Origin of the sequence: Flavobacterium covae (assembly GCF_001534645.1) — a bacterium.
Classification (GTDB): Bacteria; Bacteroidota; Bacteroidia; order Flavobacteriales; family Flavobacteriaceae; genus Flavobacterium; species Flavobacterium covae.
The window spans coordinates 1,146,714-1,204,384 of record NZ_CP013992.1; the positions used below are offsets into that span (position 1 = coordinate 1,146,714).

A 57,671-nucleotide genomic window follows, 5' to 3' on the forward strand; every position below is an offset into this window, starting at 1 on the left:
TTTTCTTCCGTTAGGAGCCCAAGGTATAGGTGACATTAAAACAGCTTTAATATAATTTTCACCTCGTCTATCAATAACTTTGGTTAACTCAGGAGCATAATAAGCACCCTCTCCCAAAATCGTATGACACCCCATGCAATTATTAGATTCCCAAATTTCTTTGCCACGGATTACCTGTGTGTTAATCTTAGTGTAGTTTGTTTGATCGTTGTTTGAGGAAAATGAATAGATTGTTAATCCAATAAAAATTAGAAACGTTACTAATGTACCTCCCAAAAAAAACATTCTTGCCTGCGATTTTGATAGCATAATTATTCTTTTTTTAATTATTATTAATGAGATGTTTTTGTCTTATTTGAATAACAAATTTCATTAACATTAGCTTAACTATATATGATATTTGTCATACAAAGGTTTTTTAATAAAGGTTTTTTGCTATATGATCTGAGTCATAAAAAGAAAAAGAATTAAGAAGTAATTTCGAGAAATTAATTATAAAACAGACAAAAATGGATATAGTAAAAAATAAATTAATAGGCGAATATGTTGCAGAAGACTATAGAACGGCTCAAATTTTTTCAAAATATGGAATAGATTTTTGTTGTAAAGGAAATAGAACCATCAATGAAGTATGTGAGATAATAGGAATTAAAGAAGAGATTTTATTAGATGAACTAAATTCCTTTGATAAAAATGTAAATGATGATTTAAATAATTTTAAAACGATGCCATTAGATAGACTTATTGAACATATAGAATCAAGACATCATACCTATGTCGAAGAAAAACTACCTATCATAATACAATTTCTAAATAAAATTTGTGATGTTCACGGGACGAAGCACCCAGAACTTTTTGAAATAAGAACACTTTTTGTAGCCAGTTCAAATGATTTAACCCAGCACATGAAAAAAGAGGAATTAATTCTTTTTCCTTTTATAAAAAAAATGGTAGAACTAGCCAATGATAATACGGAAATTCCTCTACCTAGTTTTATAACCGTTAACAATCCTATTCAAATGATGAAGCATGAACATGAGAATGAAGGAGATAGATTTAGTAAAATTAGTAAGCTCACTAACCAATATACACCCCCTAAAGGAGTTTGTAACACTTACAACGTTACCTATGCAATGCTGAAGGAATTTGAAGAAGATTTGCACAAACACATTCATCTTGAAAACAATATTCTTTTTCCTTCTGCTATACAATTAGAAACAAAATTAGTTTATTAAAAAAATTGTTATGTCTCATTGTAGGACGACCGCGAAAAAATAAATATTCGAGCTGACATTGGACAAATTTTTCAAAGCTTCGTAAAATTAAGAGAGTTAAATTTAGTAACTTGAGAACTTAAAATTAAGACAGATAATAATGCTTTTTGAAGAATATAAATACTTTAATTACCAATTTCCTGAACCTCAATATTTAGGTGCAAAGTATACTTTATTGCCTTGGCTTAATCAATTCATTCCTAAAAATATAAACTCTGCGATTGATGCCTTTTCTGGCTCGCAATCTGTTGGTTATTTATTGAAACAACAAGGATACAAAGTAATTACAAACGATTTTCTAAATTTTAATAACCAAATTGGTAAAGCATTAATTGAAAATAAATCGACCAAATTAGAAAAAAAAGATTTAGATATTCTATTTCAACCTGCAAAAAACAAAAGTGAGTTTGACTTATTTGAAAGTACATTTACCAATGTGTTTTTTGAGAAAGAAGAGGCACAGTTTTTAGATAATTTTAGAGCAAATATCCCATTATTAGAAAATGAGTTTAAGCAAGCTCTTGCTTTCACGGTTATGAATAGAAGTATGACCCGAAAAATAACAATGGGGCATTTTGGTCATACACAGGCTTTAGTCTATGCAAACGACCCAGAAAGAATAAAACGTAACAGGAGTCTAATCAGACCAGTCAAAGAAATTTTTGAAGAATTACTTCCAAAATACAATGATGCCATTTTTGATAATAAGAAAGACAACCAAAGTTTCAACCAGAATATTTTAGACTTACTACCCAAAATCGAAAATATTGATTTGGCTTATTTCGATCCACCATATTGTGACAGTCACGCAGATTATCAAGGATTTTACCATTTATTAGAAACTTATACGGAGTATTGGAAAGACAAAGATTTTATAAATAGTATTAAACGTTATGAACCGCAAAGATTTAGTGGTTTTGAAAAGAAAAGAGATGTTATATCTTCTTTTGAAAAACTATTTGAATTATCAGAAGGAATTCCTAATTGGTTAATTAGCTATAACAATAGGAGTTATCCTGGAATTGAAAAATTTGAGAAATTAATTTCAAAATACCGAAACGTAACAGTAGAAGCTAAAACATATCAAAACGGAAGAGGTGGAAAAGGAAGTGTTGCAGGTAGTCAAGAAATACTATTTGTCTGCAGTCCCAAAAAAAAGCATTTCGTTTCAAGTATTCAAAAAAACAATTAGTTAATGAAGGACTTTAATTACTGGGATAAATTACACAAAAACGAAGAACTAGAAGAATTTAGTAATAATAATGTTGGGCTTTTATGGCTCAAAACAAAATCAATTATAAGAAAAAAACTTATTGCTGAATTTTTAAAAATCAATAACATTACTTTACAAGAAACTGCTCTTGCCAAATAATTCAGCGAATTATTTGGCATTTTAAATTCTGATGTATTAAACTCAAACAATCTCCTTCACGACTTCATTAAATCAGAAAATGCTAAACAAGTAGGAGCGTTAAATACAGATGAACTCGTATCTGAATTATACAAATTAAAGAATTTTGATTGGGGTGGAGATTATCAAAATTCTTTGGACAAATATTTAATTAAACGTTACGTAAAAATCCAAAATCCTTCTTATGAAAACTTACTTTCTAAATTTGAAACTGAAATCAACGCAGCAGTTCAAGGATATGTTTTAAATAGTTGGTATAACCATTGGAGCAGTATTTTAATCGAACATATTTTCAAATCTCATACGGAAGTTTTGCCAACGGTTGGACAAATCAAAAGCGTTGACTTTTTTATTAATCATATACCATTTGATTTGAAAGTAACCTACTTACCAGCAGAGTATATAAAAACTAAACGCAAAGAAAAAGGATTGCCAGTTGAACTAACTTTTCTAAAAAAGAAAGCAACAGAAGCAAAAATTATTTTTGACAAAACAGCAAAATCAGCAGACATTTTCTACGAAATAGTTGAAAAAATGAAAGATAGGAATGATACTTTCTGTTTGAACGCTTTAAAGACCTTAAAAGACGAAAAATTAGAAATTTTAAAAGAAGTACAAAACAACCCAAAAGTATTAGCTACTTGGCTTTATGAAAATCAAGGAGAAATGCGTTTTGGCTCTGAAAATCGTTTATTCCTTGTGTTGGTTGACACAGATGACTTTACAAATTCGTGGAAATTGAAAAGAAATATTGACCTTTTAAAGCCAACAATCCTAACCTATTTGGACAACTTCAAAACCAAAAAGATAGAAGATCTGAAAATTGAATTCGAATTCAAAGGAAAATCAAAAACATTTACAGCATTGACAGACATAATATTTGTAGTGAAATAGGATACTCAACGGCTGAAAAAACAACGAAGGTATAACAGCAGTTTGGTAAAATGGCGCATTTATTGCTAAAATGAAAGTAAGTGCTTTTAAATTCATCACTTCGCTAAGCTTCAAATCGTTATATCCTATTAAAAATATTAATAAGAGAGAGTGTATGTTAGATTTTAGAGAAGAAAAAAAATAAAATTCTTTTTTCTTCTTTAGTCGTTTTATAAATTTAACCAAAGAGACCAAAATTAAATAAGAATCACTTTTCATCTTAAAATTTTATGATTATATTATTACTCAAATGGTCATAATTAATTAATTTTGGCAGAAAAAACACTTTGAACTCTATATTATACAAAATACTTATTGTAGTTACTTTCTTAAGTATTCAAATTACAACTGCTCAAATTACTAGTCCAATAGAAGCTTTACCTGTAGAAACAGGTAAACAAATTATAATTGAAGGTGCCGATTTTTTGGACAAATCAGAAACAGAAGTACCTGGAGCGATTGTTTTTACAGGGAATGTTCGTATTTTACACCAAGGCATACGTATGTCTTGTAATAAAGCATATCATTTTACTAAACAAAATTATGTAAAAGCATTTGGAAATGTAAACTTAGTTCAAGGTGATACGCTTACTATGTCTAGTCGTTACGCCGAATATAATGGAAATACCAAATTTGCTTTTGCAACAGGAAATGTGGTAATGACGGATCCTAAAATGACTGTAACTACCGATACTATTAACTTTGATCGTAAAAGCCAACAAGCTTACTATAATACCTATGGAACCATTCGAGATGCTGAAAATACGCTTACTAGTAAATCAGGACGTTATCATTTAAATCAAAAGAAATTTGAGTTTAAAACGGCTGTTACAGTAAATAATCCTACTCATACAATTCGCACAAATCATCTTGATTATTACACTAATTCAGGACATGCGTATGTTTTTGGTCCCTCAACCATAGCGTCCGCCAATAATACAATTTATACAACTAAAGGTTTTTATGATACAAAAAAGGATGAAGGAAAACTACAAAGAGGTTCTAAAATCAAATATAGAGATCGGATAATAGAAGGAGAAGATTTGTATTATGATCGAAAAAATGATTTTGCACGCGCTCGTAATAATGTTAAGGTAACAGATACAATTAATAAAACAATAATAAAAGGACATTATGCAGAAGTATATAAGAAAAAAGATTCTATGTACATCACTAAAAAAGCATTAGTATCAGGTCTTTTTGAGAAAGATTCAGTCTGGTTTCATGCAAAACGTATTGTAATTACAGGAAAAACAAAAAATCGAATCATAAGAGGATATAATAATGCTCGTTTCTTTAAAAAAGATATGAGTGGTAAATGTGATTCTATTCATTTTAATGAAAAAAAAGGGATTACTCAAATGATTGGAAAACCAGTGTTTTGGAATGAAAAAAGACAGCTTACAGGCGATTTAATACATATTATTTCAGATACAATTGCTAAAAAAGTAGATTCCTTAAAAGTGTTTAATAATGCTTTTATCATTTCAAAAGATACTATTGGAGATGGATTTAATCAAGTAAAAGGAGTTAATTTATACGGTAAATTTATAAACAATAAATTAAAAGAAGTAAATCTGATTAAAAACACAGAAGTTATTTACTACATGCGTAATGATAAGCAAGACTTAATCGGTATAAATAAAAATGTAAGTAGTAAAATAAATATGTTAATGGGAGAGGGAAATGCAATAGATAGCGTTACGTTTTTTACCAAACCAGATGGTCAAATTTATCCAGAAGACGAACTTCCCGAAAATGATAGAAAACTAAAAGGTTTTCTTTGGCGAGAAAACGAACAAATTTTAAAACTAGAAGATATTTTTCCAAAAGAAGAAATAGAACTAGATACTAAAGCCAAAGCAGAAGTTAAGAAAAAAGAACAAGAGCCCAATGTACCACTAAGTCCTACTAAAGAAACATTGGAATTTGATAAAACCAATAAGATTAAAACAAACAAAGAAAAAAATAAATCAAATTATAAAAAATAATTCAAAATTATCTTAACCCAAGATGATGTGTTAAATTTTTTGATGAAGGTAAAAGATACAAAAAAAATCAGAGATATAGTTTTTCTATATTAACGACAAAAAACAATACTTTTTTAGATTCAAAATTATTTTTATCAGTAATAAATTTTTAATACATAATCTGAGTTAAAAAATAAATTATCCTTTTTTATTTTAGAATATTTAGATAATAATCATGTTAGAAGATTTTTATAAATACCAAGCACAAACCTCTCCTCATCCCTTAGGAATGGAAGTATCTCACGCCATAGGTTCTTATATATACGATACAAAAGGGAAGAAATATTTAGATTTTGTAGCTGGAGTTTCAGCTTGCACTCTAGGACATCAGCATCCACGTGTTAAACAAGCCATCATAGACCAAATGAATAAGTATGCTCATGTAATGGTTTATGGTGAATACGCACAAGATCCCGCAGTAGAATTTTGTACGTTACTAGCTCAAAATATGCCAACTCAGTTAAACAAAACCTATTTAGTAAATTCAGGTACCGAAGCAACAGAAGGAGCTCTTAAATTAGCTCGAAGAGTAACAGGACGTAGTCAATTAATTTCTTGTTATAATGCGTATCATGGAAATACCATGGGATCAATGAGTGTTATGGGATTCGAAGAACGAAAACAAGCCTTTCGTCCATTAATTCCAGATGTAAACTTCATTACTTTCAATAATGAAGAAGATTTACAAAAAATTACGTCACATACAGCAGGTATTATTTTAGAAACAATTCAAGGAGGAGCTGGATTTATTCAGCCTCAAAATGATTTTTTAAAGAAAGTACGCCAGCGTTGTGATGAGGTAGGAGCTTTAATGATTTTAGATGAAATTCAGCCTGGTTTCGGACGTACAGGAAAACTATTTGGTTTTATGAATTATGATGTTATTCCTGATATTGTTGTGATGGGTAAAGGAATGGGAGGAGGAATGCCAGTTGGTGCTTTTACTGCCAATGAAAAACACATGGATTTATTAAGTCAAAATCCAAAATTAGGACATATAACCACTTTTGGGGGACACCCTGTAATAGCAGCAGCTAGTTTAGCTACCTTAAAAGAATTACTTGAAACAGATTTAATGCGTCAATGTTTGGAAAAAGAACAATTATTTCGTAAATTGTTGATACATAAGTTGATAAAAGAGATTCGAGGAGAAGGATTAATGCTAGCTATTATGACAGATAGTCCAGAAATTACAAATCAAGTTATCTTTAAATGCCAAGAAAAAGGATTAATCCTTTTTTGGTTATTATTTGAAGGAAACGCTATACGTATAACACCGCCTCTAACTTTATCAAATCAAGAAATAGAAGAAGGATGCAGAATTATTATTGAAGCTATGAATGAAATAGCCCCAATTAACAATCAAAATTAAAGGCATAGAATAAGCAAAAACCTATTTGTTTTGTTGACTAAATTGTTCAAAACAAATCGTTTTTTAACCCATTATAAACGCTAACTTTACTATTTTAGTAAGGATAATAAAAACTTAGGAGTATGGATTTGAGTCACGATGAAGAAGATTACAGTTTATCCTTATCAAAATTTGAATCAATGTTAAAAACCAATAAAATTTTATTTTTTGATTCAGAAGAATTTGAGGATATCATCCTCCATTATATGGATATTGGCAAACCTATTCTAGCCAAAAAAGCCCTAAAACTAGGACTAGAACAACATCCTAAATCCTTTGGATTAAAGTTAGTCCAAGTAGAAATGTTGTTATTTGAAGACAAACTAGAACAAGCCGAAAAGCTACTTAATGATTTATACGCTATAGAACCCACAAATGAAGAAATTTTTATACAAAAAGCAAACATTTGTTCTAAACGAGACGATCATAAACAAGCCGTTGAGTTTCTAAAAATAGCCTTACAATACACAGATGACTATGCTGATGTTCATAACCTTTTAGGCATGGAATATTTATTCATGGATGAACTAGAACTAGCCAAAACACACTTTATAGCTTGTTTAGAAGAAGAACCCGAAGAACAATCCGGACTCTACAACGTCATCTATTGTTTTGAATTTCTAGAACAATATCAAGAAGCCATTACCTTTTTACAAAACTATATAGACACAAATCCTTATAGCGAAATTGCATGGCACCAACTAGGTAGATTAAACTCAACTATAAAACACTACCAAGAAGCCTACATAGCATTTGATTATGCAACCGTTATTGACGATCAATTTATGGGAGCCTATATGGAAAAAGCCAAAGTACTTGAACGTTTAGAACGCTATGAAGAAGCCATCTGGAACTATCAAGAAACCATTCGATTAGAAGATCCAACCTCCTATGCCTTATTACGGATAGGTAAATGTTTTGAAAAAATGGGAAATGATTCAGAAGCCCTAAATTATTACAACAAAACAGTAGATGAAGATCCTTTATTAGATAAAGGATGGATTGCCATAACAGATTTCTATATACGCCAAGAAAACTTTCAAAAAGCACTCTATTATGTAAACAAAGCCCTTGGTATAGATACAGAAAATCCTTTATACTGGAAACGATACGCCTCTATAAATAAAGAATTAGAACTATTTGAAGAAGCAGAAGAAGGATATAGAAAAACAGTAGAATTAGGAGATACCCAATTAGAAACCATTCTATTTTGGGCTGACACACAACTATTTATTGGTGATCTTCAAGCTTCTGTAGAAACCTTAATAAAAGCAAATATTTTATTTTTAGATCATTACGAAATAGAATACCGTTTAGCAGGCTTATATTATACTTTAAACAATCCTACTAAAGGATTATATCACTTAACAAATGCTTTACATCATAATCTTAAAATGAAGAGTATTTTACAAGAATTATTTCCTGTGGTATTTGATTTAGATATAGTTCAAAAAACAATAGCCAAATATGACGAGTTACAGTAAAAAATAGATCTATTAAAAAACTAATAATTGAACATGATTTTTTAATCGTTCAATTAACAAACTCATCATTCTTTTATTTAAGTTTGAAGAGTTTTTTATATATTCCATATATTCATCAACAGTAAATAAACCAATTACCATTCCTTTTAGGGAATTTCTAAATTTAATATCCTTTTGTATAACATTTTCAATATAATTCAATTTTTTTTCTACAGAAAGACTAAAAAAAACATTCTTTTGTTTAATAGCGTAATTAATAAAAACCTGAATAAATAAATCATTCTGTAGTTTTAATATAGGACGAATTGTCATATTTTGAAATAATTCTTCATCAGAAGAATTAATATTTATATTTCCTAAAGCTTCTCCTCTTAAAATTAAAAGGTTTTTATCACGAGTTTCCATCTTTTATTTTTTATTAAATTTAATAAAAAATCCTTTAACATTTTAGAGTTTACTTTTAAAAATATTCGTACAAAGATTACTAAAAACTTAGCTTTTTCACTTCACATTGTGCATTAAAATTTGTAATGAAAATAAGAGAAGAAAGACAAAATACACAAAAAAATCTCATAGATTTAAATTTTCTAAAAAAGAACTCTTTTTAGATTCAAAGTCATTTTCATCTGTAAATAATTTCTATTATCTATAACTGTATTAAAATAAATAGTCATAATAATCTAATCTTTAATTGTCGAGAAATATGTAAATTTGTTTCTAATAAAATTAGGGATGAGATACAAGACACACAAATGGGTTAGACCAGAAGATCTAAATGCAAATGGTACTCTTTTTGGAGGAAAATTATTATCTTGGATAGACGATGAAGCAGCACTTTATTCAATAGTTATTCTAAAAAATAATAAAATTGTAACAAAGTTTATGTCTGAAATAAACTTTATGAGTTCTGCTCGACAGGGTGATATTATAGAAATAGGATTAGATGTTATTAAATTTGGAAGTACTTCTATTACAATGAAATGTGAGGTTAAAAATGTCATGACAAAAGCCACTATTATTACAGTAGATTCAATTACAATGGTAAATTTAGACAGTTTTGGTCAGCCAGCTAATCATGGCAAAACACAGTCTGATTTAGCCTTAGATGAAAAAAGTTTTTAAACTTTATAATTATATATAATAACACAAAATGCTGTATTCAATTTTTTTGATGAGCATTTTTGTTTTTTATACTATTCCTGAAAAACTAATAGAGCATTGTAATTTCCTTAATATCAAAAGTTTGGATTATGTCATCTTCCATCATGATTTCAATTAAACCGTTTTGGGTTACTCCTCTAATAATGCCCATAAATTTTTTACTTTTTTTATTTTCAAATACAGCAGGTTTGTTAATTTTAAATAAATAATTATGATAATAATTCCATAATTGTTCTTTATCCGTTTTTAATTTCTCTAAATTTTTATTTAGCTGATTTAATAGCATAAATAATATTTCCTCAATATCATACTCTTTGCCTGTTATACATTTTAATGAAGAAGCTTTAGGTAAATTACTGAAATTTTCTTGATTTACATTTAATCCAATTCCTATAATAGATTCTACCTGTTGATTTTCTTTGAAATAATTTTCTATTAATATACCTGAAATTTTTTTATTTCCTGACATAATGTCGTTTGGCCATTTTATAGATAAGTCAGGAATTTGATATTTTTCAAGAGTTTCCTTAATACTTATAGCAACAGCTATATTAAGATCAAATATGGTAACGGTATGATCTATTATTTTATTTACCAATATGCTGGTTATTAGGTTTTTATCTTTTTCTGTACACCAGCTACTACCCATTTGTCCCTTGCCTTTCCATTGACTTTGAGCTGTAACTACTGTAAAATTTTCAAGGCTTTGATTTTGTGAAAGTTTCTTTAAAAAATCATTTGTAGAATCTATGGCATTGAGTTTGATTAACTTCATATATTGCAATTTGAAATAATAAAAATTAAGATCTATTTTTATCTTTCAAAATAAAGACAAAAAACAATAACTTTGCGAAAAATAATTATTTAAAATAAATGGCGAACAAAGAAGTAGGAAACGATATTTTATTAGCAAATATCATTAAGGGTATTGAAGACGTAAAAGGAAATGATATAGATATTTTAGATCTTAGAGAATTAGAAAATACAGTTTGTGATTATTTTGTTATTTGTAATGGTAACTCAAATACACAAGTTAATGCAATAGTAAATTCTGTTCAAAAAGCTGTTTCAAAAGAACTCAAAGAAAAACCTTGGCATGTTGAAGGAACTGATAATGGTGAATGGGTATTGATGGACTATGTACATATAGTAGTTCATGTTTTCCAAAAACACATCAGAGAATATTACAACATAGAAAGTCTTTGGGGAGATGCTAAAATTACATCAATCGAAAATAAATATTAATTGTTAGAGTATCTATGTCAAAAGAAAATAAACAAAATAATTTTAAATTTAATCCTTGGTGGATATATGGCTTAATAGGGGCTGTATTTATTGGGATGTATTTATCTGGTCAATCTCGTTGGGTTGAACCTACTAAAACAAATGTTTCTAAATTTTATGAGTTCTTAGAAGCAGGAGATATAGACAAAGTAGAAGTAGATAATGATCGTTTTGTTACGGTTTACTTAAAAGAAAATGCTTTATCAAAAAAAGCTCATTTAAAATTACCTAAAGAAGATTTATTAGGAAGTAAAAATTTAGGTCCCCATTATTCTTTTGAAATTAGCGGTGAAGACGGAAGTTTTTCAAAAGATTTAAAAGAAGCTAAGCTGACTAATAAAATTTCTCAATACGAATACAAAACATCAGGAGGTTGGACAGACTTCATGATTCAGTTACTTCCTATTTTTATTTTAATTGGTTTTTGGGTTTTTATGATGCGTCGCATGTCTGGAGGCGGTTCTGGAGGAGGCGGTCAGATCTTTAATATTGGTCGTTCAAAAGCGAAACTTTTTGATGAGAAAACAGATGTAAAAGTTACTTTTAAAGATGTAGCCGGATTAGAAGGAGCAAAAGAAGAAATTCAAGAAATTGTAGAATTTTTAAAGAATCCTAAAAAATACACCGACTTAGGAGGTAAAATACCTAAAGGAGCTTTATTAGTTGGCCCTCCAGGTACTGGTAAAACATTATTAGCAAAAGCGGTTGCAGGAGAGGCTAAAGTACCATTTTTTTCTCTTTCAGGATCTGATTTTGTAGAAATGTTTGTAGGAGTTGGAGCTTCAAGAGTACGTGATTTATTCAAACAAGCCAAAGAAAAATCACCAGCCATTATTTTTATAGACGAAATAGATGCCGTAGGTAGAGCCAGAGGAAAAAGTAATTTTTCAGGGTCTAATGACGAGCGTGAAAATACATTAAATCAACTTTTGACAGAAATGGATGGTTTTGGAACTGATACAAGTGTAATTGTATTAGCCGCAACCAACCGTGCAGATGTGTTAGATAAAGCTTTAATGCGTGCAGGACGTTTTGATAGGCAAATTTATGTTGATTTACCAGATATTAGAGAACGTAAAGAAATTTTTGAAGTTCATCTAAAACCCTTGAAAAAAGTAGAAGATTTAGATACTGACTTTTTGTCAAAACAAACTCCTGGGTTTTCTGGAGCAGATATAGCCAATGTATGTAATGAAGCAGCTCTAATTGCAGCCAGAAATAATAAATCAGCAGTAGATAAACAAGACTTTTTAGATGCTGTAGATAGAATTATTGGAGGATTAGAAAAGAAAAACAAAATAATAACAGCAGAAGAAAAAAGAGCAATAGCCATACACGAAGCAGGACACGCTACCGTGAGTTGGATGTTAGAACATGCAGCACCACTTGTAAAAGTAACTATTGTACCTAGAGGACAAAGTTTAGGAGCAGCTTGGTACTTGCCAGAAGAAAGACAAATTGTTAGACCACACCAGATGCTAGACGAGATGTGTGCCACAATGGGAGGACGTGCCGCAGAGAAAGTAGTATTTGATATGATTTCTACAGGAGCTTTAAGTGATTTGGAAAAAGTAACAAAACAAGCTCGTGCTATGGTTACTATATATGGACTAAATGAAAGATTAGGTAATGTAACATATTATGATTCATCAGGACAATCCGATTATAATTTTTCTAAACCTTACTCAGAAGAAACAGCTCTGACAATAGATAAAGAAATATCAGCCATTATAGAAAAACAATATCAAAGAGCAATTCATATTCTACAAGAAAATAAAGAAAAACTAGAACGCTTGGCAGATATTTTGATAGAAAAAGAAGTAATTTTTAAAGACGATTTAGAAGAAATTTTTGGAAAACGTCCCTATGACAAATCTTTACAAGAAGAAATTGTTTAAAACTTAGTTAATAAAATAAATAAAAAACTCAATCTTATGTTAAAATTAGATTGAGTTTTTTTTAACTTTGGCAATTAAACCAAACTACTTCTATTTGTAAGTAATATATGAGTATTTTTAGGAAAATTTTTGGGTCAAGTAATGATGCTTCTCAAGAAGCTAATGAAAGTGAATACAACCCTTTTCATGAAGTAAATGTTAATTTACCAGTAGATGAGTTGTTTACTTTGAATTTTAAAAAAAATGGAGGTAAATTCTTATACTGCGAAAATTTAGCAGAATTAAATGAACAGTTTGAAAATATTTTAGAAGAAAATGACTGGTTCGAATCAGAAGCCATTTGTTTAGAATCAAAATTGTTTGGAATGCTTGATTCTAACAATATAAGCTATTCAAATGTTATAAGTCCAAAATTTTTGTTAGCAACTTGCGAAGGTCTTATTGCTGAGGATGGCTCTATTATGTTTTCTTCTGCTCAAATAAAACATAATAAAATAAATGAATTACCAGATAATATTGTAGTTATAGCAGCTACTAGTCAGATGGTTCCTGGTAAAAGTGACGGTTTACGCGAAATTAAAAGACGTTATACAACTAATTATCCAACTAATATCACAACCATTAAGTATTTTGAAAAAGTGAAAGAAGAAGATTTTCTTCATTATGGAAGCTCTCCAAAAAATTTATATTTACTTTTATTAGAAGATTTATAGCATGAACGAAACATTAGTCCGTGCATTATCAGGCATTATATATGTTGCTTTGTTAGTGTCTGCTACTCTATACTCAGAAGAATCCTTTTTAATTCTTTTTGGACTTTTTTTATTCCAAGCAGTAAATGAATTCACAAATTTAGTTAGAATAAATAAAGGATTAGCTTTTCTGCTAGCCATTATCTCTTATTTAAATTATACCTATTTTAACAACTACCACTTTAATAATTGGATGTTAGTCATTATAAGTTTAATTGTATTAGCATTTCTTTGTAAATGGCTATTCGATTCTAAAATTAAAGATATTAACTATTTAAATTGGATAATCTTAATAGGATATATTATTATACCATTTATATTGATTACCAAATTAGGTAAAATAAAAGAAAATCATTATCCTCATATTATTATAGGAATTTTTATTTTAATATGGACAAATGATACATTTGCTTATATAGTGGGAAAGAAAATTGGAAAAAATAAATTATTCGAAAAAATATCTCCCAAAAAAACAATTGAAGGTTTTTTAGGAGGTACTCTTTTTACTGTTCTAGCTAGTTTTGTAATAAGTCAATATTATGTAAATTTGCTGCCAGTTACATATTGGATTCTGATTGCTTTACTAATAAGTTGTTTTGGTACAATAGGAGATTTAGTCGAGTCTAAATTTAAACGCTTAGCAGGAGTTAAAGATAGTGGTAATATTATGCCTGGTCATGGAGGAATATTAGATAGACTAGATAGTATTATTTTTACAACCCCATTTATTTATTTACTATTAAAAATTGTAGGATATGTTTCATAAAGAAGGAATTAAAATTATTTCAGTAGCTTCATTAATGATGATTATTAGCTTGTTTTTAGCTGATAAATTTTTGATTGATATTACATGGTTACGCTTAAGTATACAAATATTAGTATTATTTTTATATATAATAATTTTGCAATTTTTTAGAAACCCTAATAGAAAAATACAACCTAATGAACATACAATATTAGCACCTGTTGATGGTAAGGTAGTCGTAATAGAAGAAGTATACGAAGAAGAATATTTTAAAGATAAACGATTAATGGTTTCTATTTTCATGTCTCCAATAAACGTTCATGTTACTCGTTATGCTGTTTCAGGAGTTGTTAAATACAGTAAGTACCATCCAGGTAAGTATTTAGTAGCTTGGCATCCAAAAGCTAGTACAGAAAATGAACGTACCTCAGTTGTAGTTGAAAATAAAGCGTTTGGAGAAATTATGTATCGTCAAATTGCAGGAGCTTTAGCAAAAAGAATTGTAAATTATGCGAAAGAAGGCGATGTTGCAATTCAAGGAACGGATGCAGGCTTTATAAAATTTGGTTCTCGAGTAGATTTATATCTACCTTTAGGAACTAAAGTTAATGTGCAACTAGAAGAAAAAGCAATTGGAAATTACACTATTATTGCACAAGCTTAAAATGTCTCCTCAAGAATTAGATATTAAATTTAAAGAAGCTTTTATGAAGGTTTCTAAAATGCAACAGGACTCACTTCCTCAAGATGTTATGTTACGGTTATATGCTTATTATAAACAAGCTAGTAATGGCTCAATGTCTAATATGAATTATAGTAATCTAGATGTACGTGATGCTTTCAAATTAAACGCTTGGATGCAAGTAAGCCATTTATCTGTTGAGGAAGCTAAAAAAAGTTATATTGATTTAGTAAATGAAATAGTTACAAATGAATAAAAAAATTTTTTTTATCATAAATTGTGTTGGATTGTCTTTTTTAAGCTGTAAAAAAGATACTTTAGTAGAAGTCGTAGATGTTCCTGCTACTCCTATAGTGGCTATCGAAAAAAAAGATACTAAACCTTCAGATTTAAAAGCTAATGAAGGGGCTTTTCAATTATACAAATTACCTTTTGAATATCAATCTTTAGAACCTTATTTAGATTCTAATACTTTAGAATTACATTATTCAAAACATTTATTACCGTATGTAAACGCTCTTAATAAGACAATAATAGGGACTAAATATGAAGTGTTAGATTTTTTGGATATATTTAAAAATTTAAATTATTCTGATACTGAAATTCGTAATTACGCGGGAGCAGTATATAATCATAATTTTTATTTTGAATCAATAGCCCCAAAAGCAGGAGGACAGCCCACAGGAGAGTTATTAGAAGCTATTAATAGAGATTTTGGTTCTTTTGATCAGTTCATTCAAAATTTTTCGGAAGCTTCTATAAAAATTAACGGTTCAGGTTGGACTTGGTTGCTTTCGGATAAATATGGTAAATTAAAAATTTTGACCACAGCTAATAATGATGCTCCTCAAATGAAAGGATTAGGGATTAAAGACATACCCTTATTGTGTTTAGATATGTGGGAACACGCATATTATTTAAAGTTTCAAAATAGAAAAAAAGAATATGCTAATACCTTTTTTAGTATGGTTAGTTGGCCTAAAATAGAAGAGAGGTATAATGCTTTTCCAAAATCTAGTTACCCAACGACTAGTGCTGTTTCAACAACAACTGTAGAGGAAGAATCTAATTTAGTTCCTTTAGAAGATAAAAAAGAATGATATTATAAAATAAATATTGAAGGATTAAAAAATTATTTATTATTCTGATATTTTTCACTTAAAATAATAAACCTATAAAAAATATAAAGAGATGATGTATTCAATATAATATTGATAGGTTCAAAAATTTTTTCTAAGGTAAAGTATTTTTGAAGAATAAATATGAAATTTTGCATTACAAATAAAATAATGCTTATTAATAAGAAAGAATTTTTATTGTTGATTTCATTTTTTTCTAGATAATAATTAGATAATGAAATTCCTCCCAACAAAGACATTAATATTCCGTTGAATAAAAGTATTAAAAAATTAGATGAATAAAAATCATAAATTAAAAATATAACATATAAGTAAAAAAATAAAAAAGGAATTGTACAAATTAAAATAGGTATTATTTTTTTTGGGGTTATATTTTGATAAACTAGTATTAGACTAAGTAGTCTGTTAATTAAATAAGCAATCATTCCATAAAATAAAAATGATTTTGTCTTGTATTGGAAAAAGAAATTGCTAATAATCACAAAAACAAGAACTCCTATAAAAAGATAATTTCTTTTTGATGAACTATATATGTAAAGTATTTGTAATAAGATTAGACGTAATAATCCAAGATAGGATAATGAAGGATTTATATTAAATATTTCGTTTATTAAAAATAATAAGGCAATAGCAAAATAAGTAATACTAATTAGTCTTATTGTCTTTTTTTGGGTCAAATCTTCCATAATTTTTTTGATATTTTATTATGTCATTTTTATAAAAGACAATATGATTTAAGAATTATAAGTAAGAATTAACTAATTTTTATTCTCAAATTTAATAAAAAAAATATAATTATGTAAGAAAAAAGCTTAAAAAAATAAATTTTAGATAAAATGTACTATATCTAATTTTCTTTCTCAGAAAAAGAATTACTTATTTTCTTTAGTTTATTTTTCCGTTCTATTTTTTTTGCCTCATTTTTAATTTTAGCTCTTCTAAGCTTATTATTGAATTTTTTAATATTCTCCTCGTTTTTACGGCTCATAAATATTGTTTTTTAATTTGATCTAAAGATAATTCTGTATAAATTAAGTCGTTTATTATTTTTTCTCTTAGAATATGAATATCTTCATCAAAATGTTTTGCCCAATTCGTAAGATTTAAAATATTTCGTGCATTTTTTAGTCTTTTTTTAGTTTCTGTGCTGGTTCTTAAAATTGCAGAATTATTATAATTCTTAGTTTGTTTGTGTAGATAATGAATTTCATTACGAATACGATCCCAATCAAGATAATATAATTTTTCTATTTCATTATCAGGAAAAAAACTATCCCAAGTAGCATAGCCTACTTTGAATTTAGAAGTTTCTAAATCGTGATTTATTAACCTCCATTTTGAATTTGCAAATCGTCCCCAATGATTTGATAATCTATAAATCCCTTTTTGTGAATAAAAATAGTTGCTTCCCGATTTACTTACAAAATCAGGTGTTAGATTAGAAATACAACTATATGAAACCTCTTCAAAAACACAGAAAGTTTTTTTGAGTGAATTAACTTTAGGATAATATTTAGAAATTATTTTCTCCAAAATTTTAAATAAAACTTAAAAATGACTTATATAACTACAAAAAGGCTATTTTTGTGGTTCAAAATTAGTAAAACTATTTTTATAGTTCTTTATATTATTAACAAATACATACAGATGAAAAAAATTTTAGGAATCAGTTTAGTAACCTTATCTATTGCATGTAATGGCATAATTGGTAATGGATTTAAATTTGAAGGGGAAATCAACGGATTAAAAGACGGAACAAAAGTCTTTTTACAAAAGCAAGACGAAAATACAGGAATGCCTGTTTCTATAGATACTGCAAAAGTAGAAAAAGGCAAATTCGTTTTTGAAGGTGAAGCAAAAGAACCACAAGTACACATGGTTTCTGTTGAAAATCAACAAGGAGGTTTTGTATTTATTTTAGAAAAAGGAAATATAACGGCAAAAATTAACAAAGACAGTATTCCTTTAACTAAAGTTGAAGGTACTTATAATAATGATGAATTGGTTAAGTACAACACTCAAATGATGGGCATATCTAAACGTATGATGTCATTTCAAAAAGAGAACATGGCAAAAATGCAAGAGGCTCAGAAAGTTAATGATTCTGTAACAATGAATAAAATTAATACAGAATTTTCTAAATTTCAAGAAGAATTTATTACTTCAGGAGCTAAATACATTGACGAAAATCCAAAATCGTTTATTTCTTTATTATTAATTCCAACTCTTTTTAATACGCCAAATGCTGATGTAGTTAAAATAAAAAAATCTTTTGATGCTCTAGAAAAAGATGTTAAAGAGACAACAGCAGGAAAGAAAATTAAAAAACAATTAGAGGATTTTGAAAAAGCAATGGCAGGAGCAAAAAAAAAAATGAACTAATTAAAAAAGCTCCCGATTTTAGTGCTAAAACACCTGATGGAAAAATATTAAGTTTAAAACAAGTTTTAGGAAAAGTAACCTTAATTGATTTTTGGGCTTCTTGGTGTGGACCTTGTCGAAAAGAAAATCCTAATGTAGTAGCTCTTTATAAAAAATGGCATTCAAAAGGGTTAAATATTATAAGTGTATCTTTAGATAAAGATTTAACGAAATGGAAAGAAGCCATTCAAAAAGATCAATTAACTTGGAATCATGTTTCTAACTTGATGCAATGGGAAGATCCCATTGCAAAAATGTATCAAATAGAAAGCATTCCTTCAACAGTATTAGTTGATGAAAAAGGATACATTATAGGTACTAATCTTTTTGATAAAGAATTAGAAAATGAAATAAAAAAGGTATTAACTAAATAAAAAATAGTTATAAACTTAGTTGAAATTTGAAAGGGGATGATTAAAATAATCATCCCCTTTTTATATAATGTTTTTGAAAACTCAACTATTTATTTTTGTTTTGCTATTAATTGAGTAATTTCAACGATAACATCAATGGCTTTTTGCATACTTTCTACTGGGACATACTCATATTTTCCATGAAAATTATGTCCGCCTGCAAAAATATTAGGACAAGGTAGCCCCATATAAGATAATCTAGATCCATCTGTACCTCCTCTTATTGGTTTAATAATAGGAGTAATACCTAAATTTTTCATTGCTTTTTCAGCTATTTTTACTATGTGCATCATAGGTTCAACTTTTTCGCGCATATTGTAGTATTGATCTTTTATTTCTATTTCTACAATATTTTCACCAAATTGCTTTTTATATTTAGAATTGATCTTGTCGGCAATTTTTTGTGCAAACTTTTTACGCTTTTCAAATTTCTTACGATTATGATCGCGAATAATTAATTGAACTGTTGTTTCTTCTATACTTCCTTTTATATCAACAACGTGAAAAAATCCTTGGTAATCTTTTGTTTTTTCTGGGACTTCTTTTTTAGGTAATTTGCTTATATATTTATTAGCTAAAAGCATTGAATTAATCATTTTGCCTTTTGCATAACCAGGGTGTACGCTTTTTCCTTTAAATATAATTTTAACACCAGCAGCATTAAAATTTTCATATTCTAATTCACCTATTTGACTACCATCCATAGTATAAGCCCAGTCGCATCCAAATTTTTCTACATCAAAAAAATCTGCACCACGTCCAATTTCTTCATCGGGAGTAAAACCAACTTTTATTGTACCATGTTTAATTTGTGGATTTTGAATTAAATATTCCATTGCTGTGATAATTTCTGTTATACCAGCTTTATCATCAGCACCTAATAAAGTTGTGCCATCTGTAGTAATCAGAGTTTGTCCTTTATATAATAATAAATCTTCAAAATAACTAGGCGAAAGAATAATATTTTTTTCTTGATTTAGTACAATATCACCACCATCATAGTTTGGTACTATTTGTGGTTTTATATTAGCTCCCGTAAAATCAGGAGTAGTATCAAAGTGCGAAATAAAACCGATAGTGGGGACTTTTTCCTCTATATTAGAAGGTAGAGTTGCTTGAATGTAAGCTTTGTCATCTATACTTACATCTTGCATTCCTATGTTTTTTAATTCTTCTACTAGTTTATTGGCAAGATCCCACTGTTTAGCAGAACTTGGAGTGGTATTAGAATTAGGGTCAGCTTCTGTATCTATTGTTACATAGCTTATAAAGCGATCTATAATATGTTGCATAATTACGATTTTTGTTCTTTATTAAAATATACTAGATAATAATACATTTGTTTTTCTTCGTCCCAACCTTTTTCAACAAATTTCTCCGCACTTTCTGGGTTTACAAAATCCAATTTTATTTGAATATTTGTATCCAATTCTATTACATTTTTCATTTTTCTGCGAACATCAGTTACAGCCTGATTTGCAATTGGAAAGTTAGTTAAATCTTCTACACTGTATTTTTCGCCTTTATCAACTTTATAATTTTTGAATTCTGAAATTAAATCGGGATTATCTAATACATCATTTAAAAAAGTTGATTCTTCAAAATTATCATTTTTTGCAAAATGATTTACAGCTCGATTCATAAAAAGAACTTCTTCTTTTTTATCTTCAGCAGGTAAAACTACTTCTTTTGCAAAATCTTGACAAAATTTTAGATATTTTTTAGTCATAAAATTTTCATCTTGAAAAGCATCTACACTCAGAAAGTATTCTAACCAATAACGAGCATCATAACGATTACTATCTACTGTTAGTATTTTGTAACCTTCTTCTTTTTTATAATTAAAAATTAAACATCCTTTGTCTAGTTTTTGTAAATTAATGCCTTGTTGCAAAATCATTTCTAAATTACTTCCTTTTTCTTCAAATTGAAGAAAATCTGATTTTATTTCGCTTTTGAATACACCTATTGCATCTACCGGTTTATTATCTATTGATACATTTGTTAGATAAGTAATGTAAACTTCTCCGTTTTTTATATGAGGATGGTTAGATTGTTCAAAAAGATGCTTGGTTATCTTTTTTGAAAGGTCATGAATGTTAGCTGGATTTGAAAAAATTTCACTTGCTAGATTATACATTTCATTGTATTCTAAATCTACATCATGTGCAAATTGATAATAATTTTCTTCTTTTTCTCTAAAAGGTTTAAAGAAAAATTCTTTTAACAAAGGCATGATTTCATCATTTAAGCCATAAGGCTGATCTGATAAAAATATAGCTTCATTTCTACTTTTATTTCCTACGCGATGTATTGATAGGTTTTCTATTTGGGTATTAAAAAGATTAATCATATTTTCTAATAAAAGAATAAAGATTTTAGGAATCTAATTATTCTTAAGGTTTTTATTTTATGTTTTTTTTGATATATTAATTCCAGTTTTCTTCAAAACCAAAATCACTAAAAGAATCATCACCGTCAAACATATCAAAATCTTCATCATCGTAATCATCTTGAAAATCTTCATAGAAATCATCTTTTTCTGCATCAAATTCTTTATCTGGTGCCATAAGAGGTAATACTCCATGAGAAAATAATAAATCAGGATAAGACATACCTTGTTCTGGTTCTTCTATGGATGCTAATTCTACAAAGAAAGTCCACATATTTAAAAAATCATAGACATAAATGATTTTTGTATTATTTTTATCAAAAGTAGATGATAAAATATGATCGGCCATTGTTAATCCTTCTCCAGGATTATCACTTGTGTCAAATAAAGGAATTTCTTGATCTTGATTCCATTGATCATCACAGGTGTAAAAAGCGGCCATTTCCATACCATCAAAACCAAAAGCATTTACAATGGCATTATGTAAATCTTCTAAACTATTATTTTCTTCAATAGCTATATCTCTAAATACATCCTCTTCAGCATCAAGGATAACTCTGTATTTGTAAATCATAAAACGAATTATTTGATAGGGTCAAAGGTAATTATAATTTTAGAAAACGAAATTTAGAATTAGCTTTTGTTAATAATATTTTTAGAGATTTTACTTGTCTATAGAATTTATACTATTTATATAAAGAGGATTGAATATTTTGTAATTATCTTGTTTAGCTTTGTTTAGTACTATAAAGGTAAGAAATGGTACGAATAAGAAAAAGATGTTTGATGAAGTTTTAGTAGGATTTTATCATTCTTAGATTTTATTTTTATAGTGAAAGAAGTATTTTCTATTCTTTATATGAGTAGAATGCCATAAAAATGAAGTATTTTTGCATAGATATGCTAAAAAATAAACAATATGTTTTATTTTAATTTACTGATTATTAATTTTTTATAATAAAATAACTACTATTTATATGAGTAAAATACAATGGGAAACAGCCTTAGAATTTGAGGATATTACCTATAAGAAATGTAATGGTGTTGCTCGAATTGCTTTTAACCGTCCAGATGTTCGTAATGCGTTTCGACCTAAAACAACTTCAGAATTATTAGTTGCTTTTAAAGATGCACATGAAGATACAAATATTGGGGTTGTACTATTATCTGCAGAAGGACCTTCTTCTAAAGATGGAATTTGGTCTTTTTGTAGTGGAGGAGATCAGCGTGCGAGAGGGCATCAAGGTTATGTTGGAGAAGATGGATATCATCGCTTAAATATTTTAGAAGTACAACGTTTGATCCGTTTTATGCCAAAAGCCGTAATTGCGGTAGTTCCAGGATGGGCTGTTGGAGGAGGACATTCTTTACATGTAGTTTGCGATTTAACGTTAGCCAGTAAAGAACATGCCATTTTTAAACAAACAGATGCTGATGTAACTAGTTTTGATGGAGGATATGGATCAGCTTATTTAGCTAAGATGGTAGGACAAAAGAAAGCTCGTGAGATTTTCTTTTTAGGTAGAAATTATTCTGCTCAAGAGGCGTATGAAATGGGAATGGTAAATGCCGTTATCCCACATGCTGAATTAGAAGATACCGCTTATCAATGGGCTCAAGAAATATTAGAAAAATCACCTATTTCCATTAAAATGTTAAAGTTTGCCATGAATTTAACTGATGATGGAATGGTAGGACAACAAGTTTTTGCAGGTGAAGCTACACGATTAGCATATATGAGTGATGAAGCTATTGAAGGTAGAAACGCATTTTTAGAAAAACGTAAACCTAATTTTGAAAAGAAATATATTCCATAAAATGGTTTAGTTATAAAATACTTCTAACTTATTTTTATTAAAAAAATATATTGATAATAAGGTAGTAATTTCCCTGTTTGTAAATAAATTTTAGAGAAATATAAGGCTAGAAGTATTTTCAAATTAACTTTTAAATTTTATTAATGACGGGTCTAGTTTAAAAAAGTTAATAAAATTTTACTATATTTGGCATTGCCACTATTCTTCATGTAAGTAGATTCTGAGCTTTTTAAATAAAATTGTTAAAAGCTTACTAAATTTTTAATTTTTTACTATTAATTCTTTAAAAAAGAAAAAAGAGTTTTATCACTTTGTTGAAATTATAACTCTCATTTTGTTTTTTAAAGAAATTGTTAATTTTGTGGTTAAACATAATTTAAGAAATTATTATGAAATAATAATTGTTGACTATATATATTTATTCAAAAAATATGAAACATTGGATACAAGCTGCGCGTCTACGAACCTTACCTTTATCACTTTCTGGCATTTTGGTTGGTAGTATGTATGCGTATAAAACAAGTAAATTAACTTCTATTGAATTATTTGATTGGAAAATTTTTATATTAGCTATTTTAACAACTGTAGCATTTCAAGTACTTTCTAATTTTGCGAATGATTATGGAGATGGTGTAAAAGGAACAGATGCTAATAGAATAGGAGAGAAGAGATTGGTTGCAACTGGAGAAATAACTCCAAAAAAAATGAAAATAGCTGTATATTTAACAGCTATTATTAGTTTTTTGTTTGCGTGTTTATTAATTTACTTTTCTTTTAAGAATAGGTATTTAAATTATTCTTTGTTTTTTCTAGGATTAGGAATAGTTTCTATCATAGCTGCTATAAAATATACTGTTGGAAATTTTGCATATGGTTATAAAGGATTAGGAGATCTTTTTGTTTTTATCTTTTTTGGTTGGGTAAGTACACTAGGCTCCAATTTTTTATTTACAAAAGATTTTGATATTTTACTAATGTTACCTGCTTCAGCTATTGGTATGCTTAGCGCAGGAGTATTGAATTTGAATAATATGCGTGATGAAGTATTAGATAGAAGATCAGGAAAAAATACATTAGTTGTAAAAATGGGGGGTAATAATGCAAAAAAATACCATTACTTTTTAATTATTACAGCCATGATTTTAATTATCTTATTTGGTTTATTATCTAATTTTAAGTGGGATCAATATTTTTTCTTGACAGCCTATTTTCCTTTAATAAGTCATCTTATTACAGTTTATAACTGTCCTGATAACAGAGCTTTAGATCCTCAATTAAAAAAATTAGCAATAAGTACTTTTTTAATATCTTTAATATTATCATTAACATTAATTTTTAATCAATAATGAATTGTAGTTATCATCCAATTGCAGAAAAAGAAATAAATGAATGGTATTGTAATTTGAAATTTCAAAGTATATTGGATCATGTATATTATGAAATTGTAAAAAACGGTAGACGATTTAATCTTGGTGAAGAGAGTTTAAAATCTTATGTTGAAATAATGAAAATGGCAGCTAAAAATGCACAATCAAAAAATAATTTTGATGAAGCACATGCTTATAACATAGCTCTTGTTCAAGGTCTTTTTAGAAAATATTTCTATTTAAAAGATTTTTCTTTTTCTAAACTAATAGATAAAAAAACCTATTTCGAGCGATATACAAAAAAATGGCAGGAAATAGTAAAACAAGATAAAGAAATACTTCTGAATGTTAATAATAAAATTTCAGGAGAAAAAAGTGGAGGAGTATACATACCTTTTAATAAGGTAGCAGAACTATTACAAGATTACGCCAAAAAAGGAAGCGTACAAGATGATTTGAATTCTTTTTTTGGTGAACATATTACTATTTTTTTAAATAGTTTAGAATATGCTAAATCAAATAATTTAGGATTATTGGAAGCGTCCGGTATTATTAATAAAGACTTTTTAGTTTCATCAAATGATGTAAGTGATATTGTTATAGAAAATTGTGATACTCAAAGTTTACAATTTGGCTCACCTATAAAATCTTCTAAACAGGAAAAAGTAAGAGAAATAGTATTAGATCTTCCAATTGCAAAAATACCCGAAGTAGAATCTAAAATTGAAAAAAAGAGTCTATGGAAAAAAATATTTGGGTAATATCTTAATAGAAAATTAAACTCTGTTTTAAAGCTATATAAAAGTTAAATATGTAATTTATAGTAAAAAATATAAAATTATAAATGATTTTGACTTCTATATAGCTTCTTTTTTTAATTTGTTATAATATTTTAAATGAAATTCTGTTTTTATAATATACTTTTTATTTTAAACCTTTTTGTCGGATACACCCAAACACCCTCTGGTTATTGGGATAATCAAAGAGGAACAACCAAAGAAGTAAACCTTTCTGCTGGTGAAAAAGGAGTCGTAAAAATCCAAGATTTACCAGTTGGAACAACTGAAATAGCGTATCGTATTACGTTACTTGACGAAAATCAGAAAATGGTGAATGACCTTTCATCTGTTTTAAAAGCTATTCCAGATCCTTATTTTATAGGAAAAGGTACAGGTAGTGCCATTTCTTTAGTATCATCTATTTCAGGTGTTGATAAATGTACTTATGCTGTGTTTTTAGATGAGTCTTCTAGCAATGATTTTGTTAAAACAGAATCAGTTCAAAAGGCATGTTTGTATCAAAAAAATCCTATTAGTAAAGATGCAAGACTTATATCTTTAAAATCCACTTGTTTAAATGAAAACACTAAAAATCTTTGGTTTACTTTTAAAAACCAAAATTGGTTAATGAGTGAAAAAATAATATTAGAAGTAATTCCTTGGGTTGATAATATAGCCAGTAGAGGATGGACAAAAAAAAATAAAGAAAATGTTATAGAAAATATTAAACATATTTCTTTATCTAAAAATTTAAAATCGGATGTATCTAATAGCATTGCCTTTTGTTTGTTAAATAAAATAATGGAAAAATATCGTTTTCAAGATTTTTTAAATTTAAGCAAAGAAGAACAAATTCTTTTTGTAGAACAAAACGATCCTATATGTTTTAAACAAGCTAATAATATGTCTTTTTATAATAACTTAATTTGCCAACAAGCTGAAAATTTATTTAAGAATAAAAGAGAAGAAGAAGCGATCAACTGGATTCAAAATAAATTAATTACAACTGAATATGCGAATGCTTTAGATTATAATTTTTTAGCTGAAATGTATATGAATACAAATCAATTTGAAAAATCATTACAGACATTACTTTTAGCAGAAGATAAAGATAAAAGTGAATTAAAAATAAAATTAAATTTAGCTCATATTTATATGTTTTTAGATGATATATCTAAATCCAAAGAAATTCATAAAAAATATAAATCACAAAATATTTCAACCAAGCAAACATGGACAAATAAAACAATAAATGACTTGGAAAAATTTAAAAAAACTTCTTTACCACAAGAGAATATAGATAGAATTTGGAAATTATATAATTAAATTTATATTTAACTTTTTATATGAAAGCAATTTATATAAAACATCTATTAGATTTTAAACGTCCTGCTGGAACTTCAAGAGGAATTTTAAACCAAAAAGAAACATGGTTTTTAATTTTAGAAAAAGACAATAAAAAAGGAATAGGAGAATGTGGTATATTACGAGGATTATCAGCTGATGATCGTCCTGATTATGAGGAAAAATTAAATTGGGTTTGTCAAAATATTCATTTAGGAAAAGATCAACTTTGGAATGAATTAATAGAGTTTCCTTCAATACAATTTGGAGTTGAAATGGCTTTTAAATCATTAGAGTCTTCTACTCCTTTTGAATTATTCCCTTCTAAATTTACGAAAGGAGAAGATGTTATTCCTATTAATGGTTTGATATGGATGGGAAGTGAAACCTTTATGCAGGAACAGATAAAAGAAAAAATCAAACAAGGTTTTCGTTGTATAAAAATGAAAATTGGAGCTATTGATTTTGAACAAGAATATAAATTATTACAATTTATTCGCTCAAATTTTTCAAAAGAAGAAATAGAGTTACGAGTGGACGCAAATGGTGCTTTTGATTATATAACAGTATTTGATAAGTTAGAAAAATTAGCCAATTTATCTATTCATAGCATAGAACAACCTATAGCTAAAGGTCAAAAGAATAAGATGAAAGATATTTGTAGCAAGTCAAAATTACCCATTGCCTTAGATGAAGAGTTAATAGGTGTTTTTTCATTAAAAGACAAAGAAAAACTTTTGTTAGAAATAAAACCTCAATATATTATACTAAAGCCTAGTTTTATAGGTGGATTTAGAGGTACTGATGAATGGATTGAATTAGCCGAAAAAAATAATATTCGTTGGTGGATTACTTCTGCACTAGAATCCAATATTGGTTTAAATGCCATTGCTCAATATACCTTTATGAAGCAAAATCCTATACCTCAAGGTTTAGGTACTGGTTCTTTATATCTTAATAATATTGATGGTCCTTTGGAGGTTAGGAATGGGTTTTTATCTTATAACCCAGAATTAAAATGGAATATAAACCTATAAATTTATATTTAACATAGAAGAGAATTTTAGATCTCCTGAAAATTAATAAGAATATAAAAAAGTATTTTATTATTATTATTATTATTTAGATCTTTTCAAAGAATATAATATTTTGATAGTTTACAAAAAAAGGTTTAATTAAGATTACAGACTAAATATTTCGGATTCTTGCCATCTCGATACTAGGAGGGATAGCATAAAGTACGTAACATAACCCTCTTAAATTCTGATGATGATATTCCTCTATCATTAAGTGTTTTGATTATGTGACTCCTCCTTACGTAGTGACAAATAAGAAACCAAAAATAAATAGAACTCAAAAGAGTCTTCGTTGAACCAAAAAGAATGGCTTTTTAAGCCTTTCTAAAATTAAACTTTCGGCAAAAAAATTATTCTATATCTATAAAAAGTTGTTGTAATTTTTCAAATGTTTCTGACTTAGGGTTTTTCCACATACCACGCTGAATAGCTTCCAACATTCGTTCAGTCATATCTTTTAGAGCCCATGGATTTACTTTTTCTATAAATTCTTTATTTTCTGGATTGAATAAATATTCTTCTGTAATTCCTTCGTACATAAAATCGTCAATCATATCAGTAGTAGCATCATAGGCAAATAAATAATCCATTGTTGCAGCCATTTCAAAAGCACCTTTATAACCATGTCGTTTCACACCTTCAATCCATTTAGGATTGACCACACGTGAACGATATACTTTTAATAATTCTTCTTTTAGTGTTTTGACTTTTGGATTATCAGGACGCGAATGATCTCCAAAATATACTTTTGGTTGTTTGCCACTAATTGTTTGTACGGCATTAGTTAAACCACCTTGAAACTGATAATAATCATCAGAATCTAAAAGATCATGTTCTCTATTATCTTGATTGTGCATTACAATTTGAATATCAGATAGGCGTTGTTCAAAAACTTCATGAGCTGATTCTCCTATTCTGTCATTGCCATAAGCATAGCCGCTCCATTGCATATATATTTTTGCTAAATCTTCTTTAGTTTGCCAGTTTTTTTCATCAATAACAGCTTGTAAACCTGCTCCGTATGCACCAGGTTTAGAACCAAAGACACGAAATAAGGCTCTTTTATGAGCTTTATCATGCGTAATTCCTTTTGTCATCCATTCCGCCTTTTCTTTTAAAAAGCGTTTTCTGATAGGATTTATCTCAGGATCTTCATCTAGGTGTGCTAATCGTTCAATGACCTTATTAAATAACGAAATTACATCAGGAAAGGCATCTCTAAAAAAACCAGAAATACGAAGTATTACATCTACTCTTGGTCGTTTGAGTATTAAAGGTGAAATAATTTCGAAATCAACAACTCTTCTGTTAGCTCCTTCCCAAATAGGTTTTACTCCCATTAAAGAAAAGGCTTGTGCAATATCATCTCCTCCTGTTCGCATAGTAGAAGTTCCCCAAACTGAGAGACCTATTGTTTCTGGATATTCTCCGTTTTCTTGAAGATAGCGTTCTATAATTAAATGGGCACTTTTTACACCTAATGTATACGCTGTTGGAGAAGGAATGGTACGTACATCTATTGAGTAAAAATTTCTACCGGTGGGCAATACGTCTAGACGACCTCTTGTAGGAGCACCTGAGCTTCCAGAAGGGACATATTTCCCATTTAATCCTGTTATTAAATTAGTAATTTCATTAGTTGTTTGTTGAATTTTAGGATAGGTAGTATTCATTATAGATTGAAGGACTTCATCAAAATGTAAATATCCTGTTTTTTTTCTATCTAATAAAAATTGTGATAGATAAGTACGTGAAATTAATTCTAGTTGTTCTACTACATCTCCAATAGTTCTGCAATGTACTTGATGAATTTCTTTTTTAAAAGAATCTGCATAATTACATTCTAAAGGATTAAAATCTAATTCTAAATCAATAGCTAAAGCTTGGGTTATACCTTTTGTTGTTCCCGAAGGCAAACGATGTAGGGCAATAAGTAAATCTAACAATTGATTATTTTTAGGAACTTCTCCAAAAATATGTAATCCATCTCTAATTTGTGCTTCTTTTAAATCACATAAATAACCATCTAATTTTACTAATAATTCATCTATGTCATCTACAGAAGTTTTTAGATCTGTATCTAAATGTGCTTCTTGAACTAAAGTTTTAATTTGCTTTTTTAGTAGTCCAGCACGTTTATTATCTAGTGTAAAAGCCTCATAATATTCATCTATAAGATGTTCTAATCTTGTCAAAATGCCATAATTTTCAGCACGTGTCATAGGAGGAATGAGATGATCTAAAATTACAGCTTGGTTTCTTCTTTTAGCTTGTGTTCCTTCTCCAGGATCATTTACAATGAAGGGATAAAAATGCGGAATGGCATTTAATAATACTCTAGGATAACAACTTTCTTTACTTAATGCTATACTTTTACCTGGTAGCCATTCTAAGTTTCCATGCTTTCCAACATGTACAATGGCATCCGCTTTAAAAATACTATTTACCCAAAAATAATAAGCTAAATAATTATACGTTGGAGGTAAATCAGGTGAATGATAAATAGCTTTTTCATCTTGATTATAACCTCTTGCAGGCTGAATACTTATAAAAATATTTCCTAATAAAAAACCTGGAATAGCAAATTGTTTATTATTGCAAAATGGAGAATCTTCTGGTTTTCCCCATTGTTTTTCAAGTTGTGTTTTTAAATAAGGAGAAAAAGATTCATATTCTTCATAGAAATCTTCTAATTTTAATGAAACCTGAAATGGACGAGCTTGTGTACTATCTACATCATTTGTTATATAGTGTGTAATTAATTTAATTAATTCGTTACTCGAACTAGGAATAAAGTTACCTAAATCATACCCATTTTCTTTAAGAGCTTTTATAATTCTTACCATGCTTTCTGGTGTATCAAGTCCAACCCCGTTAGCCAAACGACTATCTTTATTAGGGTAATTAGGCATGATTAGAGCTAATTTTTTTTCTGAGTTTATTTTATTTTGTAATTCATGCCAACGAATTGCAAAATCCACTACAAAATCCACCCCTTCAGGATGCGCTTCATATTTTAAAATATCTGAATCAGTAATAGCATCTTTACCTAAAGTTGTCTTAAAAGAAATAGCTGTAGTAATGATCCGTCCATCTAATTCAGGTAATGCAGCATTTATGGCCACATCAGTAGGAGGTAAGCCAAATAAATTATTTTCCCAAACAGTTTTAGTACAAGAAGCAAAAATAGCTTGAATAATAGGGATATTTAATTTTTGAAAAATAAAGGTATTGTCATTTTCAGTTATGTTTTTTATTGAAAAACTAGTTGTATTAATAATAGAACTTAAAGGAGAATGTTTAGGTTGAGTTAATAACTCATATAATTCATCTGTTGTATTTTTGTCTCTGAGATTATTAACAAAAGCAATGATGGGAAATATGTTTTTTTCTTGTAATTGTTTATAAATAGCGTAGACAGGCTCTAAATTATCAGCCAAATAATGTGATTTATAAACTAATATTACGGTATTAAATAGAGTATTAGAAGTTTGCTCTTTAGATAATATACCTTTTTTTAAATCATATAAAAATAAATCGGGTATTGATTGAGGTTCTTTATAAACTAATTCTTTCGCTTCAAAAAAATGATATGAAAGAAAATATAATAACTCTATTAAATTATTTTTTCCTCCAGCACAAAAATACTTCCAAACTAAATCTGAAATGGATACATCAACATTAGAAAGGTTTATTAGTTCAAGATCAGGAACATCATATCCTGATAAAAAAAGTACTGGAATATTTTTTTTTTGACATTCTATTTGAATTGATTCTACTAAATAAGGATAATAACTGATACCTCCTAATAGTCTGCATATAACAAGTTTTGCTTTTCCTACTACTTCTTCAACATATTTGTCTATTGTTAATTCTTGCTTTAAATAAATAAGATTAGTCATTCGTAAAGAAGGGAGATCTTGCGTATTAAGATTTTCTATAAACTCTTTATAAGCATTATTTAAGGAATGTATTTCCGTATCCGCAGCAGATAAAAAAAGAATATCGCCTTTGGATTGTTCAATGTAAAAAACGCCGTCCTCATTAGGATTCCAGCCTCCAGGAATGGTAGGTATTAAGTGCATTTGTAATATTCAAAATTAAAAATGGATAATTAATACAAGTCAATTATCCATTCAAATATACTTTTAATTTAATCTTTCATTTATAATTTGTTGTAAATTTTTATTTTTTAATTCATCTCCAATGATAACTAGACTTGTTATTCGGGTTTCGTTTTCTTTCCATTTGCGATCAAAATAACTTTCAAAACGAGTAGAGACACCTTGTAAAACCATGCGCATGGATTTATCAGGAACATTTATAAAACCTTTAATTCTATAAATTTCATATTCTTCAATGATTTGTTTTAAAGTATTAATTAAAATTTCAGGTGTGTGATTTGCTGTAATTTCTACAACTACAGAATCAATATGATCATCGTGGTCGTGTTCATGACCATGAGCATGATCTTCTTCATGATGTGAGTGTCGGCTTTCTAAATCATTTTCTGCTTGTGCACCCACTCCTAGTAAAATATTAGATGAAATTACACCCTTATTAGCACTTACTATTTTTACATTAGGTCTAATTTTGTTTGTAATGATAGATTCTACTATTTCAAATTGCGCTTGATTTAGTAAATCTTTTTTAGTCATTACAATTAAATCAGCACATGATAACTGATCTTCAAATAATTCCTCAATTGGAGTTTCATGATCTAATGAATCATCTGCTAGACGTTGGGCATTAACTTTAGCATGATCGCAAATTTCTCCTGTAGCTTGTCCTACAGCATCAACAACAGTAACTACAGCATCCACTGTAATTTGTGGTTTTAATTCAGGCCAATTGAAAGCATGTAAAAGAGGTTTGGGTAAGGCAAGTCCTGATGTTTCAATTATTATATGATCTATAGAATCTTTTCGTTCCATCAGTTCTAACATAATAGGTAAAAACTCGTCTTGTACAGTACAACAAACACAACCATTATTTAGTTCTAAAATATCTTCTTCAAAACTACAACATGATTTTAGTAATTCGCCATCTATTCCCATTTCACCAAATTCGTTTACAATAACGGCTAATCGTTTTCCATTATTGTTTTCTAATAAGTTACGAATAATTGTTGTTTTTCCTGATCCAAGAAAACCTGTTATTATTGTTACAGGGATTTTATTTGTCATAATAGCTTTTTTTTATTGGCTAAAAATACTGTATATACAGAATAAAAAGAAAAATACTTTGATTTATTTATCTTTTTTCAAACAAAAGATAATAAGATATAAAATTGATTTAGGCTCAATTGAGATTACAAAAAATATTTTAAATATAGAGTATTTAATAAAAAATAAACTTTTAAATATTTTCATTTCTCATAAATATCTCTTTACCTATGAAAATTAAATTTGTGGATAGTTTTGCATATTAGATTTGGGTTAAACTCTTTATTTTACGTAATTTTGGAGACATGTATACATCTAACGATATATTTGAAATTAGTTCTAAAAAAGAATTTGAAAAACGGACTCTTAAGATTTTTCGTTTTCAATATCATAACAATTTAGTTTATCAGCAGTTTTGTTCATTGTTAAAAAAAGATGTGAGCAATGTAAAAAAAATTGAAGATATTCCTTTTTTACCTATTCAATTTTTTAAAACAAATGATATTTTAAGTTCTAAAGAAGAAAAACAAATAACTTTTACAAGTAGTGGTACTACAGGAATAGCTACAAGTAAACATCATGTTACGGATTTATCTTTTTATAGAGAAAGTTATAGACAAGCCTTTAAGCAATTTTACGGAAATATAGAAGATTATGTTATTTTGGCATTATTACCATCTTATTTAGAACGAGAAGGCTCATCTTTAATTTATATGGTAGATGATTTAATACAATTATCTAATAATCTCGAAAGTGGATTTTATTTAAATAATTATGATGAACTTATAGAAAAATTAATTAAACTGGATGCTGAAGGGCATAATGTTTTATTAATTGGGGTTACTTATGCTTTATTAGATTTAGTTGAAAAACAAAAATTTAATTTAAAAAATACCATTATAATGGAAACAGGTGGTATGAAAGGACGCAGAAAAGAAATAATTAGAGAAGAATTACATAAAATTCTGAGTAATGGTTTTGGTGTACCCGTAATACATTCGGAATATGGTATGACGGAATTATTATCTCAAGCTTATTCTTTAGGAAACGGAATCTTTGAATGTCCTATGTGGATGAAAATTATTATTCGTGATCCTGAAGATCCTTTAACCTTACTTTCTGAAGGTAAGACAGGAGGAATAAACATAATTGATTTAGCTAATATTAATTCATGCTCTTTTATAGCCACTCAGGATTTAGGTAAAATAATAGATTATAATTCTTTTGAAGTTCTAGGACGATTTGATAACTCTGATATAAGAGGATGTAACTTAATGGTGGTTTGATACTTACTTATTCCTGTTTTAAAAATTTTGATATATTAAGAAAAATTAACACTACTCTATATATTTAATAAAAAACTTCTAATACAACACAATAATACTTTATAAAATGAAAAAAATACTTATTGCTCCATCTATTCTTGCTGCTGATTTTGCTAATTTACAAAGAGATATTGAAATGATAAACAAAAGCGAAGCAGACTGGTTTCATATAGATATTATGGATGGCGTTTTTGTGCCTAATATATCCTTTGGAATGCCTGTATTAGAAGCAATTAAAAGACATGCAAAAAAAACAATTGATGTACATTTAATGATTGTAGATCCAGATCGTTATGTTTCAACTTTTAAAAAACTAGGAGCAGATGTTTTAACGGTCCATTTAGAAGCTTGTGTACATCTGCATAGAACCCTCCAAGCTATAAAAGCAGAAGGAATGAAAGCAGGTGTAGCATTAAACCCACATACTAATATTTCATTATTAGAAGATGTAATTCAAGATATAGATATAGTTTGTATTATGAGTGTAAATCCTGGTTTTGGAGGACAATCATTTATAGAAAATACATATCCAAAAATAGAAAAACTAAAAACATTAATTGAAAAAAAGAAAGCCTCTACTCTAATTCAAATAGATGGAGGAGTTTCTACTCAAAATGCCAAAAAATTAGTAGAAGCAGGTGCCGATGTTTTAGTCGCAGGTAGTTTTGTATTTAACTCAAATAATCCAGAAAAAACAATTATTGATCTTAAAGAAGCAGTTAAATAATAAGAAAGGTTCCTATTATTGGTAAACTATCTTTATAAGCATTAACTAACAAACGCAAAAAATAAGAATAAGATTTCCTTAACCCTTGCAATTGCAGGGGTTGTTTTTAGAATAGAATCTATTTCTCTAGATTTCAAATAAAACATTCTAAACTCCTTACCTAGAAAAACATAGGATGACAAGAATCCGAAGTAAAATACTTCTTGTTTGTCACTCTGACGCTAGGAGGAGTCATATAATCAAAATCACTTGATGGAGAAGGAATATCATCACCAGAATTTAAAACCATGTTATTCAAAGGTTTTTTAGAGTTGTTTTAAAATAAAAAAAAGAGCGAGAATTTTACTTTTTAATACAGTATATTTTAAGTTTGAATGGTATAAATTGGTTGGAAAGAATATAATCATACCTACAGCAATGATGTAAAAACGATTCATACCCGATCTGGAACTAAAATTATTCTAAACGATTTACAAGGTTCTGTTTTTATACAGGATCCTAGTGGTAATAATTTAGAAATCAAATAACAAATCCTCTTTATTTAAAAAATTAATAATTAAGAGAGAGTCTCCCCAATAAAAATGTATATAGGATGCTATAACATTTTTTAATCTATAAATGGGAGTTGCTATTTCTATTCCTTTAGCATTAAAAATTTGACCAATAGTTGGAATCTTTTCCTTTTCTATTATTTTAGAATAGTGAAATTCATGTCCTTTAATTATTTGATTATCTAATTTTATTTCTCTATATCCTAAAGAAAGCTTAGCTTTTTCCATTGAGGTTTCTATAGGTAAAAAACCTACCATTGGATAAGCAATTCCTTCTGAATTGATAATTTGATTACCTAAATACATCATTCCACCACATTCAGCTATTACTTTTCCACCATTAGAGCAAAAATCAAGAATAGATTTACGCATCGATATATTATTTGCTAAATCTTTTAAATATAATTCTGGATAACCTCCAGCTAAGTACAAAATATCAGCCTTAGGCATTCTATTATCTGTAATAGGACTAAAATAGATAATTTTACCTAAATTTTCTAATCCTTTTATATTTTCAAAATAAGTAAAATTAAAAGCATTATCATGTGCTACGGCTATTGTGTAGTCTTTAAAAAAAGAGTTGGTTTCAGTTTTTAACTCTATTATATTTTTAGGAGTAAAAACGTGATTTTCAGTATTAGAAATTTCTAAAATACGATTAATGTCAATAGATTTAGCTAAGTGTTTTGCTGCATTTTCAATTATTAATTCATAGTCATGTTCAGGAGATATAAACAAGCCTAAATGACGTGAAGGAATAGTAATATCAGTATTAGAGGGGATGTAACCTAAAGCTTCAATACCTACATCATTACAAGCTTCTTTTAAAAAAGAATAATGGCTCTCTGTATTTACAAAGTTAAATATAACTCCTGCAATTTTTATCTTGGGATTAAAATTTTTAAGCCCAAATAACAATGGAGCAACGCTGTATGCCATAGATTTAGCATTGACAACCAAAATGATAGGAATGTTTAATAATAATGCTATTTCTGCACTGCTTCCTTCCATACGATTTGCCCCGTCAAAAAGTCCCATTACACCTTCTATGATAGATATATCAGCCTCTTGACTATATTTTTTATATAAAGTTTTAACATGACTTTCACTCATCATATAGGTATCTAAATTAATACTTGGTTCACCCGCAGCTTTTGTATGGTGTTTCGTATCAATATAATCAGGACCGCATTTGAAAGGTTGTACTTTATATCCGTTATTTTTTAATAATCGTAGTAAACCAAGTGTAATAGTTGTTTTTCCTGAGTTACTAGATGGTGCCGCTATAAGAAATTGTGGTTTCATAGTTTCAAAGATAAAAATCAATTCTCAATTTTTATCTTTGTAATTCTATAAAGAAAGAGAAAATGATAATAAAGATTACTACTTATGCTAAAGTGGGGGAACTTCTTCAGGGAGCTTTTGGTAAAAATCAACCATTTTTAGTAAGCAATAAATCTTCTAAATTATTTAAAACAGATACTATTGCAAGCATCAATCCTATTGATGAAGAAACAAGACTGGATATAAAATCAAATAAGGCAAAGGAGTTATTTCATTCATTAATAGAAGAAAAAGGAATTACTCCTATAAACAAAATTTATTTTAACCAAAAAAGAAACTTTAAAGTTGGCAAAGGGTTATCTTCTAGTTCTACTGATATATTAGGTATTTTGCTTACTTTAAATAAATTATATAAGACCCAATATTCAAATCATTTTCTTTATAAAATAGCTTCTCAAATAGATCCTACGGATCCTTGTCTGGATTTTAATTCTTTATTATTTAATCAAAAGTCAGGAAAAATTTTAGAAAATTTATATCCTATTTCTTATTCCATATTATATTTTGATTCGGATCCAAATGTAGATATTGATACAATTAAAATATCAAAGGCTAGAGAATATTCTGAAAGTCAAATGATAGAATTTAAAAATCTATATTCTATTCTTAAAGTAAGTGTAAAAAATAATGATTATAGAACATTTTTTGAATGTGTTACCAAAAGTGCTGTTATAAACGAAACTATTTTGCCAAAAAAAAAATTTACTTTATTGTATGATTTTGCTATAGAGAATAATTGTGGTTTATTTGTGGCACATAGCGGTACATTTATGGGATTACTCATAGAACCCTATCGTTTAAAATCTATAGATTTTAAAGTTAGGTGTTTAGTCGAAAAACACTGGAAAACAACTCTTTACATTGAATAAATTCTATGCAAAAATTAAGACCTATAATGTTTGTTGGTACCGCCTCTGATGTAGGCAAAAGTATTATTAATACAGGATTTTGTCGTATTTTTAAGCAAGATGGTTATAATCCAGCACCTTTCAAATCACAAAATATGTCACTCAATAGTTTTGCTACCCCTGACGGACTTGAAATAGGTCGTGCTCAAGCAGTTCAGGCAGAAGCTTGTGGGATTGCGTGTAGCACGGATATGAATCCTGTTTTATTAAAACCTACTAATGATAAGAGTTCACAGGTTGTTTTAAATGGAAAACCATTGGGGAACCAATCAGCTTTTGATTATTTTATGGAAAATGATAAAAAGGAATTACTGAAAGAAGCACAAGCCGCTTATACCCGATTATCAGAAAAATATAATCCAATTGTACTTGAAGGAGCAGGAAGCATTTCAGAATTAAACCTAAAACATCGAGATATAACCAATATGCGGATGGCAAAATATGCTAATGCCTCTACTTTTTTAATTGCGGATATAGATAGAGGAGGGGTTTTTGCAAGTGTTTTTGGAAGTATTGCTTTATTAACTCCTGAAGAAAAAGCTTTAATAAAAGGAATTATAATTAATAAATTTCGTGGTGATTCACGTCTTTTTGAAGAAGGTAAAAAAATAATAGAAAATCTTTGCGGTATTCCTGTAGTAGGATTGGTACCCTATAAAAAAGATATTTATATAGAAGAAGAAGACTCTGTTAGTCTTCAAAACAAACCTTCCCAAGCAGTAGAAAATAAAATAAATATAGCAGTTATTTTGCTTAATAGAGTATCAAATTACACAGATTTTAATGTATTAGAACAACATAAAAACGTAAATTTATTTTATACAAAAAAAATTTCTGAAATAGAAAAAGCAGATATTGTAATTATTCCTGGAAGTAAAAACACTATTTCTGACTTGATTGATATTAAAAATAATGGAGTAGCTGAAGCGATTATAAAAGCACACAAAAATAATAAAATAGTTATAGGAATTTGTGGCGGTTATCAAATGATGGGACAAACTATAGAAGATCCAAACCATATTGAAGGAACTATAGAAACTATGGCCGGATTAGGAATACTTCCTGTTAAAACGATTCTTACAGAAAAAAAAATAACACGTCAGGTACAATTTTATTTTAAAAAATACCAAAAAATATGCAGAGGTTATGAAATACACATGGGCGTTTCTACAATAGAAAACAAAGAGTATATTCTAAATACTTTTGATGACAAAACAGGCGATGGTTATTATTTATCTGATAAATGTTGGGGAACTTATATTCATGGAATATTGGATAATGAAATTGTTATCAAAGATTTACTTTTACAAACTGATAAAAAAGTGATAACAGGGATATTTGATTATAAGACTTTTAAAGAAGAACAATATGATTTATTAGCCCAACACTTACGAGAGCATATAGACATTCAGTATATTTATAAAGTTCTTAAAGAAACAGAAGCATGATTTTAGGACATGGAGATGACGGTTATTTATATAACGGAAGCATTAAAGCAAATTTTAGTTCAAACGTTTTTTATGAAGGATTTCCTAAAGGTTTGAAAGAACATCTTTCTCAGTATTGGGATAAAATAGCTCATTATCCCGAAGCAAATGCTGAATCATTGCAAAAAGAATTAGCTAGTTGGCACCAACTAAAACCCAATCAAATATTAGTAACCAATGGTGCTACAGAAGCATTTTACTTAATAGCACACTTTTTACAAAAGAAGTCAGCCACAATTATTATACCCTCATTTTCAGAATATAATGACGCTTGTCAAGTACATGATATTTCATTAAATTTCCTTAAATGGTCAGATCTAAATAAAACAAGTCTTTTTTCTACAGAAGCTGTTTTTTTAGGAAATCCTAATAATCCAACAGGATTGGTTTTTCATAAAAAAGACCTTCATTTTCTCTTAAAAAATAATCCTAATACATTATTTATAATTGATGAAGCTTATGTAGATTTTACATTGGTTGATATTTCAATAGTTAACGAAATAAATAATTTTTCTAATTTATTCATTGTAAAATCATTAACCAAAACCTATTCTATTCCAGGTTTACGATTAGGCTATATCATTAGTCAAAAACAAAACATTCAAGCAATTGAAACCGTTAAAATGCCTTGGTCCGTAAATACTATGGCAATTGAAGCAGGAAAATATATCGTTAAAAATGCTGCTAACATTGTATTACCAATAGAAAAAATACTAGCAGATACAACTCAATTTATTAATGCTTTACAAGAAATTCAAAATATAGACGTTTACTCAACAAACACTAATTTTTTCTTGTGCAAAACAAATAAAAAGACAGCTCCAGAACTAAAAGAATACCTTTTAAAAAAACATCAGTTGCTCATTCGAGATGCTAGCAATTTCCGAGGACTTTCATCACAATATTTTCGAGTGGCAACACAAAAACCTTTAGAAAATAAACTTTTAATTGATGCTATTCAACAATGGACAATTCTTTAATTATTTTTTCAATACCATTACTTATAGGTTATTTTTTAGATTTATTATTGGGAGATCCAAGAAGCTTACCACATCCTATTCGTTTTTTTGGAAACACAATCTATTTTGGTGAAAACTTTTTAAATAAAGGAAATGGTAGATTTATAAAAGGGCTCTTTCTTACTCTAGCATTATGCAGTTCTGTTTTTTTATTTTTTTATTTTTTATCAAGTATTTTATTAGATATTAATTTTAACCTTTATATCCTTTTTACCAGTCTTTTTATATTTTACGGTCTAGCTAATAAAAGCCTATTACAAGAAGGAAGAGAAGTATTTGATACATTAGAAGAAAAAGGATTAGAAGCAGGAAGAAAACGTTTATCATGGATTGTAGGAAGAGATACGTCTACACTTTCTGAAAATCAAATACGAATAGCTGTTTTTGAAACATTATCTGAAAATTTGAGTGACGGTGTAATCGCTCCTCTTTTTTATTATGCTATTGGAGGATTACCATTTATGATGGTTTATAAAATGATAAATACTTTAGATTCTATGATTGGTTATAAGAATGATAAATATTATTATTTTGGAAAATTTGCTGCTCGATTAGATGATGTAGCTAATTATATCCCTGCTCGAATAACTGCTTTTTTAATGATTTTAATTAGTGGAAAACTTAGTTTATTTCCTTTTATATTAAAATTTGGAACTCAACATGCAAGTCCTAATTCAGGCTATCCAGAATCAGCTTTAGCAGGAATTATGAATTGTCGTTTCGGTGGACCTAATAAATACCACGGAAAGATCGTAGAAAAACCATTTATAGGAACCAATCCTCGTGTTATTAAGCATAATGAATTCAAAAAAGTATGTTTTATAAATCATTTAGTTACTCTAACGACAATTGCTCTAATATTGATAATAAAAATAGTATTTTGGGTTATTTTTGATAATTTCCACTATAACTAGTGTTTTTTTAACAAACTCTATTAGTTTTTTGTACTTTCGTGCCCGCAATGGTTTTGTTTCCATTTTGGAAATGAATTAAAAGGGAATCCAGTGTAAATCTGGAACAGTACCCGCTGCTGTAAGTTTTTAAAAAGATTATAACAAAATGCCACTGTTTTTATCTAAAAAGTAAAATGGGAAGGCGTTATAATTAAAACAAGTCAGAAGACCTGCCTTTGTATTGATTCGCGGCTTTCGGAGTAAAGGCTGACGGGTGAATGTAATGCTTCCCATCTTTCACACGTCCTTTTTCTAAAGTCGCTAATAATCAGTTAACGGGATTATTAACGAAAAAAAAATCAAACATGTCAAAGGATCTATCAAAGATTAAAAAAATCATTTATTTATGTAATGGTACTTGTTGTACTGATAATGGAGCAGAAGAAAATATTAAAACGCTTCGAAAAAACCTGACACAATACGAACTAAATGATGAAATTCATACCATTCGAACGAAATGTCAAGGATTTTGTAAAAAAGGCCCCATTGTAAATATCCAACCTGAAAATACTTGGTATAAAGAAGTCAATATTGAAACTTCAAATAATATTGTAACGACTCATATTCTAAAAGATACATTAATAAAAGAGCAGTTACTTTTTTCTTCAAATAGTACAAAAGATGATTTTAAACCTCAAAAAAATAAAAGCAATTTCATAACTAAATTGTTTAATTTAAGTTGTTTTTTACTTTTCCTATTTTTATTTCAAAAAACACAAGGACAAAGTAGTATTAACGGTTTTATTATAGACGTAACAAACCAAACTAAAATAGAAGGAGCCACAATAAGAATAAAAGAATCTGGCGAAAGTACTATATCACAAGAAAATGGAGTATATAAGTTGCAATCCGCTTCAGAAGGAATAAAAACAATTATCGTTTCTCATATAGGTTATAATGTATTTACTACAAAAATAAATTTCAAAAAAGACGAACAAAAATCACTAAATATTTCCTTGTTACACAATGTAATGAACTTGGAAGAATTGGTTATTTCTGCTTCATCAATCAAAAAACAAGAAAATAAAATAGATCAAATCAGTTTACAATTACAACCTATAAAATCAGCACAAGATTTACTTAGAGCCGTTCCAGGGCTATTTATTGCACAACATGCAGGTGGAGGAAAAGCGGAACAAATTTTTGTAAGAGGAATTGATAACGATCACGGAACAGACTTTTCTATTCAAATGGATGGTATACCCGCTAATATGCCTTCTCATGCACATGGACAAGGGTATGCGGATATGCACTTTATGATTCCAGAAACCATTGGTACTGTTAATTTTTTTAAAGGACCTTATGAGGCCTCTCTTGGAGATTTTTCAGTGGCAGGAGCTGCTCAATTTAATTCTAAATACCGTTTAGAAAATAATATAGTAAAACTAGAATCGGGCTTGTTTAATACACAAAGGGTTTTAACGATGCTTCAAATTTTAGATCAAAAACACTTAGTTTCTAAATGGAATGACAACGCTTATTTTGCCTCAGAGTATAATTATACCGATGGTTTTTTTGAAAGTAAATTAAAATTCAAACGTTTTAATTTTTTTGGAAGATACAACGCACAACTTACCCCAAAAACAACACTTATACTATCAGGATCTTATTTTTCAAGTACTTGGAATGCTTCTGGACAATTGCCATTACGAGCTATAGAAAAAGGTACTTTATCTAGATACGGTGCTATAGATGATTCAGAAGGAGGAATAGCATCAAGACTCAATACAAACGTTATTTTAGATACTAAACTAAAGGAAAATCAATCATGGAAAAATCAGTTTTATTATTCCAAAAATATTTTTGATTTGTTTTCAAACTTTACTTTTTTTATGAATGACCCTATCAACGGAGATGAAATATTACAATGGGAAAAAAGGGACTTATTTGGATTAAAAAGTACATATAATAGACTCGATAATATAAGTTCAACAAAATTATCATCAGAAGTTGGATTCGTCACCCGAACGGATATATTAGGATTAGGAAGAGATTATGTTCTACGAAGAGCATTTTTAAGCAAAGCCGCAAATGATGACGTAGCTATTACAAATTATAGTTTATATTTAGATGAAGATTGGCAATTTGCACCTAAATGGTCACTTAAATTGGGTTTTAGAAATGAACTTTTCAATTTTTATTTAAAAAATAAAATAGAGGATAACAATTCGGGCAAAAAGACTGTTTATCGTTTTAACCCTAAAGCACAAATTCATTTTACTCCAACTTCTAATTTTTCAGTATATGCAAAATGGGGTATAGGTTTTCATTCTAACTATGCGCATACAGCCGTTAGTAAAGATCCTACTGCCACGAATCCTGTTCCACAATCAGAAAGTGTTGATTTAGGTTTTATAATGAAATTGTATAAAAAGTCTATTTTTAATTTTACAGCTTGGTGGACAGATAGTGGCTCAGAATTTAAATTTATTTCAGATGATGGAAGTTTTGAAAATTTAGGATCAAGTAGAAAATATGGAATAGATGCCTCTTTAAAAATTCAATTTACAGATTTTTTATGGGCAGATACAAACCTAAATTATGCCTATAGCTTTTTAAGAGAAGCTCCAAAAGAAAAAAATCTAATTCCTTTATATACTAGATGGAACTCAACAGGAGGATTAACCTTAAAACTAGAAAATGGGATCAACGCTAGTTTACGTTACCGTTTTATGGGAGAACGTCCTGCTATTGAAGATGGCTCAGTATATTCTAAACCTTATACTATAGCAGATGTAGTTATTAGATATACCAGACCACGATACGAAATTAGTCTTTCTACCGAAAATATATTTAATACAAAATGGGATGAAGCCCAATTTTATGATCAATCACAATTAAAAAATGAAATAGAGCCAATCATAGATTTTCATAACACCCCTGGAACACCTTTTTTCCTAAAAGGAAGTATTTCTTATTTCTTTTAAATTTTAGCCCATTATGGAACTATTAAATAATAATTTATCTGCATTACTAATCCTATTTATTTTAGGTTTACGACATGGTTTAGATCCAGATCATATTACCGTAATAGACAATTACACCTATCGTTTACACGAAAATAAAAATACATGGTCTAGATGGGTCGGAACCCTATTTACTTTAGGTCATGGTATAATGGTAACATTAATAGCTTTAATTTTAAGTTATTTAAAAAATAATTTTCAAGTTCCTATTTGGGTTGATTGGGTTCTTAATTGGTTGCCCATGTTTTTATTATTAATAATAGGAATAGGAAATATAAATTCTTTAATATATTCTCGAAAAAACAATTCTTTGGGTCTTAAAAAATATTTAATACCTAAATTTTTAGATAAAAAAGTAAGTCCCATTACAGTATTTATAACAGGAATTATTTTTGGATTTATATTTGATACCTCTTCCCAAATAGCTGCTTTTGGCTTAGCTATTTCAGGTACCAATCACTGGTTATTTTCAGTCATAGGAGGAATTGTTTTTTCTATAGGACTTATTTTTACAGGAACAATTGATTCCTATTTATTAAGTAAATTATTAAAAACATTTGATCGTACCAAAATTCAAAAACATCGTTTTAAACTAAATATATTGATTACAATAATGTGCTTTATCATTCCTATTTATAAAATAGCAACTGTTTTTAAACCAAATATGGAATTAAGCGATTTAGAAAATAATTTAATAGGCTTAGGATTTTTAGGAATCATTCTTATTTTATATTTTGATTTGTATCTTCGTTCAAAAAAGCAAATAAAGTAAAAACAAAAAATGCAAAAAATAAGTCTATTAGGTTGCGGTTGGTTAGGATTACCTTTAGCAGAAAACCTTATAAAAAAAGGTTTTTTGGTAAAGGGATCTACTACCACTCTTGAAAAAATTCCTTTATTGAAAGAAAAAGGTATTTTACCTTATTTCGTTTCTATAACTGATACTCACATTGAAGCAAAAGACATAGCAGATTTTTTAGATTCAGATATTCTGATAATTAATTTTCCACCCAAAAGAAGAGCAGATATTATTACATATCATACAAAACAATTTGAAAAATTAATACCTGAAATTCTCAAAAGCAAAATACAAAAAATACTTTTCATTAGTTCTACTTCGGTTTATCCTAATACCAATAAGATAGTAACAGAAAAGGAGACAGGAACACCCGAAAAAGAAAGTGGAAAGGCTTTATTAGCAGTAGAAAAAATGCTTTTAGATCAAATTAAGTTTAAAACCACCATCATCCGTTTTTCAGGATTAATAGGTTATGATCGAATGCCAGGACGTTTTCTGGCTGGTAAAAAAGAGGTTGAAAATGGAGAAGCACCTATAAATGTAATTCATCAAGACGATTGTATTAATATTATTGAAACTATTATAAATAAAGAAATTTGGAACGATGTATTCAATGCTAGTGCAGATCTACATCCTAAACGAAAAGAATATTATGAATTAGCCGCAGAGAAAATAGGATTAGAAAAACCAACATTTGCAATTACCCAAAAAATAGCATATAAAATTATAAATTCAGACAAATTAAAAATTAAATTGGGGTATCAATTTAAATATCCCAATCCGTTGGATCTGTTAAATCAAGAATAGAATATGGATTCAGAATACAAAAAACAAACTACTATAACCATTGTAGGTGCTGGACCAGGAGATCCTGACCTTCTTACTGTCAAAGCAGTTAAAAGAATTCAAAATGCCGATGTTGTTTTATATGATAATTTAATATCACCAGAAATTCTAGATTTAGCTTCTCCCAGTGCACAAAAAATATATGTAGGCAGAAAGTATGGAGATATAGAAGATGCCATGAAACGTCAAGATACAATTCATGAATATTTTCTTCAATATGCCAAAGAAGATAAAAAAATTGTTCGTTTAAAATCAGGCGATTCCTTTATTTACGGAAGAGTAGCAGAAGAAATTCGATTTTTAACCCAAAAAAAAATTCCTTTTGAAATTATCCCCGGAGTTACAGCAGGAATTGCAGCAGCCAACTCTCAACATATTCCACTTACAGAACGAAACAAAACCAATTCCGTATTGTTTTGTACAGGACATACTGCTACATACGACTTTGAACAGTTAGAAGCGTTAGCCAATATGCTCAAAACAGGAACTACACTCATCATGTATATGGGATATAAAAATTTAAAAGAAGTAATTACTACTTTTAAAAGAATTACCCCAAACGAAATTTTATATATTTCCGCCATTTCTAAAGTATCCCAAAAAGAAGAAACCATTTTTACAGGAACTCTAGACGAAATGGAAAAAAAATTAGAAATAAAAACAGTTCCAATGCCTGTAGTTTTTATAGTAGGAAAATACGCTTTTCCTATAGATCATAATCCCATTAAAATAGTAGAAGAAAATGAATGCTAAAAAAGGAATCCTAATTTGTGGACACGGAAGTAGAGACCCAGAAGGAGTTAGTGGATTTAAAGAATTAGTACGTCTTTTGAAATTGCGTTATCCAAATTATGAAGTTGATTATGGTTTTTTAGAATTTGCGCATCCTATTTATGCCGCAGCAGTAGAACGTTTATACACTAACGGAGTCCGCGAAATAATAGCTATTCCTGCTATTCTTTTTGCAGGAAGTCATGCTAAAAATGATATTCCTTATGAAATGAATACACTTCAAAGTCAGTATCCCGATCTAAAAATTAGATTAGGAAAACATTTTGGAATAACCCCTTCAATACTTCAACTTTCTAAAAAATTAATAGAAACAGTTGAAGCTAAACTAACAACTATAGAACGAAAAGAAACCTGTCTATTAGTGGTAGGAAGGGGTACTGCTGATCCTGATGCTAATTCAGATATTGCCAAAATGACCCGAATGCTTTGGGAAGGTATGGGGTTTGGTTTTGCAACAACTACCTATATAGGAGTAACACAACCTTTATTAAAAGATACCTTACCTTTGGTAGATACTTTACCCTTTAAACGCGTTATAGTATTACCTGTTTTTTTATTTACAGGAGTTTTACTAAAAAAAATATATAATCAAATAGAAGAATTTGCAGAAAAATCAAATACTGAATTTTGCTATACAACCTCTTTTGAATGTGACGAATTACTTTTACAAACCATTGATGATCGTATTATAGAAACGGAACAAGGAAATCCTAATATGAACTGTCAGTTATGTAAATATCGTACACAAATCATAGGTTTTGAAAATGAAGTAGGAAAAGAACAAATAGGACATCACTTAGCAGTAAAAGGGATTCTATTTGAAGAAGAAGAAAAAATAGTCACCCAAAAAACAATTCTTACAACCCTAAAAAAAATATTAGGAATTTAATACACAAAATTAAAGATAAATAGAAAAAAGTATTAATGAAGAAAGGAAAAATATATGCTGTTTCATTAGGTCCTGGAGATCCAGAACTAATTACACTAAAAGGCTTAAAAGTACTTCAACATGCAGATAAAATTTATTATCCAGGATCTTTATTAGCTAACGGGAAAAAAACAAGTTTTTCTTTACCTATTTTGAAATACCATCAGTTAGATGAAAATAAATTAGTAGGTATGTTTCTACAAATGTCCGATGATAGAACCCAAGCAGAAATAACTTACGCAACTACTTTTCAGTCTATACTAAATGATTATAACGAGGGACTAACAATTGCCTTTGTAAGTGAAGGAGATAGTTTGTTTTACAGTACCTTTGCTTATCTGTTAGAGCATATTCAAAAACACCAACTGGATGTAGAAATTATTGCAGGTATCCCATCTTTTATATTAGGAGCTGCAGAATATCAAACTCCTTTAGCCATATTAAACGAAAAAGTTGCCATTATCCCTAGAATAAAAAATAATAATGAGCTAGAAAAAATACTAAAAGACTATGAAACAATAGTACTTATCAAAATACGAAGTGTAGTTCATAATTTAATATCTTTTCTAGAAAAAAGTAATCTAACCGTTTTATATGGCGAACGATTAGGAACTACTCAACAATATATTACTTCTAACATAAATGATATTAAAAACAGAGAGATACCTTATTTCTCATTGCTAATTATAAAAAAAAGAAAATGAAATTAAGCGTAGTAGGTATTGGACCTGGTGGTCAAGAGTACGTTTTGCCTTTTGCACAAAATGTTTTGGCTGATGCAGATGTAGTTATTGGTTATCATTATTATTTTCAATTTATAGAACATTTATTAAAAGAAAATTGTGAATGTATAGGAAAAGAATTAACAGAAGAAGAAGCGCGAGCTGAATTAGCTGTTAATGCTTGTCAAAGAGGAAAACATGTAGTTGTAATAAGTTCAGGAGATGCGGGCATTTATGCCATGGCATCCTTGGTTTATCAATATGCCAGTACGCAAACAGATAAAGAAATAGATTTACAAACAATTCCAGGAATTAGCGCATTTATAGCTTCAGCAGGAAAATTAGGAGCACCTCTAGGACATGATTTTTGTTGTATTTCATTGTCTGATTTAATGACCCCTTGGACTACAATAGAAAACAGGATTTATGCTGCCGCCAAGGGCGATTTTGTTACATCACTGTACAATCCAAGAAGTAAAAAACGCTTTTGGCAGCTCAATCGTTTTAAAGAAATTTTTCTAGAATATCGTCATCCTTCAACTCCAGTTGCCATAATTCGTCAAGTTACACGCCCTGAAGAAAACATTATTATAACTACTTTAGATACATTTGATACCAACGTAGTTGACATGTTTTCCCTTGTAATGATAGGAAATTCACAAACCTACCAATTCAAAAATTTTTTAATAACACCTAGAGGGTATCTAGCCCGAAAACCTCATACAGGACAAGAAATCCAGGATGAAAGTTTCCGTCAAATCAGAGAACATTTACAAAAAACAAATCTTTCAGAAGAAGATAAATGGGCTGTAATACGTTGTATACACACCACGGCTGATTTTGAATATGAAGATCTTTATATATCTAATAATGACGCTATAAAAAAATGGAATAATTACCTCCAAAAAGGAGGAACTATTATTACCGATGTTACGATGGTACAATCAGGCATTACCAAAGAATATTCAAATAAATACAAAAACCAAGTACTTTGTTATTTAAACGAACCTGAAGCAATAGCACTAGCCCAAAAAGAAAATATAACGCGTAGTCAAGCAGGAATTAGACTAGCATTAAAAAAACATCCTAACGCTTTGTATGTTATTGGTAATGCACCTACAGCACTATTTGAATTGTGTGAACAAATATTAGATGAAAAATGCACTCCAGTAGGCGTAATTGGGGTTCCCGTAGGATTTGTTAATGTAATTGAATCAAAACTAAAATTACAAGCTTTAACAACTATTCCCTATGTTCTTATTAGAGGACGTAAAGGAGGTAGTAATGTAGCAGCAAGTATTGTAAATGCAGCTTTTACAGTTCATACAATAAATAATATTTAAAATGAAAAGCGGGAAACTATTTAGTAAAGAAGAAGCCAACCTATTAGAAGAAATTATTCTAAATAGAAGAGATGTAAGAGGGAACCACTTCCTGAATAAGACAATCGAAAAAGATTTACTAGATAAGTTATTATTCTCCGCATTAAACGCTCCATCTGTAGGTTTTTCTCAACCATGGGAGTTTATAATTATAAAAAATAAAACGGTTAAAGAAAAAATAAAACAAAGCTTTGACGAGGAAAATCATAAGGCCATTGATCATTTTCAAGACAAAAAACAAAAAGAATATATAAAATTAAAATTAGAAGGTATTATAGAAGCCCCTATAAATATAGCTGTATTCTACAAACCTTCTGATAAGCCTGTATTAGGCCAGACCAGTATGTCTAAAATGGGGTTATATAGTGTAGTGTGTGCCGTTCAAAATATGTGGCTTACAGCTCGGTCATTAAATATAGGAATGGGGTGGGTAAGTATTTTAAATGAAAAAAAAGTAAAAACCATTTTAAACGTTCCTAAAGAAAATAAATTAGTAGCTTATTTATGCTTAGGATATGTAGATAAGTTTTATACTCAACCAGAACTAGAGCTAATCAAATGGGAAAAAAGAAAAGAAAAAGACAGTGTGGTCAGAATAATTGATAATGAATAATAAAATGACTAATAATTTATCCTTTACATTACCACTTAATACTCATAATTGTCAATTGTCAATTATAGATTATTATGTTATTGGAATTCCTAATAATCCTCATTTTATTCTAAGCGATGAAGTAAAAAAAATAATAAAAGAACATCACGTTTTTTCAGGAGGAAAAAGACACTATGAATTAATAAAAGAAAAACTTCCAATTAATCATCAATGGATTGAAATTACGAAAGAAATGCCTCTACTTTTTAATCAATACAAAAAAATAAATAAACCCATAATTGTTTTTGCCTCTGGAGATCCTTTATTTTATGGCTTTGCCAATACTATAAAAAAAAATCATCCAAATGCAACCATAAAAGTATACCCCAGCTTTAATAGTCTACAACTATTATGTCAAAAAAAAACCATTCCATATCAAAATATAGTTAATACCTCAATTCATGGACGTTCATGGAAAGAACTAGATATAGCACTTATTAATCAATCAAGTTTAATAGGCGTTTTAACAGATCATATTAAAACGCCAAGTATAATAGCTCAACGAATGCTTGACTACAATTTTAATAACTATGAAATGATTATAGGAGAAGCATTGGAAGCAGAAAATGAAAAAATAACCACTTTAAGTCTAATAGAAGCAACAAAAAAAACATTTGATGTACTAAATTGTTTGTTACTTATAAAAAAAGAAGAAAAACAAAAAAAATTTGGAATTAGAGATATTGAATTTATAGGTTTAGAAAATCGTCCCAACATGATTACCAAAATGCCTATACGATTAATTAGTCTTTCTCAATTAGATTTACACAATAAAAAAACATTTTGGGATATAGGATTTTGTACAGGATCCGTATCTATTGAAACAAAAAAACAATTTCCACATTTAAACAGTATTGCCTTTGAAAAACGAGAAGAATGCAGTACCATCTTTGATATCAATACAAAAAAACATTCCACACCAGGAATCACTAAAATAATAGGTGATTTTTTTGAAATAGATTTAAGTACACTTCCTGTTCCAGATAGCGTTTTCATTGGTGGTCATGGAAACAAATTAAAAGAACTTATTCTATTAATAGATCAATACCTTTTATTAAACGGAAGAATTGTAATAAATGCCGTAAAAAAAGAAAGTAAAGAATGCTTTATAAAGAGTGTTAAAAACTTAAATTACGATTTATTAGAACCAATAGAAATAACGATAGATACACATAATCCAATTACCATATTAACAGCAGAAAAAAAAAGAAATGAATAAAACAGCAATTATAGCAAGTACTGATAAAGGTATTGAACTTGGATTAACCATTCAAAAAGAGTTTCAAAAATCAATTTTAGTATCTACTAGAAAGAATAACGATATAACCCAAATAGACTCAATTCATACTTTTTTAGAAAATAATTTTTTAAAATTTGATTCCTTTATTTTTATTGGAGCATTAGGAATTTGTGTAAGAAGTATAGCACCCTATATTCAAGATAAAATAAAAGATCCTGCTATTATTAATATAGACGATACAGGAAAATTTGTACAATCAGTATTATCAGGACATTTAGGTGGTGCAAATACATTAACGCATAATCTTTCTAAAGTAATAGGAGCACAAGCCATAATTACAACATCAAGTGATGCGCAAAATATTTGGGCTCTAGATACTTTACCAAAAGAATACAATTGGAAAAGTAAAAGTACTATAGAAATGAATAAAATCATTTCTATATTTGTTAATAATAAACCTACCGCATTATTATTAGACATAAAAGATAAAGGCAGTGCTTTTTTAGAAAAAAACAAACCTCATTTTGTATCTATTTATTATCATTACGATGCCATTGACTTTTCTAAATACGAACTTCTAATAGCTGTAACTTATACAGTGTATGAAGCGCCAATTCCAGCATTATATTATTATGCTCCCGTTATTACTATGGGAATGGGATGTTCTAGAGGAATTGAATTTCATTTATTAGAAAAATCCGTTAAAAATCAATTACAAGAACAAAATATAGCTGTAGAATCTATAAAATCATTAGGCTCTTTAGATGTAAAACACGATGAAACAGCCTTTATAGATTTAGCAAATACCTTAGAAATTCCATTTATTACTTTTACTACAGATGAATTGAATTCAAAAATATCGCTAAATCCTTCAGAAATAGTTATGAGCAAATTGGGTGTTTATAGTGTTGCAGAGTCATCTGCAATGCTATTAGCACAGAACAATGAATTAATTTTAGAAAAGAAAAAAATACACCTAGTCTCAGGTAAAAAACACACCATTGCTCTAGCATTAGATAAAAGAGCACAACGAAAAGCAGAAATTATAATTGTAGGAGCAGGTCCAGGAGCAGCTGATTTAATTTCTGTAAAAGGAAAAGAACTATTAGAAGAAGCTGATTTAATTTTATACGCAGGAAGTCTTATTCCTATAGAACTAACACATTATGCAAAACCTAATGCTATTGTACGCAATTCAGCTAGTATGACTTTAGAAGAACAAATAGAAATTATGAGTACACACTATGTTAAAGGTCATTTAATTATTCGTTTACAATCAGGTGATCCTTCTATATATGGTGCTATTCAAGAGCAAATGACCATTTTTGATGAAAAAGGGTTTGATTACTCCATTGTTCCAGGTATTTCTTCTTTTCAAGCCGCCGCCGCCTATCTAAAATCAGAATTTACCATTCCTGAGGTAGTACAAAGTATTATTTTAACTAGAGGAGAAGGTAAAACCCCTCTACCTAAAAATGAAAAACTAAATGAAATGGCAAAACATCAAGCCACCATGTGTATTTTTTTAAGTGCTACCATTGCCAAATCCGTTCAAGAACAATTATTAGAACACTATCCAAAAGATACACCAGTAGCCGTATTGTATAGAGTTACGTGGCAAGATGAAAAAGTATTTATAGGAAAACTTACGGAATTAGCCCAAATAATTAGGGATAACAAATTAACCCTAACAACTTTAGTAATTGTTGGAGCAGCCATTGGAGCAAGAAAAAATCGTTCTTATTTATACAATCCCGAATGGAAACATATTTTTAGAACAGGAAAAGAAGTAAAAATCAAAGGTTAATCTGATATTTGTAATTCTGAATTAAATAAAAAATGATATTAGTTTTTGGAGGTACTACAGAAGGGAAAAAAGTAGCAAAGTTTCTTGAAAAAGAAGCTTTATCTTACTTTTACTCTACTAAAACGGAAATAAAATGGGATGAAGAGTACTCATTTGGAAACTACCGTTTTGGAGCATTAACACCTAATGAACTTATTCAATTTTGTACAAAAAACAAAATTCAAATAATAATTCATGCTTCTCATCCTTTTGCAGAATTATTACATGAGTGTATAGCCCAAGCAAGTCAAATTTTATCAATTCCAGTAATTCGTTTTGAAAGAAAATATCCTAAAAAAATAATTTCTAAAGAGATTATTTATGTTAAAAATTACAAAGAAGCTATTGATTATTTGATGGGCGGCACTTTTTCTAATTTGCTTGCACTTACAGGAGTACAAACTATAGAAAAACTAAAACCTTATTGGGAAAAACATTCTACTTATTTTAGAATTTTGCCTCGAAAAAGTTCAATAATAATAGCAGAAAAAGCAGGTTTTCCAACAAAAAAAATAATTATGGAATATCCAAGTAATGATTTAAATTATGAAATTAACATCATAAAAAAATACAACTGCGATGCTATTATTACCAAAGAAAGTGGTGAATCTGGCTTTTTATCAACAAAGATAGAAGCAGCAAAAAGAAACAATATTCCAATTATTATTATTCAAAGAAAACCTTTGCCTAATAGTTTTATACTCGTTTCAAATGAAATAGATTTGTTTAATGCTATAAGTTTAATAAAATAAAAAATGTCTTTAATTCCAATACCTAAAGGACCTTTACGTCACGGTTATACAACAGGTGCTTGTGCCACTGCCTGTGCTAAAGCAGCCTTTATAAGCCTTTTGGAACAAAAAGAAATTACAGAAATAGAAATTACCTTGCCCTTAGGAGAAAAGGTAGTATTTAAAATGAAATCTTCTATTTTTAATTCAGACTATGCAACTTGTACTACCATTAAAGATGCAGGAGATGATCCTGACGTTACACACGGTGCCACTATTGGTTGTACCATTTCATTAAATGAAACAAAAGAAATTCATTTTTTACAAGGTAAAGGGGTAGGAGTAGTTACCTTACCAGGATTAGCTATTGCAGTTGGAGAACCAGCTATTAATCCTATTCCAAGAAAGATGATTACAGATACCCTTAATTTTTTAAAACATAAATTTCAATGCAATAAAGGTGTAAATGTTGAAGTTTTTGTAGAAAAAGGAGAAGAAATTGCTCTAAAAACACTTAATTCAAGAATTGGTATTTTAAACGGAATTTCAATTTTAGGAACAACCGGAATTGTGAAAGCCTTTAGTTCTTCTGCTTATATTGCCAGTATTACTCAAGGAATAGATGTAGCTATAGCCAACGGTTGTACTGAAATTGTCATTAATTCAGGAGGACGATCAGAAAAATTATTAAAAAATCAGTTTTTAAATTTACCCGATTTTGCCTTTATACAATATGGTAATTGGATTGGAGATACCTTAACAAAAATAAATTCAGTTTCATTAAAAAAAGTAACCATTGGAATTATGATAGGTAAAGCAGCTAAATTAGCCCAAGGAGAATTAAATACTCATAGTGGAAAATCTACATGGGATAAGGAGTTTATTTATCAAATGGCTAAGAACTGTGGTTATACAGATAAACAATGTACTCCTATTTTAGAATTAAATATGGCAAGACGGCTTACTGAAATTTTTAATTTTACACTTGAAGAGCCTTTTTTTTACTCTTTAAGACAACATTGTTATAATGTTTGTAAACAATATATTCCCAATGTAGAATTAAATATACTTTTAATTGATGCAAATGATCAAATGATAGGTATTAACTAATTCATTATTAAATAAATAATAATTTAAAAAATAAAACAAAATGATAGGCTATTTATTTACAGATTCACTTTTATTAGGTATACAACACTCTTTTGAACCTGATCACATGGTAGCAGTTTCTGTATTAGCATCAGAACGAAAAAATAATAAAATAGGTCTAGGAAAACTCCTATGGCGTTCCTCCCAATGGGCTATGGGACATTCCGTATCTTTATTAATATTTAGTGCCTTTGCTCTATTGTTAAAATCTACTTTACCACTTAACCTTTCTACTTATGCTGAAATACTAGTAGGACCTGTAATGATTTGGCTAGGCATATCAGCTATTAGGCGTAATCATGAACTTAAAAAAATAATGGCTGATCATAGAGCTATTCCTGATCATGAACATACTACTAATGTTTTACACATACATGGTAAACAAGGCGAAGAAATTTCTATGAATTTATTAAGTCGTACTTTTTGGGTAGGAATGTTACACGGATTAGCTGGTACAGGAGGTGCCTGTTCTATTGCCTTAGTTATGGCATCTAAAGATTCATATACAGCAATAGGAATTATTATTTTACAAAGTATAGGAATTATTATTGCAATGACTACCTACAGCTGTGTTCTAACCTTTTCTGTGTCTCGTTTTATTGAAAGAAATCAAATAGCTTTCAAAATAATGAATGCTATTGTAGGTATTTTTTCTATTTTTATAGGATTTCTTTGGATTTATAACGCTATAAATGGTTAATAGTATGGAACAAAAAAGCTTCCCTTTTACAGCTATCTGCGCACAAGATGATTTTAAATTAGCTTTACTCTTATGTATGATTGATCCATCATTAGGAGGCGTTTTAGCACAAGGAGATAAAGGAACAGGTAAAACAACCACTGTTCGTGCTTTACAAAGTTTAATGAAAAATATTGAACCCCATTTTCCTTTTGTCAATCTGCCAATAGGTGCTACAGAAGATCGTGTTTTAGGTTCTCTTCAATTAGAAACTCTCATTAACGATAAAAAATTAGAAGTACAAAAAGGATTATTATCTAAAGCGCATAAAGGTATTTTATACATTGATGAAGTAAATTTATTAAATGATTATTTAATGGATGTTTTATTAGATGCTTCTTCAAGCGGAGGTTATTTTTTAGAACGTGATTCTATTTCTCATTGGCTTGAGAGTAGGTTTTGTTTAGTAGGCACTATGAATCCTGAAGAAGGTGATTTACGTCCGCAATTACTAGACCGTTTTGGGTTAGCTGTTACCATAAAAACACCTACAGATAAAAAAATTCGAATGGAAATTGTAAATCGTCGTTTGAAATTTGATTTAGATTCAAACGAATTGTGTCGTGAATTTGAAGATCAAGAAAAACAATTAGCTAACCAAATTATAAGTGCTAGAAAAGAACTTTCAAATATTCATCTTTCAGAAGAAATTAGAGACACTATTGCGGAAAAATGTATAGCTTATGAAGTAGAAGGATTACGTGCTGATATTTTACTTATAAAAGCCAGTCGTGCTTATGCCGCTTTTAAAAATTGTATAGAAGTAACATCTGTACATTTAGAAAAAATAGCCCCTTTAGTTCTAAATCATAGAGGAAAAAATTTTCCAAAAAACGATCAAACACAAACAAAGACAGAAGAAAACAATCATAAAAAAGAGGATAATTTTAATAAAAATGAAAGTAAAGGTTTAAATGATTATTTGTTACAAGCTACAAGTACAGATCAGTTTTTAAAAATTCAAATTCCCCAAAAGGAATCTCAAAGAGGCATTATATTTAATTCTCAAACTAACCAAAAAGGGAGCTATAATGTTTTTAAAAAAAACACAACAAGCATTAATATAGTAAATACAGTTAAAAAATATTTAACTACTCAAAAGTTTAAAATTTATTACAAAAAAGCAATCTCTGAATCTAAAATACATTTAGTATTTCTGATTGATTCCAGTAGTTCAATGATTAAAGATCAACAAATTTCTTTTATAAAAGGATTAATTTCAGAAACAGTCCATAAATTTCAAAATAAAAAAATACTCCTTTCGGCCGTGGCATTACAAAATGGTACGGCTACAATTGTTTTAAAACTTACACAAAATATAGAAACCTTTATTACAGAAATACAAGATCTACGATCTGGAGGAAAAACAAATTTAAAAGCAGGTTTACAGTTAGTACAACAACTTATAAGATCTAAAAAGACAAAAGAAGAAACTCTTTTATATATAATAACAGATGGTAAAATAAATCAAGGAAAAACACAAAACCCTTTTACAGAAGCAGTTTTATATTTTAAAACCTATCTAAAAATAAATAAAAATACAACAATTATAGATACCGAAAAAGGTTTTGTAAAATTAGCATTAGC

General features: G+C 28.7%; 53 protein-coding genes and 1 riboswitch (2 of these 54 cut by a window edge). Of the genes, 42 read left to right on the top strand and 11 right to left on the bottom strand.

Features of this window, described 5'->3' with window-relative positions:
- Nucleotides 1–309: the 5' portion of a c-type cytochrome gene (locus AWN65_RS05000; protein ID WP_060382162.1), read on the bottom strand. The gene continues 126 nt to the left of window position 1, outside the view; the window shows 309 of its 435 coding nt (coding positions 1–309); the start codon lies at nt 307–309; its stop codon lies off the left edge, out of view.
- A 200-nt stretch (nt 310–509) separates the two neighbouring features.
- Between AWN65_RS05000 and ric the strand changes: the two genes are divergently transcribed.
- From ric to AWN65_RS05030, 7 genes are all read left to right on the top strand, one after another.
- On the top strand, nt 510–1,235 hold the full coding sequence (gene ric / locus AWN65_RS05005) for an iron-sulfur cluster repair di-iron protein (RefSeq protein ID WP_060382163.1): 726 nt from the start codon (nt 510–512) through the stop codon (nt 1,233–1,235).
- Nucleotides 1,236–1,374: 139 nt separating this feature from the next.
- Entirely contained in the window at nt 1,375–2,466 is a 1,092-nt protein-coding gene (locus AWN65_RS05010) for a DNA adenine methylase (RefSeq protein WP_060382164.1), read from the top strand.
- Nucleotides 2,467–2,469: 3 nt separating this feature from the next.
- On the top strand, nt 2,470–2,646 hold the full coding sequence (locus AWN65_RS15170; protein ID WP_235588346.1) for a hypothetical protein: 177 nt from the start codon (nt 2,470–2,472) through the stop codon (nt 2,644–2,646).
- A gap of 174 nt (nt 2,647–2,820) precedes the next feature.
- Nucleotides 2,821–3,579 (top strand): hypothetical protein, encoded by a 759-nt coding sequence (locus tag AWN65_RS05015; RefSeq protein ID WP_235588347.1) that lies wholly within the window; start codon nt 2,821–2,823, stop codon nt 3,577–3,579.
- 326 nt (nt 3,580–3,905) lie between these two features.
- Nucleotides 3,906–5,609, top strand: coding sequence for an OstA-like protein (locus tag AWN65_RS05020; RefSeq protein ID WP_060382165.1), 1,704 nt, complete (start codon nt 3,906–3,908; stop codon nt 5,607–5,609).
- A gap of 214 nt (nt 5,610–5,823) precedes the next feature.
- Nucleotides 5,824–7,020 carry an aspartate aminotransferase family protein gene (locus tag AWN65_RS05025; RefSeq protein ID WP_060382166.1) on the top strand — a complete coding sequence of 399 codons (1,197 nt, stop codon included), beginning with the start codon at nt 5,824–5,826 and terminating at the stop codon, nt 7,018–7,020.
- A gap of 122 nt (nt 7,021–7,142) precedes the next feature.
- Nucleotides 7,143–8,543 (top strand): tetratricopeptide repeat protein, encoded by a 1,401-nt coding sequence (locus AWN65_RS05030; protein WP_060382167.1) that lies wholly within the window; start codon nt 7,143–7,145, stop codon nt 8,541–8,543.
- Between the two features lie 12 nt (nt 8,544–8,555).
- On the opposite strand, the gene AWN65_RS05035 is transcribed toward AWN65_RS05030, so the two are convergent.
- On the bottom strand, nt 8,556–8,948 hold the full coding sequence (locus AWN65_RS05035; RefSeq protein ID WP_060382168.1) for a hypothetical protein: 393 nt from the start codon (nt 8,946–8,948) through the stop codon (nt 8,556–8,558).
- 327 nt (nt 8,949–9,275) lie between these two features.
- On the opposite strand from AWN65_RS05035, the gene AWN65_RS05040 reads away from it, so the two are divergent.
- Nucleotides 9,276–9,665 (top strand): acyl-CoA thioesterase, encoded by a 390-nt coding sequence (locus tag AWN65_RS05040; RefSeq protein WP_060382169.1) that lies wholly within the window; start codon nt 9,276–9,278, stop codon nt 9,663–9,665.
- Between the two features lie 85 nt (nt 9,666–9,750).
- Here AWN65_RS05040 and AWN65_RS05045 read toward each other — a convergent pair whose 3' ends face one another.
- On the bottom strand, nt 9,751–10,479 hold the full coding sequence (locus tag AWN65_RS05045; RefSeq protein ID WP_060382170.1) for a biotin--[acetyl-CoA-carboxylase] ligase: 729 nt from the start codon (nt 10,477–10,479) through the stop codon (nt 9,751–9,753).
- Nucleotides 10,480–10,577: 98 nt separating this feature from the next.
- On the opposite strand from AWN65_RS05045, the gene rsfS reads away from it, so the two are divergent.
- The 7 genes from rsfS (at nt 10,578) to AWN65_RS05080 (ending at nt 16,165) form a co-directional block, all read left to right on the top strand.
- Entirely contained in the window at nt 10,578–10,949 is a 372-nt protein-coding gene (gene rsfS / locus AWN65_RS05050; RefSeq protein WP_060382171.1) for a ribosome silencing factor, read from the top strand.
- A gap of 14 nt (nt 10,950–10,963) precedes the next feature.
- Complete coding sequence (gene ftsH, locus AWN65_RS05055) at nt 10,964–12,886, top strand: ATP-dependent zinc metalloprotease FtsH (RefSeq protein ID WP_060382172.1); 1,923 nt, start codon at nt 10,964–10,966, stop codon at nt 12,884–12,886.
- Nucleotides 12,887–12,993: 107 nt separating this feature from the next.
- Nucleotides 12,994–13,599 carry an LUD domain-containing protein gene (locus tag AWN65_RS05060; RefSeq protein ID WP_060382173.1) on the top strand — a complete coding sequence of 202 codons (606 nt, stop codon included), beginning with the start codon at nt 12,994–12,996 and terminating at the stop codon, nt 13,597–13,599.
- Nucleotide 13,600: 1 nt separating this feature from the next.
- Nucleotides 13,601–14,404: a phosphatidate cytidylyltransferase gene (locus AWN65_RS05065; RefSeq protein ID WP_060382174.1), complete on the top strand. Its 804-nt coding sequence runs from the start codon at nt 13,601–13,603 to the stop codon at nt 14,402–14,404.
- Nucleotides 14,394–15,047, top strand: a complete 654-nt coding sequence (locus tag AWN65_RS05070) for a phosphatidylserine decarboxylase family protein (protein WP_060382175.1) — start codon at nt 14,394–14,396, stop codon at nt 15,045–15,047. The genes AWN65_RS05065 and AWN65_RS05070 overlap by 11 nt, the downstream gene beginning before the upstream one ends.
- A gap of 1 nt (nt 15,048) precedes the next feature.
- On the top strand, nt 15,049–15,321 hold the full coding sequence (locus AWN65_RS05075) for an acyl-CoA-binding protein (protein ID WP_060382176.1): 273 nt from the start codon (nt 15,049–15,051) through the stop codon (nt 15,319–15,321).
- Nucleotides 15,314–16,165, top strand: coding sequence for a superoxide dismutase (locus tag AWN65_RS05080; protein ID WP_060382177.1), 852 nt, complete (start codon nt 15,314–15,316; stop codon nt 16,163–16,165). Before AWN65_RS05075 ends, AWN65_RS05080 begins: the two co-directional genes overlap by 8 nt.
- A gap of 32 nt (nt 16,166–16,197) precedes the next feature.
- Here AWN65_RS05080 and AWN65_RS05085 read toward each other — a convergent pair whose 3' ends face one another.
- Nucleotides 16,198–16,890, bottom strand: coding sequence for a hypothetical protein (locus AWN65_RS05085; protein WP_060382178.1), 693 nt, complete (start codon nt 16,888–16,890; stop codon nt 16,198–16,200).
- A gap of 298 nt (nt 16,891–17,188) precedes the next feature.
- Complete coding sequence (locus AWN65_RS05090; RefSeq protein WP_063743914.1) at nt 17,189–17,737, bottom strand: hypothetical protein; 549 nt, start codon at nt 17,735–17,737, stop codon at nt 17,189–17,191.
- A gap of 114 nt (nt 17,738–17,851) precedes the next feature.
- Between AWN65_RS05090 and AWN65_RS05095 the strand changes: the two genes are divergently transcribed.
- Nucleotides 17,852–18,586, top strand: a complete 735-nt coding sequence (locus tag AWN65_RS05095) for a DUF4369 domain-containing protein (RefSeq protein ID WP_060382179.1) — start codon at nt 17,852–17,854, stop codon at nt 18,584–18,586.
- On the top strand, nt 18,586–18,999 hold the full coding sequence (locus tag AWN65_RS14545) for a TlpA family protein disulfide reductase (RefSeq protein ID WP_081078394.1): 414 nt from the start codon (nt 18,586–18,588) through the stop codon (nt 18,997–18,999). Before AWN65_RS05095 ends, AWN65_RS14545 begins: the two co-directional genes overlap by 1 nt.
- 89 nt (nt 19,000–19,088) lie before the next feature.
- Here the strand turns inward: AWN65_RS14545 and pepT are convergent, their stop codons facing one another.
- The 3 genes from pepT to AWN65_RS05110 all read right to left on the bottom strand — a co-directional run bounded on the left by pepT (nt 19,089) and on the right by AWN65_RS05110 (nt 22,004).
- The gene (gene pepT / locus AWN65_RS05100) at nt 19,089–20,330 is read right to left on the bottom strand and encodes a peptidase T (protein WP_060382180.1); all 1,242 of its coding nucleotides are present in this window, start codon (nt 20,328–20,330) and stop codon (nt 19,089–19,091) included.
- Between the two features lie 2 nt (nt 20,331–20,332).
- Nucleotides 20,333–21,391 (bottom strand): nucleoid-associated protein, encoded by a 1,059-nt coding sequence (locus AWN65_RS05105; protein WP_060382181.1) that lies wholly within the window; start codon nt 21,389–21,391, stop codon nt 20,333–20,335.
- A gap of 76 nt (nt 21,392–21,467) precedes the next feature.
- A complete protein-coding gene (locus tag AWN65_RS05110; RefSeq protein WP_060382182.1) occupies nt 21,468–22,004 on the bottom strand; it encodes an IS1096 element passenger TnpR family protein in 537 nt (178 codons plus the stop codon).
- 403 nt (nt 22,005–22,407) lie between these two features.
- On the opposite strand from AWN65_RS05110, the gene AWN65_RS05115 reads away from it, so the two are divergent.
- From AWN65_RS05115 to AWN65_RS05135, 5 genes are all read left to right on the top strand, one after another.
- Complete coding sequence (locus tag AWN65_RS05115) at nt 22,408–23,247, top strand: 1,4-dihydroxy-2-naphthoyl-CoA synthase (protein WP_060382183.1); 840 nt, start codon at nt 22,408–22,410, stop codon at nt 23,245–23,247.
- Between the two features lie 431 nt (nt 23,248–23,678).
- Entirely contained in the window at nt 23,679–24,593 is a 915-nt protein-coding gene (gene menA, locus AWN65_RS05120; protein ID WP_060382184.1) for a 1,4-dihydroxy-2-naphthoate octaprenyltransferase, read from the top strand.
- The gene (locus AWN65_RS05125; protein WP_060382185.1) at nt 24,593–25,375 is read left to right on the top strand and encodes a hypothetical protein; all 783 of its coding nucleotides are present in this window, start codon (nt 24,593–24,595) and stop codon (nt 25,373–25,375) included. The genes menA and AWN65_RS05125 overlap by 1 nt, the downstream gene beginning before the upstream one ends.
- A 135-nt stretch (nt 25,376–25,510) precedes the next feature.
- Nucleotides 25,511–26,719, top strand: a complete 1,209-nt coding sequence (locus tag AWN65_RS05130) for a tetratricopeptide repeat protein (RefSeq protein WP_060382186.1) — start codon at nt 25,511–25,513, stop codon at nt 26,717–26,719.
- A 20-nt stretch (nt 26,720–26,739) separates the two neighbouring features.
- Nucleotides 26,740–27,774: an o-succinylbenzoate synthase gene (locus tag AWN65_RS05135; protein ID WP_060382187.1), complete on the top strand. Its 1,035-nt coding sequence runs from the start codon at nt 26,740–26,742 to the stop codon at nt 27,772–27,774.
- 389 nt (nt 27,775–28,163) lie between these two features.
- Here the strand turns inward: AWN65_RS05135 and cobN are convergent, their stop codons facing one another.
- Both cobN and cobW read right to left on the bottom strand, forming a co-directional pair.
- Nucleotides 28,164–31,898 carry a cobaltochelatase subunit CobN gene (gene cobN / locus AWN65_RS05140; RefSeq protein ID WP_060382188.1) on the bottom strand — a complete coding sequence of 1,245 codons (3,735 nt, stop codon included), beginning with the start codon at nt 31,896–31,898 and terminating at the stop codon, nt 28,164–28,166.
- Between the two features lie 63 nt (nt 31,899–31,961).
- Entirely contained in the window at nt 31,962–32,999 is a 1,038-nt protein-coding gene (gene cobW / locus AWN65_RS05145) for a cobalamin biosynthesis protein CobW (RefSeq protein WP_060382189.1), read from the bottom strand.
- A 284-nt stretch (nt 33,000–33,283) separates the two neighbouring features.
- Here cobW and AWN65_RS05150 point away from each other — a divergent pair, with 284 nt between their 5' ends.
- Both AWN65_RS05150 and rpe read left to right on the top strand, forming a co-directional pair.
- Complete coding sequence (locus AWN65_RS05150) at nt 33,284–34,264, top strand: LuxE/PaaK family acyltransferase (RefSeq protein ID WP_060382190.1); 981 nt, start codon at nt 33,284–33,286, stop codon at nt 34,262–34,264.
- Between the two features lie 106 nt (nt 34,265–34,370).
- Complete coding sequence (gene rpe / locus AWN65_RS05155) at nt 34,371–35,030, top strand: ribulose-phosphate 3-epimerase (protein WP_060382191.1); 660 nt, start codon at nt 34,371–34,373, stop codon at nt 35,028–35,030.
- Nucleotides 35,031–35,542: 512 nt separating this feature from the next.
- Here the strand turns inward: rpe and AWN65_RS05160 are convergent.
- Nucleotides 35,543–36,886 (bottom strand): cobyrinate a,c-diamide synthase, encoded by a 1,344-nt coding sequence (locus AWN65_RS05160; RefSeq protein WP_060382192.1) that lies wholly within the window; start codon nt 36,884–36,886, stop codon nt 35,543–35,545.
- 62 nt (nt 36,887–36,948) lie between these two features.
- On the opposite strand from AWN65_RS05160, the gene AWN65_RS05165 reads away from it, so the two are divergent.
- The 18 genes from AWN65_RS05165 to AWN65_RS05250 all read left to right on the top strand — a co-directional run.
- Nucleotides 36,949–37,794 carry a GHMP family kinase ATP-binding protein gene (locus tag AWN65_RS05165; protein WP_060382193.1) on the top strand — a complete coding sequence of 282 codons (846 nt, stop codon included), beginning with the start codon at nt 36,949–36,951 and terminating at the stop codon, nt 37,792–37,794.
- A 5-nt stretch (nt 37,795–37,799) separates the two neighbouring features.
- Nucleotides 37,800–39,281, top strand: coding sequence for a cobyric acid synthase (locus tag AWN65_RS05170; protein ID WP_060382194.1), 1,482 nt, complete (start codon nt 37,800–37,802; stop codon nt 39,279–39,281).
- Nucleotides 39,278–40,300: a pyridoxal phosphate-dependent aminotransferase gene (locus AWN65_RS05175; RefSeq protein WP_060382195.1), complete on the top strand. Its 1,023-nt coding sequence runs from the start codon at nt 39,278–39,280 to the stop codon at nt 40,298–40,300. Before AWN65_RS05170 ends, AWN65_RS05175 begins: the two co-directional genes overlap by 4 nt.
- A complete protein-coding gene (gene cbiB / locus AWN65_RS05180) occupies nt 40,285–41,253 on the top strand; it encodes an adenosylcobinamide-phosphate synthase CbiB (RefSeq protein ID WP_060382196.1) in 969 nt (322 codons plus the stop codon). The genes AWN65_RS05175 and cbiB overlap by 16 nt, the downstream gene beginning before the upstream one ends.
- 31 nt (nt 41,254–41,284) lie before the next feature.
- Nucleotides 41,285–41,484, top strand: a riboswitch (cobalamin riboswitch).
- Nucleotides 41,485–41,597: 113 nt separating this feature from the next.
- Nucleotides 41,598–44,219 carry a TonB-dependent receptor domain-containing protein gene (locus AWN65_RS05185; protein ID WP_060382197.1) on the top strand — a complete coding sequence of 874 codons (2,622 nt, stop codon included), beginning with the start codon at nt 41,598–41,600 and terminating at the stop codon, nt 44,217–44,219.
- A 13-nt stretch (nt 44,220–44,232) separates the two neighbouring features.
- Nucleotides 44,233–45,030 (top strand): HoxN/HupN/NixA family nickel/cobalt transporter, encoded by a 798-nt coding sequence (locus AWN65_RS05190; RefSeq protein ID WP_060382198.1) that lies wholly within the window; start codon nt 44,233–44,235, stop codon nt 45,028–45,030.
- Nucleotides 45,031–45,039: 9 nt separating this feature from the next.
- Nucleotides 45,040–45,864: an SDR family oxidoreductase gene (locus AWN65_RS05195; protein ID WP_060382199.1), complete on the top strand. Its 825-nt coding sequence runs from the start codon at nt 45,040–45,042 to the stop codon at nt 45,862–45,864.
- Between the two features lie 3 nt (nt 45,865–45,867).
- A complete protein-coding gene (gene cobA, locus AWN65_RS05200; protein WP_060382200.1) occupies nt 45,868–46,656 on the top strand; it encodes a uroporphyrinogen-III C-methyltransferase in 789 nt (262 codons plus the stop codon).
- Nucleotides 46,646–47,584 (top strand): sirohydrochlorin chelatase, encoded by a 939-nt coding sequence (locus tag AWN65_RS05205; RefSeq protein WP_060382201.1) that lies wholly within the window; start codon nt 46,646–46,648, stop codon nt 47,582–47,584. The genes cobA and AWN65_RS05205 overlap by 11 nt, the downstream gene beginning before the upstream one ends.
- Nucleotides 47,585–47,619: 35 nt before the next feature.
- The gene (gene cobI / locus AWN65_RS05210; protein WP_060382202.1) at nt 47,620–48,327 is read left to right on the top strand and encodes a precorrin-2 C(20)-methyltransferase; all 708 of its coding nucleotides are present in this window, start codon (nt 47,620–47,622) and stop codon (nt 48,325–48,327) included.
- On the top strand, nt 48,324–49,688 hold the full coding sequence (gene cobJ / locus AWN65_RS05215) for a precorrin-3B C(17)-methyltransferase (RefSeq protein ID WP_060382203.1): 1,365 nt from the start codon (nt 48,324–48,326) through the stop codon (nt 49,686–49,688). The genes cobI and cobJ overlap by 4 nt, the downstream gene beginning before the upstream one ends.
- Nucleotide 49,689: 1 nt before the next feature.
- Nucleotides 49,690–50,340, top strand: coding sequence for a 5,6-dimethylbenzimidazole synthase (bluB, locus tag AWN65_RS05220; RefSeq protein WP_060382204.1), 651 nt, complete (start codon nt 49,690–49,692; stop codon nt 50,338–50,340).
- Between the two features lie 4 nt (nt 50,341–50,344).
- Nucleotides 50,345–51,598: a bifunctional cobalt-precorrin-7 (C(5))-methyltransferase/cobalt-precorrin-6B (C(15))-methyltransferase gene (locus tag AWN65_RS05225; RefSeq protein ID WP_060383829.1), complete on the top strand. Its 1,254-nt coding sequence runs from the start codon at nt 50,345–50,347 to the stop codon at nt 51,596–51,598.
- Nucleotides 51,591–53,426, top strand: a complete 1,836-nt coding sequence (gene cobM / locus AWN65_RS05230) for a precorrin-4 C(11)-methyltransferase (protein WP_060382205.1) — start codon at nt 51,591–51,593, stop codon at nt 53,424–53,426. Before AWN65_RS05225 ends, cobM begins: the two co-directional genes overlap by 8 nt.
- Nucleotides 53,427–53,458: 32 nt before the next feature.
- Nucleotides 53,459–54,217, top strand: a complete 759-nt coding sequence (cobK, locus tag AWN65_RS05235) for a precorrin-6A reductase (protein WP_060382206.1) — start codon at nt 53,459–53,461, stop codon at nt 54,215–54,217.
- Between the two features lie 3 nt (nt 54,218–54,220).
- The gene (locus tag AWN65_RS05240) at nt 54,221–55,306 is read left to right on the top strand and encodes a cobalt-precorrin-5B (C(1))-methyltransferase (RefSeq protein WP_060382207.1); all 1,086 of its coding nucleotides are present in this window, start codon (nt 54,221–54,223) and stop codon (nt 55,304–55,306) included.
- Between the two features lie 40 nt (nt 55,307–55,346).
- Nucleotides 55,347–56,045 (top strand): hypothetical protein, encoded by a 699-nt coding sequence (locus tag AWN65_RS05245; RefSeq protein WP_060382208.1) that lies wholly within the window; start codon nt 55,347–55,349, stop codon nt 56,043–56,045.
- A gap of 4 nt (nt 56,046–56,049) precedes the next feature.
- Nucleotides 56,050–57,671, top strand: the 5' portion of a protein-coding gene (locus AWN65_RS05250; protein WP_158447580.1) for a VWA domain-containing protein. Its footprint extends 52 nt past the window's final position; the window shows 1,622 of its 1,674 coding nt (coding positions 1–1,622); its start codon is at nt 56,050–56,052; the stop codon falls past the right edge of the window.

Coding starts and splice junctions, on each gene's coding strand:
- ric (WP_060382163.1), top strand. CDS start 510: ATGGATATAGTAAAAAATAAATTAATAGGCGAATATGTTGCAGAAGAC.
- AWN65_RS05010 (WP_060382164.1), top strand. CDS start 1,375: ATGCTTTTTGAAGAATATAAATACTTTAATTACCAATTTCCTGAACCT.
- AWN65_RS15170 (WP_235588346.1), top strand. CDS start 2,470: ATGAAGGACTTTAATTACTGGGATAAATTACACAAAAACGAAGAACTA.
- AWN65_RS05025 (WP_060382166.1), top strand. CDS start 5,824: ATGTTAGAAGATTTTTATAAATACCAAGCACAAACCTCTCCTCATCCC.
- AWN65_RS05030 (WP_060382167.1), top strand. CDS start 7,143: ATGGATTTGAGTCACGATGAAGAAGATTACAGTTTATCCTTATCAAAA.
- AWN65_RS05035 (WP_060382168.1), bottom strand. CDS start 8,948: ATGGAAACTCGTGATAAAAACCTTTTAATTTTAAGAGGAGAAGCTTTA.
- AWN65_RS05040 (WP_060382169.1), top strand. CDS start 9,276: ATGAGATACAAGACACACAAATGGGTTAGACCAGAAGATCTAAATGCA.
- AWN65_RS05045 (WP_060382170.1), bottom strand. CDS start 10,479: ATGAAGTTAATCAAACTCAATGCCATAGATTCTACAAATGATTTTTTA.
- rsfS (WP_060382171.1), top strand. CDS start 10,578: ATGGCGAACAAAGAAGTAGGAAACGATATTTTATTAGCAAATATCATT.
- ftsH (WP_060382172.1), top strand. CDS start 10,964: ATGTCAAAAGAAAATAAACAAAATAATTTTAAATTTAATCCTTGGTGG.
- AWN65_RS05060 (WP_060382173.1), top strand. CDS start 12,994: ATGAGTATTTTTAGGAAAATTTTTGGGTCAAGTAATGATGCTTCTCAA.
- AWN65_RS05065 (WP_060382174.1), top strand. CDS start 13,601: ATGAACGAAACATTAGTCCGTGCATTATCAGGCATTATATATGTTGCT.
- AWN65_RS05070 (WP_060382175.1), top strand. CDS start 14,394: ATGTTTCATAAAGAAGGAATTAAAATTATTTCAGTAGCTTCATTAATG.
- AWN65_RS05075 (WP_060382176.1), top strand. CDS start 15,049: ATGTCTCCTCAAGAATTAGATATTAAATTTAAAGAAGCTTTTATGAAG.
- AWN65_RS05080 (WP_060382177.1), top strand. CDS start 15,314: ATGAATAAAAAAATTTTTTTTATCATAAATTGTGTTGGATTGTCTTTT.
- AWN65_RS05085 (WP_060382178.1), bottom strand. CDS start 16,890: ATGGAAGATTTGACCCAAAAAAAGACAATAAGACTAATTAGTATTACT.
- AWN65_RS05095 (WP_060382179.1), top strand. CDS start 17,852: ATGAAAAAAATTTTAGGAATCAGTTTAGTAACCTTATCTATTGCATGT.
- pepT (WP_060382180.1), bottom strand. CDS start 20,330: ATGCAACATATTATAGATCGCTTTATAAGCTATGTAACAATAGATACA.
- AWN65_RS05105 (WP_060382181.1), bottom strand. CDS start 21,391: ATGATTAATCTTTTTAATACCCAAATAGAAAACCTATCAATACATCGC.
- AWN65_RS05110 (WP_060382182.1), bottom strand. CDS start 22,004: ATGATTTACAAATACAGAGTTATCCTTGATGCTGAAGAGGATGTATTT.
- AWN65_RS05115 (WP_060382183.1), top strand. CDS start 22,408: ATGAGTAAAATACAATGGGAAACAGCCTTAGAATTTGAGGATATTACC.
- menA (WP_060382184.1), top strand. CDS start 23,679: ATGAAACATTGGATACAAGCTGCGCGTCTACGAACCTTACCTTTATCA.
- AWN65_RS05125 (WP_060382185.1), top strand. CDS start 24,593: ATGAATTGTAGTTATCATCCAATTGCAGAAAAAGAAATAAATGAATGG.
- AWN65_RS05130 (WP_060382186.1), top strand. CDS start 25,511: ATGAAATTCTGTTTTTATAATATACTTTTTATTTTAAACCTTTTTGTC.
- AWN65_RS05135 (WP_060382187.1), top strand. CDS start 26,740: ATGAAAGCAATTTATATAAAACATCTATTAGATTTTAAACGTCCTGCT.
- cobN (WP_060382188.1), bottom strand. CDS start 31,898: ATGCACTTAATACCTACCATTCCTGGAGGCTGGAATCCTAATGAGGAC.
- cobW (WP_060382189.1), bottom strand. CDS start 32,999: ATGACAAATAAAATCCCTGTAACAATAATAACAGGTTTTCTTGGATCA.
- AWN65_RS05150 (WP_060382190.1), top strand. CDS start 33,284: ATGTATACATCTAACGATATATTTGAAATTAGTTCTAAAAAAGAATTT.
- rpe (WP_060382191.1), top strand. CDS start 34,371: ATGAAAAAAATACTTATTGCTCCATCTATTCTTGCTGCTGATTTTGCT.
- AWN65_RS05160 (WP_060382192.1), bottom strand. CDS start 36,886: ATGAAACCACAATTTCTTATAGCGGCACCATCTAGTAACTCAGGAAAA.
- AWN65_RS05165 (WP_060382193.1), top strand. CDS start 36,949: ATGATAATAAAGATTACTACTTATGCTAAAGTGGGGGAACTTCTTCAG.
- AWN65_RS05170 (WP_060382194.1), top strand. CDS start 37,800: ATGCAAAAATTAAGACCTATAATGTTTGTTGGTACCGCCTCTGATGTA.
- AWN65_RS05175 (WP_060382195.1), top strand. CDS start 39,278: ATGATTTTAGGACATGGAGATGACGGTTATTTATATAACGGAAGCATT.
- cbiB (WP_060382196.1), top strand. CDS start 40,285: ATGGACAATTCTTTAATTATTTTTTCAATACCATTACTTATAGGTTAT.
- AWN65_RS05185 (WP_060382197.1), top strand. CDS start 41,598: ATGTCAAAGGATCTATCAAAGATTAAAAAAATCATTTATTTATGTAAT.
- AWN65_RS05190 (WP_060382198.1), top strand. CDS start 44,233: ATGGAACTATTAAATAATAATTTATCTGCATTACTAATCCTATTTATT.
- AWN65_RS05195 (WP_060382199.1), top strand. CDS start 45,040: ATGCAAAAAATAAGTCTATTAGGTTGCGGTTGGTTAGGATTACCTTTA.
- cobA (WP_060382200.1), top strand. CDS start 45,868: ATGGATTCAGAATACAAAAAACAAACTACTATAACCATTGTAGGTGCT.
- AWN65_RS05205 (WP_060382201.1), top strand. CDS start 46,646: ATGAATGCTAAAAAAGGAATCCTAATTTGTGGACACGGAAGTAGAGAC.
- cobI (WP_060382202.1), top strand. CDS start 47,620: ATGAAGAAAGGAAAAATATATGCTGTTTCATTAGGTCCTGGAGATCCA.
- cobJ (WP_060382203.1), top strand. CDS start 48,324: ATGAAATTAAGCGTAGTAGGTATTGGACCTGGTGGTCAAGAGTACGTT.
- bluB (WP_060382204.1), top strand. CDS start 49,690: ATGAAAAGCGGGAAACTATTTAGTAAAGAAGAAGCCAACCTATTAGAA.
- AWN65_RS05225 (WP_060383829.1), top strand. CDS start 50,345: ATGACTAATAATTTATCCTTTACATTACCACTTAATACTCATAATTGT.
- cobM (WP_060382205.1), top strand. CDS start 51,591: ATGAATAAAACAGCAATTATAGCAAGTACTGATAAAGGTATTGAACTT.
- cobK (WP_060382206.1), top strand. CDS start 53,459: ATGATATTAGTTTTTGGAGGTACTACAGAAGGGAAAAAAGTAGCAAAG.
- AWN65_RS05240 (WP_060382207.1), top strand. CDS start 54,221: ATGTCTTTAATTCCAATACCTAAAGGACCTTTACGTCACGGTTATACA.
- AWN65_RS05245 (WP_060382208.1), top strand. CDS start 55,347: ATGATAGGCTATTTATTTACAGATTCACTTTTATTAGGTATACAACAC.